54 protein-coding genes, 1 tRNA gene and 1 pseudogene (2 of these 56 cut by a window edge) are annotated in these 55,410 nt (G+C 67.5%); 34 read left to right on the plus strand and 22 right to left on the minus strand.

All coding sequences use genetic code 11. The annotated features are described in order from the left end of the window. Positions 1-34 carry the final stretch of an endonuclease/exonuclease/phosphatase family protein gene (locus tag DU478_RS10260; RefSeq protein ID WP_114510869.1) on the plus strand. It extends 713 nt beyond the left edge of the window, so 34 of the gene's 747 nt are visible here — the last part of the coding sequence; the start codon falls outside the window, past its left edge; the stop codon is at positions 32-34. A gap of 18 nt (positions 35-52) precedes the next feature. Here DU478_RS10260 and DU478_RS10265 read toward each other — a convergent pair whose 3' ends face one another. After that, positions 53-601 (minus strand): cytochrome b, encoded by a 549-nt coding sequence (locus tag DU478_RS10265; RefSeq protein WP_114510870.1) that lies wholly within the window; start codon positions 599-601, stop codon positions 53-55. A 212-nt stretch (positions 602-813) separates the two neighbouring features. Between DU478_RS10265 and DU478_RS10270 the strand changes: the two genes are divergently transcribed. The 7 genes from DU478_RS10270 (at position 814) to DU478_RS10300 (ending at position 8,537) form a co-directional block, all read left to right on the plus strand. Further along, a complete protein-coding gene (locus DU478_RS10270; RefSeq protein ID WP_233501189.1) occupies positions 814-1,452 on the plus strand; it encodes a CDP-alcohol phosphatidyltransferase family protein in 639 nt (212 codons plus the stop codon). Then, positions 1,449-3,074 (plus strand): sulfatase-like hydrolase/transferase, encoded by a 1,626-nt coding sequence (locus DU478_RS10275; protein ID WP_233501190.1) that lies wholly within the window; start codon positions 1,449-1,451, stop codon positions 3,072-3,074. Before DU478_RS10270 ends, DU478_RS10275 begins: the two co-directional genes overlap by 4 nt. Continuing rightward, the gene (locus tag DU478_RS10280; protein WP_114510872.1) at positions 3,071-4,039 is read left to right on the plus strand and encodes a lysylphosphatidylglycerol synthase transmembrane domain-containing protein; all 969 of its coding nucleotides are present in this window, start codon (positions 3,071-3,073) and stop codon (positions 4,037-4,039) included. Before DU478_RS10275 ends, DU478_RS10280 begins: the two co-directional genes overlap by 4 nt. 74 nt (positions 4,040-4,113) lie before the next feature. Beyond that, a complete protein-coding gene (locus tag DU478_RS10285) occupies positions 4,114-5,109 on the plus strand; it encodes an ABC transporter substrate-binding protein (RefSeq protein ID WP_233501191.1) in 996 nt (331 codons plus the stop codon). Then, the gene (locus tag DU478_RS10290) at positions 5,099-5,899 is read left to right on the plus strand and encodes an ABC transporter ATP-binding protein (RefSeq protein ID WP_233501192.1); all 801 of its coding nucleotides are present in this window, start codon (positions 5,099-5,101) and stop codon (positions 5,897-5,899) included. The genes DU478_RS10285 and DU478_RS10290 overlap by 11 nt, the downstream gene beginning before the upstream one ends. Next, positions 5,896-7,479: an ABC transporter permease gene (locus DU478_RS10295; RefSeq protein ID WP_114510873.1), complete on the plus strand. Its 1,584-nt coding sequence runs from the start codon at positions 5,896-5,898 to the stop codon at positions 7,477-7,479. The genes DU478_RS10290 and DU478_RS10295 overlap by 4 nt, the downstream gene beginning before the upstream one ends. Then, entirely contained in the window at positions 7,476-8,537 is a 1,062-nt protein-coding gene (locus tag DU478_RS10300; RefSeq protein ID WP_114510874.1) for a glycosyltransferase family 4 protein, read from the plus strand. The genes DU478_RS10295 and DU478_RS10300 overlap by 4 nt, the downstream gene beginning before the upstream one ends. On the opposite strand, the gene DU478_RS10305 is transcribed toward DU478_RS10300, so the two are convergent. Then, complete coding sequence (locus DU478_RS10305) at positions 8,519-9,268, minus strand: FkbM family methyltransferase (RefSeq protein ID WP_114510875.1); 750 nt, start codon at positions 9,266-9,268, stop codon at positions 8,519-8,521. The genes DU478_RS10300 and DU478_RS10305 overlap by 19 nt on opposite strands. Positions 9,269-9,522: 254 nt before the next feature. Here DU478_RS10305 and DU478_RS10310 point away from each other — a divergent pair, with 254 nt between their 5' ends. Then, positions 9,523-13,824, plus strand: coding sequence for a choice-of-anchor I family protein (locus DU478_RS10310; protein WP_114510876.1), 4,302 nt, complete (start codon positions 9,523-9,525; stop codon positions 13,822-13,824). A 169-nt stretch (positions 13,825-13,993) separates the two neighbouring features. Here DU478_RS10310 and DU478_RS10315 read toward each other — a convergent pair whose 3' ends face one another. The 5 genes from DU478_RS10315 to DU478_RS10335 form a co-directional block, all read right to left on the minus strand. Next, the gene (locus tag DU478_RS10315) at positions 13,994-14,836 is read right to left on the minus strand and encodes a BKACE family enzyme (protein WP_114510877.1); all 843 of its coding nucleotides are present in this window, start codon (positions 14,834-14,836) and stop codon (positions 13,994-13,996) included. An 8-nt stretch (positions 14,837-14,844) separates the two neighbouring features. Further along, positions 14,845-15,444, minus strand: a complete 600-nt coding sequence (gene pcaG / locus DU478_RS10320) for a protocatechuate 3,4-dioxygenase subunit alpha (protein ID WP_114510878.1) — start codon at positions 15,442-15,444, stop codon at positions 14,845-14,847. 2 nt (positions 15,445-15,446) lie between these two features. Further along, positions 15,447-16,184: a protocatechuate 3,4-dioxygenase subunit beta gene (gene pcaH, locus DU478_RS10325; RefSeq protein WP_114510879.1), complete on the minus strand. Its 738-nt coding sequence runs from the start codon at positions 16,182-16,184 to the stop codon at positions 15,447-15,449. 117 nt (positions 16,185-16,301) lie between these two features. Continuing rightward, positions 16,302-17,816 carry an alpha/beta hydrolase gene (locus DU478_RS10330; protein WP_233501193.1) on the minus strand — a complete coding sequence of 505 codons (1,515 nt, stop codon included), beginning with the start codon at positions 17,814-17,816 and terminating at the stop codon, positions 16,302-16,304. Next, the gene (locus DU478_RS10335) at positions 17,813-18,733 is read right to left on the minus strand and encodes a LysR family transcriptional regulator (RefSeq protein WP_114510880.1); all 921 of its coding nucleotides are present in this window, start codon (positions 18,731-18,733) and stop codon (positions 17,813-17,815) included. The genes DU478_RS10330 and DU478_RS10335 overlap by 4 nt, the downstream gene beginning before the upstream one ends. A 136-nt stretch (positions 18,734-18,869) precedes the next feature. On the opposite strand from DU478_RS10335, the gene DU478_RS10340 reads away from it, so the two are divergent. The 7 genes from DU478_RS10340 to DU478_RS10370 all read left to right on the plus strand — a co-directional run bounded on the left by DU478_RS10340 (position 18,870) and on the right by DU478_RS10370 (position 26,837). Then, positions 18,870-19,820 carry a Bug family tripartite tricarboxylate transporter substrate binding protein gene (locus tag DU478_RS10340; RefSeq protein ID WP_114510881.1) on the plus strand — a complete coding sequence of 317 codons (951 nt, stop codon included), beginning with the start codon at positions 18,870-18,872 and terminating at the stop codon, positions 19,818-19,820. Continuing rightward, complete coding sequence (locus DU478_RS10345) at positions 19,817-20,326, plus strand: tripartite tricarboxylate transporter TctB family protein (protein ID WP_233501194.1); 510 nt, start codon at positions 19,817-19,819, stop codon at positions 20,324-20,326. The genes DU478_RS10340 and DU478_RS10345 overlap by 4 nt, the downstream gene beginning before the upstream one ends. 4 nt (positions 20,327-20,330) lie before the next feature. After that, positions 20,331-21,842 carry a tripartite tricarboxylate transporter permease gene (locus tag DU478_RS10350; RefSeq protein ID WP_114510882.1) on the plus strand — a complete coding sequence of 504 codons (1,512 nt, stop codon included), beginning with the start codon at positions 20,331-20,333 and terminating at the stop codon, positions 21,840-21,842. Further along, complete coding sequence (locus DU478_RS10355) at positions 21,842-23,437, plus strand: gamma-glutamyltransferase family protein (protein WP_114510883.1); 1,596 nt, start codon at positions 21,842-21,844, stop codon at positions 23,435-23,437. Before DU478_RS10350 ends, DU478_RS10355 begins: the two co-directional genes overlap by 1 nt. 265 nt (positions 23,438-23,702) lie before the next feature. Next, positions 23,703-24,374 carry a response regulator transcription factor gene (locus DU478_RS10360; protein WP_114510884.1) on the plus strand — a complete coding sequence of 224 codons (672 nt, stop codon included), beginning with the start codon at positions 23,703-23,705 and terminating at the stop codon, positions 24,372-24,374. Continuing rightward, positions 24,364-25,755: a sensor histidine kinase gene (locus tag DU478_RS10365; protein ID WP_233501195.1), complete on the plus strand. Its 1,392-nt coding sequence runs from the start codon at positions 24,364-24,366 to the stop codon at positions 25,753-25,755. The genes DU478_RS10360 and DU478_RS10365 overlap by 11 nt, the downstream gene beginning before the upstream one ends. Continuing rightward, positions 25,752-26,837: an ABC transporter substrate-binding protein gene (locus tag DU478_RS10370; RefSeq protein ID WP_114510885.1), complete on the plus strand. Its 1,086-nt coding sequence runs from the start codon at positions 25,752-25,754 to the stop codon at positions 26,835-26,837. Before DU478_RS10365 ends, DU478_RS10370 begins: the two co-directional genes overlap by 4 nt. A 189-nt stretch (positions 26,838-27,026) precedes the next feature. Here DU478_RS10370 and DU478_RS10375 read toward each other — a convergent pair. After that, positions 27,027-27,100: transfer RNA gene (locus DU478_RS10375), tRNA-Cys, on the minus strand. 155 nt (positions 27,101-27,255) lie between these two features. On the opposite strand from DU478_RS10375, the gene DU478_RS10380 reads away from it, so the two are divergent. The 6 genes from DU478_RS10380 to DU478_RS10405 all read left to right on the plus strand — a co-directional run bounded on the left by DU478_RS10380 (position 27,256) and on the right by DU478_RS10405 (position 32,369). Then, positions 27,256-27,621, plus strand: a complete 366-nt coding sequence (locus DU478_RS10380; protein WP_114510886.1) for a DUF883 family protein — start codon at positions 27,256-27,258, stop codon at positions 27,619-27,621. Beyond that, positions 27,622-27,984, plus strand: coding sequence for a phage holin family protein (locus tag DU478_RS10385; protein ID WP_114510887.1), 363 nt, complete (start codon positions 27,622-27,624; stop codon positions 27,982-27,984). It abuts the gene before it with no gap. Positions 27,985-28,056: 72 nt separating this feature from the next. Further along, a complete protein-coding gene (locus DU478_RS10390; RefSeq protein WP_233501196.1) occupies positions 28,057-29,097 on the plus strand; it encodes an AI-2E family transporter in 1,041 nt (346 codons plus the stop codon). A gap of 124 nt (positions 29,098-29,221) precedes the next feature. Next, positions 29,222-29,875 (plus strand): protein-L-isoaspartate O-methyltransferase family protein, encoded by a 654-nt coding sequence (locus DU478_RS10395; RefSeq protein WP_114510888.1) that lies wholly within the window; start codon positions 29,222-29,224, stop codon positions 29,873-29,875. 39 nt (positions 29,876-29,914) lie between these two features. Then, complete coding sequence (locus tag DU478_RS10400) at positions 29,915-31,321, plus strand: TolC family outer membrane protein (protein ID WP_114510889.1); 1,407 nt, start codon at positions 29,915-29,917, stop codon at positions 31,319-31,321. Positions 31,322-31,391: 70 nt separating this feature from the next. Further along, positions 31,392-32,369: a hypothetical protein gene (locus DU478_RS10405; protein WP_114510890.1), complete on the plus strand. Its 978-nt coding sequence runs from the start codon at positions 31,392-31,394 to the stop codon at positions 32,367-32,369. 105 nt (positions 32,370-32,474) lie between these two features. Here the strand turns inward: DU478_RS10405 and DU478_RS10410 are convergent, their stop codons facing one another. After that, complete coding sequence (locus tag DU478_RS10410) at positions 32,475-32,795, minus strand: DUF6280 family protein (RefSeq protein WP_114510891.1); 321 nt, start codon at positions 32,793-32,795, stop codon at positions 32,475-32,477. A 217-nt stretch (positions 32,796-33,012) separates the two neighbouring features. Between DU478_RS10410 and efp the strand changes: the two genes are divergently transcribed. Next, a complete protein-coding gene (gene efp / locus DU478_RS10415; RefSeq protein ID WP_114510892.1) occupies positions 33,013-33,576 on the plus strand; it encodes an elongation factor P in 564 nt (187 codons plus the stop codon). A gap of 42 nt (positions 33,577-33,618) precedes the next feature. On the opposite strand, the gene DU478_RS10420 is transcribed toward efp, so the two are convergent. Continuing rightward, positions 33,619-34,398, minus strand: coding sequence for a fructosamine kinase family protein (locus tag DU478_RS10420; RefSeq protein ID WP_114510893.1), 780 nt, complete (start codon positions 34,396-34,398; stop codon positions 33,619-33,621). Next, complete coding sequence (gene ygfZ, locus DU478_RS10425; RefSeq protein WP_114510894.1) at positions 34,395-35,132, minus strand: CAF17-like 4Fe-4S cluster assembly/insertion protein YgfZ; 738 nt, start codon at positions 35,130-35,132, stop codon at positions 34,395-34,397. The genes DU478_RS10420 and ygfZ overlap by 4 nt, the downstream gene beginning before the upstream one ends. A gap of 90 nt (positions 35,133-35,222) precedes the next feature. Between ygfZ and DU478_RS10430 the strand changes: the two genes are divergently transcribed. Further along, entirely contained in the window at positions 35,223-35,900 is a 678-nt protein-coding gene (locus DU478_RS10430) for a TIGR04283 family arsenosugar biosynthesis glycosyltransferase (protein WP_114510895.1), read from the plus strand. 44 nt (positions 35,901-35,944) lie between these two features. On the opposite strand, the gene DU478_RS10435 is transcribed toward DU478_RS10430, so the two are convergent. Next, the gene (locus DU478_RS10435) at positions 35,945-37,705 is read right to left on the minus strand and encodes an ABC transporter ATP-binding protein (RefSeq protein ID WP_114510896.1); all 1,761 of its coding nucleotides are present in this window, start codon (positions 37,703-37,705) and stop codon (positions 35,945-35,947) included. Continuing rightward, positions 37,702-38,406 (minus strand): tyrosine-protein phosphatase, encoded by a 705-nt coding sequence (locus DU478_RS10440; RefSeq protein ID WP_114510897.1) that lies wholly within the window; start codon positions 38,404-38,406, stop codon positions 37,702-37,704. The genes DU478_RS10435 and DU478_RS10440 overlap by 4 nt, the downstream gene beginning before the upstream one ends. Positions 38,407-38,575: 169 nt before the next feature. On the opposite strand from DU478_RS10440, the gene DU478_RS10445 reads away from it, so the two are divergent. Beyond that, the gene (locus DU478_RS10445) at positions 38,576-39,781 is read left to right on the plus strand and encodes a pyridoxal-phosphate-dependent aminotransferase family protein (protein ID WP_114510898.1); all 1,206 of its coding nucleotides are present in this window, start codon (positions 38,576-38,578) and stop codon (positions 39,779-39,781) included. Positions 39,782-39,888: 107 nt separating this feature from the next. Here DU478_RS10445 and DU478_RS10450 read toward each other — a convergent pair whose 3' ends face one another. Together DU478_RS10450 and DU478_RS10455 are read right to left on the minus strand one after the other, a co-directional pair. Then, complete coding sequence (locus DU478_RS10450; RefSeq protein ID WP_114510899.1) at positions 39,889-40,068, minus strand: hypothetical protein; 180 nt, start codon at positions 40,066-40,068, stop codon at positions 39,889-39,891. Positions 40,069-40,128: 60 nt separating this feature from the next. Beyond that, positions 40,129-41,238, minus strand: coding sequence for a pyridoxal phosphate-dependent aminotransferase (locus DU478_RS10455; RefSeq protein ID WP_114510900.1), 1,110 nt, complete (start codon positions 41,236-41,238; stop codon positions 40,129-40,131). Positions 41,239-41,445: 207 nt separating this feature from the next. On the opposite strand from DU478_RS10455, the gene DU478_RS10460 reads away from it, so the two are divergent. Genes DU478_RS10460 through DU478_RS10485 form a run of 6 tightly spaced genes read left to right on the plus strand, consistent with a single transcriptional unit; the run spans position 41,446 to position 47,601 of the window. After that, the gene (locus tag DU478_RS10460; protein ID WP_114510901.1) at positions 41,446-44,331 is read left to right on the plus strand and encodes a monovalent cation/H+ antiporter subunit A; all 2,886 of its coding nucleotides are present in this window, start codon (positions 41,446-41,448) and stop codon (positions 44,329-44,331) included. Positions 44,332-44,333: 2 nt separating this feature from the next. Then, positions 44,334-44,675, plus strand: a complete 342-nt coding sequence (locus DU478_RS10465; RefSeq protein WP_114510902.1) for a Na+/H+ antiporter subunit C — start codon at positions 44,334-44,336, stop codon at positions 44,673-44,675. Beyond that, on the plus strand, positions 44,672-46,420 hold the full coding sequence (locus DU478_RS10470) for a monovalent cation/H+ antiporter subunit D (RefSeq protein WP_114510903.1): 1,749 nt from the start codon (positions 44,672-44,674) through the stop codon (positions 46,418-46,420). Before DU478_RS10465 ends, DU478_RS10470 begins: the two co-directional genes overlap by 4 nt. Before the next feature lies 1 nt (position 46,421). After that, positions 46,422-46,922, plus strand: coding sequence for a Na+/H+ antiporter subunit E (locus DU478_RS10475; protein WP_114510904.1), 501 nt, complete (start codon positions 46,422-46,424; stop codon positions 46,920-46,922). Next, positions 46,919-47,206 (plus strand): K+/H+ antiporter subunit F, encoded by a 288-nt coding sequence (locus DU478_RS10480; RefSeq protein ID WP_114510905.1) that lies wholly within the window; start codon positions 46,919-46,921, stop codon positions 47,204-47,206. The genes DU478_RS10475 and DU478_RS10480 overlap by 4 nt, the downstream gene beginning before the upstream one ends. Continuing rightward, positions 47,203-47,601 carry a Na+/H+ antiporter subunit G gene (locus DU478_RS10485; RefSeq protein ID WP_114510906.1) on the plus strand — a complete coding sequence of 133 codons (399 nt, stop codon included), beginning with the start codon at positions 47,203-47,205 and terminating at the stop codon, positions 47,599-47,601. Before DU478_RS10480 ends, DU478_RS10485 begins: the two co-directional genes overlap by 4 nt. Positions 47,602-47,610: 9 nt before the next feature. On the opposite strand, the gene DU478_RS10490 is transcribed toward DU478_RS10485, so the two are convergent. Next, entirely contained in the window at positions 47,611-48,000 is a 390-nt protein-coding gene (locus tag DU478_RS10490) for a nuclear transport factor 2 family protein (RefSeq protein ID WP_114510907.1), read from the minus strand. A gap of 123 nt (positions 48,001-48,123) precedes the next feature. On the opposite strand from DU478_RS10490, the gene DU478_RS10495 reads away from it, so the two are divergent. Then, positions 48,124-48,558 carry a universal stress protein gene (locus DU478_RS10495; RefSeq protein ID WP_114510908.1) on the plus strand — a complete coding sequence of 145 codons (435 nt, stop codon included), beginning with the start codon at positions 48,124-48,126 and terminating at the stop codon, positions 48,556-48,558. A 4-nt stretch (positions 48,559-48,562) separates the two neighbouring features. On the opposite strand, the gene DU478_RS10500 is transcribed toward DU478_RS10495, so the two are convergent. The 4 genes from DU478_RS10500 to DU478_RS10515 all read right to left on the minus strand — a co-directional run bounded on the left by DU478_RS10500 (position 48,563) and on the right by DU478_RS10515 (position 52,444). Then, positions 48,563-49,024 carry a GNAT family N-acetyltransferase gene (locus DU478_RS10500; protein ID WP_114510909.1) on the minus strand — a complete coding sequence of 154 codons (462 nt, stop codon included), beginning with the start codon at positions 49,022-49,024 and terminating at the stop codon, positions 48,563-48,565. A 277-nt stretch (positions 49,025-49,301) separates the two neighbouring features. After that, a complete protein-coding gene (tcuB, locus tag DU478_RS10505; RefSeq protein ID WP_114510910.1) occupies positions 49,302-50,384 on the minus strand; it encodes a tricarballylate utilization 4Fe-4S protein TcuB in 1,083 nt (360 codons plus the stop codon). After that, positions 50,374-51,771 (minus strand): FAD-dependent tricarballylate dehydrogenase TcuA, encoded by a 1,398-nt coding sequence (tcuA, locus tag DU478_RS10510; protein WP_114510911.1) that lies wholly within the window; start codon positions 51,769-51,771, stop codon positions 50,374-50,376. The genes tcuB and tcuA overlap by 11 nt, the downstream gene beginning before the upstream one ends. Next, positions 51,761-52,444, minus strand: coding sequence for a GntR family transcriptional regulator (locus DU478_RS10515; RefSeq protein ID WP_114510912.1), 684 nt, complete (start codon positions 52,442-52,444; stop codon positions 51,761-51,763). Before DU478_RS10515 ends, tcuA begins: the two co-directional genes overlap by 11 nt. A 70-nt stretch (positions 52,445-52,514) precedes the next feature. Here DU478_RS10515 and DU478_RS10520 point away from each other — a divergent pair, with 70 nt between their 5' ends. Next, positions 52,515-53,576: an AbrB family transcriptional regulator gene (locus DU478_RS10520; RefSeq protein ID WP_114510913.1), complete on the plus strand. Its 1,062-nt coding sequence runs from the start codon at positions 52,515-52,517 to the stop codon at positions 53,574-53,576. A 63-nt stretch (positions 53,577-53,639) separates the two neighbouring features. On the opposite strand, the gene DU478_RS10525 is transcribed toward DU478_RS10520, so the two are convergent. Further along, positions 53,640-54,956, minus strand: coding sequence for a sensor histidine kinase (locus DU478_RS10525; protein WP_407703156.1), 1,317 nt, complete (start codon positions 54,954-54,956; stop codon positions 53,640-53,642). Between DU478_RS10525 and DU478_RS23700 the strand changes: the two are divergent. Beyond that, a pseudogene (locus tag DU478_RS23700) lies at positions 54,885-55,034 on the plus strand (hypothetical protein); the annotation flags it as partial. The gene DU478_RS10525 and the pseudogene DU478_RS23700 sit on opposite strands and share 72 nt — an antisense overlap. Here DU478_RS23700 and DU478_RS10530 read toward each other — a convergent pair. After that, positions 55,004-55,410 carry the 3' portion of a response regulator transcription factor gene (locus DU478_RS10530; protein ID WP_114510915.1) on the minus strand. It continues 268 nt past the right edge of the window, so the window shows 407 of its 675 coding nt (coding positions 269-675); its start codon lies off the right edge, out of view; it ends in the stop codon at positions 55,004-55,006. The pseudogene DU478_RS23700 and the gene DU478_RS10530 sit on opposite strands and share 31 nt — an antisense overlap.

Below are 55,410 nucleotides of genomic sequence, written 5' to 3' on the forward strand. Positions count from 1 at the left end.
CGCGGCCCGGATTTCGCTGGCCTGTCCGGACTGACCCCGAAACTGCTACGGATCAGCCGCCGAAGGGCGGCCAAATCCGCGAGAACACCCCATCCTTGCGGATGACCGCATGGTGCAGCGCCGCGCCGATGTGCAGCGCCACCAGCGCCATGAGGGCCAGACCGCCGAAGTAGTGGATCGTCTGCGCCGTCTCGGCCAGCGCATCGGAGCGCGGCACGAAGCCTGGCACCCCCATGGCGTCCAGCGCCTCGATCGGGAAGCCGCCCGCGCGGACACGGATGTAGCCCGCGACAGGCATGATCACCAGGAGCGCGTAGAGCGCGAGATGCGACAGCCCTGCGATCCGGTGCTGCCAGTCGGGCACCGAGGCGGGCAGCGGCGGCGGTTGCCGGCGCGCACGGTAGACGAGGCGCAGCAGCACCAGGATCAGCAGCAGCACGCCCACGTTCTTGTGAAAGATGTAAAGGCTGTTCTGCAGTGTTCGGGCGAGGCCCTCCTGAGTCATCAGCAGGCCCACCGGGATCGTGGCGAGAATCAGCACCGCCATGCTCCAGTGCAACAGGCGCGCGGGCGGGCGATAGGTGGAACGGGTGTCGGGCATGGCGTCCTCTCGCATGAATCGCGCCCGACCGCCCGGCAGATGCCCGGTGCCGGGCCGCAGTCCCTTGACAGTGACCGCGTTAAGCCGATCTTTCAACAATGGCGTCAACTTATCCGGATACTGCCCCCCCGAAACGGCGATGGGTCCTGCGGGTCGCACACCCCGGACCGATCGGTGCGTTCCTGCGCGGAGCGCTTTCCGGGGCGGTGGGTGTGCTGGCGCTTGCGCTGGTCCTGCCGGGGGGCGGGCCGGCCGGTGCCGCTCTGGCCGTGTCGGTGTTCCTGGCGGGAAGCGGGATCGCGCTCCGCGCGCTGAAGCGCGGTTTTCCGCATCCGGAACTCGGTCTGTGCAACCTCCTGACGCTGGCCCGCCTCGGGCTCGCCTGCACCCTGCTGGCGCCGCTACTGGCCGGGGCAGTGCCCTCCTGGCCGGTGTTTGCGCTCGCGGCGCTCGCCCTGTCGCTCGACGGGTTCGACGGCTGGCTTGCCCGGCGGCAGCAGCGCGCCTCCGACTTCGGCGCGCGCTTCGACGTGGAGGTCGATTCGCTGCTGGCGCTGGTGCTGGCCGTCTGCGCCGCGATGGGCACCGGCATCGGCGTCTGGGCCGTGTTCCTGGGCCTGCCGCGCTATGCCTTCCTTGCCGCCGGGGCGGTCCTGCCCTGGATGCGCAGGCCGTTGCCCGAGCGGTTCAGCCGCAAAGCCGTCTGCGTGATCCAGATCGGGGTGCTGATCGCGCTGCAGGCGCCGGTCCTGCCGCCGATCGCGGCGATCCTGTCGGGTGTTGCCGCTCTGCTGGCTCTGGCCTGGTCCTTCGCTGTCGACATCAACTGGCTTTGGGCGCGGCGCGGGTGAGAGGCACCGTTGTCCGCCTTGGCCTGGCGACGCTGGTGCTGCACCTCGTCCTGATCCAGCCCAATCACCCGGCGGCGATGGCCTGGGATGCGCTGCTGCTGTTTCCGCTGGAGCTTCCGGTGATCCTCTGCGCGCTGATCGCCGTCGGCCCGGGCCGCGTGTCGGTGTGGCTGCGCGCGGCGCTGGTGGCGGTCCTGATGCTGGTCGCCCTGCTCAAGGCCGCCGACTACGCCATGTTCACCGCGTTCGGGCGCGGTTTCAACCCGGTGGCCGACCTGCCGCTGATCGAGGCCGGGATGCGCCTTGCCATCGGTGCGGCGGGTCTCGGTCTGGCCGTGCTCGGCGCGGTGAGCGCCGTGATGGCCGCGGTGGCGGTCGCCGCCGCGCTCTGGTGGGCGACGGGCGTCTGGGCGCGGGTCGGGCGCAGCCGCGGGCAGGCCGGGGTCGCGGGCGCGGCGGCGGTGCTGCTGGCGGGGGTCGCCGTGGCGGATGTCGGCCAGAACATGGGCCGCTTCGACCTGCCCGCCAAGGTGCCGGGCGCGGCCTTTACCGCCCGCGTCGGTGTCGAGCGGGTGGAAAAGACACGCGCCACGCTGGCCGACCTGCGTGCCTTTGCCACTGCCGCGGCGGAGGATCCCTTTGCCGACCGGGCCGGACTGCTGAACCTGATCGACCGCGACGTGATCGTCGTCTTCGTCGAAAGCTACGGGCGCACCAGCCTCGACACGCCGCTTTATGCCGAAACCCACCGCCCGACGCTCGCCCGCGCCGAGGCGCGGCTGGACGAATTGGGCCTCGCGATGCGATCCGGGCTGCTGCAGGCGCCGACGCGGGGCGGGCAAAGCTGGCTGAGCCATGCGACCTTTGCCAACGGGCTCTGGATCGACAACCAGACCAGCTATGGCGCGGCGCTGGCCAGCGGGCGGATGACACTCTTCCATCTGGCGCGCGCGGCCGGGTTCCACACTGCCGCGGTCATGCCGCAGATCACGCTCGACTGGCCGGAATCCTCGGTCATGGGCTTCGACACGATCCTCGCCGCTGCCGACCTGGGCTATCGCGGGCAACCCTTCAACTGGGTGACCATGCCCGACCAGTTCACCTTCGCGGCGATGGACAGGCTGATCTTCGGCGCCGCATCCGACGGGCCGCGCTTCGTGCAGATGGCGCTGGGGACGTCGCATGCGCCCTGGGTTCCGGTGCCCGAGCTGGTGGACTGGGAATCCATCGGCGACGGCACGATCTTCGATCCGATGGCCGCGGCGGGCGATCCGCCGGCGGAGGTCTGGCGCGACCCCGACCGGGTCCGCGCGCAATACCGCAAAGCCATCGACTATGCGCTGAGCGTCGTCTTCGACTATGCCGCGCGCCGTGCCGCGGACCCGCCGCTGATGATCGTCCTGGGCGACCACCAGGCCGCCGAGTTCGTGGCGCAGGACAGCCGGCCCGATGTGCCGATCCACGTCATCGGCCCAGAGGCGCTGGTGCGCCGGGTCGCCGATCTGGGCTGGAGCCCGGGCCTGCTGCCCGAACCGGATGTCACGCCGATCCGGATGGACCGTATGCGCGATCTGATCCTCGAGACCTTCTCCGGCCAGGCGGACGGGGAGGGCGGGTCATGATCCGGCGCATCCCGGGATGGGTCTGGCGCGCCTTGCAACTGGCGATGGCGCTGGGGCTGCTGGCCCTGCTCTGGCAGGCGGCGGACGGGCCGGATGCGGCGCGGCGGCTGGCCAATGCCGATTGGGGGCCGTTGCTGCTGGCGCTGCTGGCCCTGACGATGCAGACGGTGCTGTCGGCGGTGCGCTGGCAGGTGACGGCGCGGCAGCTAGGCATCTTTTTCGGCGCCGGCCACGCGGTGCGGGAATATTACCTCGCGCAGGTGGTGAACCAGTCGCTGCCCGGAGGCATGATCGGCGATGCGGGCCGGGCCTACCGTGCCCGCGCGCAGGCCGGTCTGATGGCTTCTGGCCAGTCCGTGGTGATCGAGCGGCTGGCGGGCCAGGTGGTCATGTTCGCGGCCCTGGCGGTCGGATTCTTCGCCACCTTTGCCGCGCCCGGCGGGCTGGACTGGCCGCGCGCCCTGGCGATTCCCGTGGCGGCGGCGCTGGCCGCGGGCTGCGCCCTGCCGGCGGTGCTCTGGGCCGCGACGCGGCTGCGCGGCGTATTGGGCAAGGCCGCCGCACGGCTCTGGCGGCTGCTGGACCGGACCATGCTGGACAAGCGGATCCTGCCCTACCAGGTGGCGCTGGGGATCGGCACGACGCTGTGCAACCTCGCGGCCTTTGCCTTTTGCGCGCGCGCGGTCGGGATCGACCTGTCGGTGGGGGCGGTGATGGCGCTGGTGCCGCTGATCCTCTTTACCATGCTGATCCCGATCTCGGTCTCGGGCTGGGGGCTGCGGGAAGGCGCCGCAGCGGCCCTGCTGCCGCTGGCGGGCGCCTCGGCCAGCAGCGGGCTGGCGGCCAGTGTCGCCTTTGGCCTGACCTTCATCGTCGCGGTGCTGCCCGGGGTGATCTTCCTGCGCATCGACCCCAAACGCAGGGACCGGGCGCGCCGCGACAGGCCGCCGCGCAAGGCCGACTAGACACGCGATGCCGGCGGGCCCTTGTTCGGACCCGACGGGCAGCTAGCATTATGGAAACCAGAAAGGATGCCCGCATGCAGAAGACGATGAACAGACGCGCCCTGATCGGCGGCGGCGCCGCGGCGGCCGGAACCCTTGCCCTCGGCCTCGCGCCCCGGCGGCTTTTCGCGCAGACGCCGGTGACGTTGCAGCTTTCGTGGCTGCATTCGGCGCAATTCGCCGGCAGCTACATCGCGCAGGACCGCGGCTGGTGGATCGAAGAGGGGCTCGAGGTGGCGCTGTCGCAGGGCGGCCCCAACGCGCCGGTGGAACCGCCGGTGGTCTCGGGCACGGCGCTGGTCGGTATCTCGGCGGCGGATTACACCGCCGCCGCGGTGGAGGAAGGCGCGCCGTTCAAGATCCTCGGCGTCGCGATGCAGAAGAACCCCTTCGTGATCGCGTCGCTGCCCGACAACCCGGTCAATGAACCCACGGATCTGGTGGGCAAGCGGATCGGCATGGCGCTGGCCAACACGCCGGTGCTGCAGGCGCTCTGCGCGCTCAACGACGTCGACATCGACGGGATCGAGATCGTGCCGACGCAATATTCGGCGCAGCCGCTGATCGCGGGCGAGGTAGACTGCCTGCTCTGCTGGGAAACCGACCTGCCCGTCGCCATGGCCATGCAGGGGATCGACAGTGTCACGATGCTGATGGCGGATTTCGGCTACGCGGTGCATTCGCAGACCTACATCGCCACCGAGGACAGCCTCGCCAACCGCCGTGCCGACCTTGTGGCGCTGATGCGCGGAGAGGTGCGCGGCTGGGACGCCTACCGCGAAGACACCGATGCGGCGGCGGAACTGACGCTGCAAATGTATCCCGATGCAGGTCTCGACCTCGAGACTCAGAAGTTGCAGGCCGCACGACAGGTGCCGCTGATGTTCTCGGAACTGACCGACGCCAACGGCTTCGGCTGGTGGACCGAAGAGACCGTCGCCGCCAATATCGAAACGCTGGGCCTGCTGGGGCGGGACGTCACCCCGGACCTTTGGGATCGGTCGATCCTGGAAGAGGTTCATGGCACCTGATCCGGCCATGCCCGCGCAGATCGTCTGCACCGGCCTCGGCAAGACCTTCGGCGGCGGCACCGAAGCGGTGCAGGCATTGGACCTGACCCTCGCCGCGGGTCAGACAACGGCGCTGGTCGGTCCGTCGGGCTGCGGGAAATCGACGCTGCTGCGGATGATCGCCGGGCTGGAAGAGCCGAGCTTTGGCACCGTCACCATCGGCGGCGCGCCGCCGTCCGAGACGCTGAGGCACGCGGGTCTGTCGGTCGCCTTCCAGGACCCGTCGCTGCTGCCCTGGCGCAGCGTGCGCGGGAACATCGAACTGGCGCTGCGTCTTGCCCGCCGCCCGGTCGATGTCGCCGCCGTGGAGGCGCTGATCGCTCTGGTGGGACTCGACGGGTTCGGCGACACCAAGCCGGCGGAACTGTCCGGCGGCATGCGGCAACGGGCGGCCATCGCCCGCGCGCTTGCCACGAAACCCGGCCTGCTGCTGCTGGACGAGCCGTTCGGGGCGGTCGATGAACTGACCCGGCAGCAGCTGGCGCAGGATCTGCCGCGGATCTGGGAGGCGCAGCGGACCACGACGGTGCTTGTCACCCATTCGGTGAGCGAGGCGGTGCTGCTGTCGGATCGGGTCATCGTCCTGTCGCCGCGCCCGGCGCAGATCGTCGCCGATATCGACATTCCCCTGCCGCGTCCGCGCAGCCCCGACATGGTGCGCAGCGACGCAGGAGCCGGCCACATCGACGCGGTCTTTGCCGCCCTGTCCGAAAGCCGGGCCGGGTCGCCGCCGCCGATGGCCGCGCAATGACCGTCACGACCGCGCCCGCGCGCCCGGCCATCCTGCAAAAACCTGTTTCGTTCGCCCCGTGGATCAGCACCGCGATCCTTCTGGCGCTGTGGGAACTCGCCGGCCGGCAGCTTTCGGGCACCTTCGTCCTGGCCAGCCCGAGCGAGGTGCTGCGCTACCTGGCTGAAGAGTGGCGCATGATGGCCCGCGCATTGGCTGTGACGCTGGGAAACGCGGCGCTGGGCTTTGTCTTCGGCAACCTCGCGGCCATCGCCCTTGCGACACTCGCGTCGGTCTGGCCCCGGACCGAACGCGTGGTCGCGGGGCTGGCGCTCCTGGTCTTCTGCCTGCCGCTGGTGGCGACCGGGCCGATCCTGCGGGTGCTCTTCGGTCCCGGCGACGGCCCGCAGATCGTCCTGGCGGCGCTGGCGGTATACTACACGACGCTGATTCCCCTGCTGGTCGGATTGCGCGCCGCGCCCGCGACCTGGTTCGACCTCGTGCGCAGCTACGGGCGGGGGCGCGTGTCGGCGCTGGTGCATGTGCGTGCCATGGCGGCATTGCCGTATCTCTTCACCGGCCTTCAGATCGCCGCGCCCGCCGCCTTCCTCGGGGCCATGGTGGGCGAATTCACCGGGGCGGAGCGCGGCATGGGCGTGCTGACCGTTCGTGCCATCCGGGCGCTGGACGTGGAGATGACCTGGGCGCTTGCCACCGTCGCGACCGGTGTCGCGATCCTGGCCTATGCCGTCATCGGCGCGCTGGCGCGGCGGGTTCTGAAGGCGCCGCCGCCGGTGATCCTGGCCGCCCCGGCCCCGGCGGGCGCGCGCAGCAGCGCGCTACAGACCGGCGCAATCGTGACCGTGCTGGCCCTACTGGCATGGTGGGGCGCGATCCGGGTCTTCGATCTCAACCCTTTCTTCGCAAAGGGGCCGGGGGATGTCTTCGCGGCGCTGATCCTTGCGGATGATGCCGCCGAAACCAGGGCCACGCTGGCCGGCGCCTTGGGCGAAACGCTGGTGTTTCTGCTGCCCGGCTACATCGCGGGCCTTCTGGCCGGGGCGGGGCTGGCGATGCTGCTGGTCCTCATGCCGATCCTGGCGGGCACGGCGATGCCGCTGGCCATCGCGCTGCGGTCGGTGCCCATCGTCACCACCGCGCCGCTGGTGGTGCTGCTCTTGGGCCGGGGCGCCACGGGCACCATCGTGCTGGTCGCGGTCATGGTGTTCTTCCCGACCTTTGTCGCCTGCCTGCACGGGCTGCGGCAGGCGCCGGGGCAGATCATGGACGTACTGGACAGCTATGCCGCCGGGCCCGTGACCCGCCTGATCCGCGTGCGTATTCCGGCGATGCTGCCCGCCTTCTTCGCCGCCGCGCGCATGGCAGTACCGGCCTCGGTGCTGGCGGTCACGGTGGTCGAATGGCTGGCCACCGGCGCGGGTGTTGGCAGCCTCATGGCGCTTTCGGCGTCGCTGTCGGACTACGATATGCTCTGGAGCGCGGTTGTCCTCGTCTCGGCGCTGTCCGCTCTGGGCTATGCGGCCGTCGGCGCCGTCGAGCGGCGGATCCTGACGCTATACGCGCCGGAGCAGGTGGCATGACCCTGCGCCCCGCCGCCTTTGCCATCCCCGGCGACATCGACACTGTCACCGGCGGCTACATCTACGAAAGACGGCTGCTGGAATCGCTGCGCGCGCAGGGGCGCGAGGTGGCGCATCTGCGGATCGGCGCGTCCTTTCCCGACCCGACGCCCGGGGATATGGCCGACCTCATTGCGCAACTGGACGGACTGGACCCGGGCACGCCGGTGATCCTCGACGGCTTCCTGTCGGCCACCATCGACACGGCGGCCCTGTCGCGGCTGAAGGTGCCGACCGTCGCCATGGTGCATCATCCGCTGGCGCTTGAAAGCGGTCTGGCCCCGGCGCGGCGGGATTTTCTGTACCGCACAGAACGGAACAACCTTGCGCTGGTGTCGCATGTGCTGGTGCCCAGCCCGCACACGGCCCGCATTCTGCGCGACGACTACGGTGTCGCTGCCGCGCGCATTACCGTGGCCCGGCCCGGCACCGACCGGTATCCGCTCACCCGCGCGCCAATTGATCCGCCGCTGATCCTGTCGGTCGGCCTGCTGCATCCGCGCAAGGGGCACGACACGCTTCTGGAGGCGCTGTCGCAGATAAAGGCGCTGGACTGGCGGGCGGTGATCGTCGGGGGGGCGCACGATCCCGACCATGCCGCGCTGCTGGACCGGCGCGTCGCCGAGCTGGGCCTTGGCGCGCGTGTCAGGATCGCGGGGCGCGTGGCCGCCGAAGAGTTGTCGGCGGTTTACGGGCAAGCCACGATCTTTGCGCTCGCCACGCGCTACGAAGGCTATGGTCTCGTGTTTGACGAGGCGCTGCTGGCCGGGCTTCCCATCGTCAGCTGCGCGACGGGGGCGGTGCCGGAGACCGTTCCGCCCGCGGCCGGTCTGCTGGTGTTGCCCGACGATCCCGACGGCTTTGCCGAGGCGCTGGCGGAGGTGCTGACAGATGCGTCGCGCCGCGCCGGGATGGCCGATGCGGCGGCAGCGGCCGGGCGCGCGCTCCCGACATGGGCGGACACGGCAAAGGTCGCGGGGCGGGTCCTTGACCGTCTGTCTCAGGCCAGCTGCGCATAGACATCGCCGGAATTGGCGCTTTGCGGCAGCGCATCGAGCCGGCGGTGCATCCCGTCGGCATCGGTCCAGTCCTCGTCCGAAAGCGCATGGCTTTCCCCGAGGCTCAGGTTGAACCGGTACGGGGCGAGCGCGCGCAGCCGGTCGATGCAGTCATGCGCGACGCCGCGCTGGATCGTGGTGACCTCGAAGGACAGGGCCGCCACGGGTCGGCCCAGTCCCGCCAGCACCGCCGCCTCGTGGCCTTCGACGTCGATCTTGACGAAATCCGGCAGGCCGTGGCGGGCGATCAGCGCGTCGAGCGTGGTGACCGGAACCGCAACCTGCGCGTCCCACCGTTCGCCCCGCCAGCCCTCCGCATCCGAGGCCGCCGCGATAAAGGCAGGAGCGACGGTGGCGACGGTAGGATTGCGCGTGTTGAGATGCAGGGTGATCTCGCCCTCGGCGGCGCCTGCGGCCCAGGGCAGCAGCACGGCCTCGCGGGCGCGTCCGTGCAGCAGGCGCAGGGCGCGGAAGACGCGCGGCTGCGGTTCCAGCGCCACGACCGACGCGCCGAGTCGCAGGCAACTCGCGGTGCGGTCGCCCAGATGCGCGCCGATGTCGAAGACCAGCCCGCCGCGCGGCACGACCTGCGCCAGCAGCGCATCCATCCGCCGGGTCCGGTCGGCGTCGCGGTAGTAGATGTCGAGGGATCGGCCAAGCGGCGTGGCCGGGCGACGGCGGGAGTTGCGCATGCCCGCTACGTGCCAGAGACGCGCCGCCTGCGCAATTCCGGATCGGTCGCGCCCATGGCACTCCCCGGGTTGCGCGATGCGTCCGAGTCAGGAGCCGCAGCGCGGGCCGTTACAAAAGCTTCATGAGTTCGTGCAGGTTCCGTTACGAAATCGCCTGACAAGCTGCGCCAGAGACATCCTTGCGGCCGCCTGCGGCCACCCGGTGCCCGCCCCGTGCCCGCAAGGCCGAACCCATTGCAAAAAGAGAGCGCGTCATGGCCAATTTCACCCTGGAACTTCTGCACGTCACCGACCAAGAGGCTTCGTCGCCCGCGGTCTTCGACGCCCCGAACCTGTCGGCGGTCCTGAACGCGCTGCGGGCCCAGGACATCGGTGCAGACGGCCTGCCGGACAACACTTTGACCCTGTCCTCGGGCGACGCCTTCATTCCCGGCCTCTTCTACGACGCCGCCGCGGCGGTCTACGGCTCTGCCGGGATTGCGGACATCCAGATCCAGAACGAGCTTGGCTTCCAGGCCATCGCTCTCGGCAACCACGAATTCGACTTCGGCACCGGCGTGCTCGCGGGGCTGATCGACGGATCGGCCGAAGGCAGCATCCTCGGCATGGATTTCGGCGGCACCGACTTTCCCTACCTGTCGGCCAACCTCGACTTCAGCCTCGACGCCAACCTCGCGCCGCTCGAGATCGAAGGCGGGCAGGCGCCGCAGGGCGGGTCCGTGACCTCCTCCACGGTGATTACGGTGGGCGACGAGACGATCGCAGTGATCGGCGCCACCACCCCGACGCTGGACCGAATCTCGAGCGCCGGCGACCTGGGCATCCTGCCGGGGCAATTCGACGACACGCCGACGCCCGCGCAGCTTGACGCGCTGGCCGCCGTGATCCAGGCCGAGGTGGATGCCGTGCTCGCCGCCGATCCGACGATCAACAAGGTGATCCTGTCCTCGCACATGCAGCGCATCGCCATCGAGCAGGAGCTGGCCACCCGCCTGACCGACATCGACATCATCATCGCCGGCGGCTCCAACACCCGGCTCTTCGACGAAAACGACCGCGCCCGCGACGGCGACAGCACCCAGGGCACCTATCCGATCTTCGCCACCGACGCGAACGGCGACACCACCGCCATCGTCAACACCGACGGCAGCTACAAATACGTGGGCCGTCTCGTCATCGACTTCGACGAAGAGGGCAAGATCGTCGCCGACAGCTACGATGCCACCGTTTCCGGCGCCTATGCCACCGACGCGCAGGGCGTCGCCGACCTGAACGCGGCGGGCCTGGTCGATCCCGAGGTGCAGCAGATCGCCGACGAGATCGGCGCGCGGATCATCGAGACCGAATCCAACGTCTTCGGCATCTCCGACGTGTTCCTGAACGGCAACCGCTCGGGCACTTTCGCGCCGGACGATCCCGACGGCGTGCGGACCCAGGAAACCAACCTCGGCAACCTGACCGCCGATGCCAACCTGGCCGCGGCGAAGGCGGTGGACGACACCGTGGTGGTGTCGATCAAGAACGGCGGCGGCATCCGCGCCAGCATCGGCCAGACCATCGTGCCCCCGGGCGAGACCGAAGCGGAGCGTACGCCGACCGCCGAAGTGCGCGACGGCGTGGTAGTGAAGCCCGCGGGAGGCATCAGCCAGACCGACATCCAGAAGACACTTGCGTTCAACAACGGCCTGTCGCTGATCACCGTGACCCGCGCCGAGATGGTCGCGGTGCTCGAGCACGCGATTTCCGGTGTCGAGAACGCGGCGGGCAGCTTCCCGCAGATCTCGGGGCTGCAATTCTCCTTCGATGCCGATCTGCCTGCGGGAGAGCGCGTTCTGAACGCCGCCATCGTCGATGACAGCGGCGCGGTCGTGGCAGAGCTGGTCCGCGACGGCGTCCTGGTGGGCGATGCCGACCAGCCGTTCCGCATCGTGACGCTGAACTTCCTTGCCGGGGGCGGCGACGGCTATCCCTTCCCGCAGGGCGCCGAGGCCAACCGCGTCGACCTTTACGACCTGGATGGCGACGGCAGCGATGACGAGGCCACCACCGGCGCGGCCTCCTTTGCCTTCGACGGCACAGAGCAGGACGCCCTCGCGGAATATCTCGATGCGAATTTCAATGACGGCACCGCTTTCACCGCCGCCGACGAAGGACCCGAGGCCGACCTGCGCATCCAGAATATCGGCTTCCGGCCCGACACGGTGCTGATCGACAGCATCGCGGACATCAGCCGCGGCGACCTCACCATCACCGAGGCGCAGGTCTATGACAGCGGTGTCGGCGAGGCCGGGTCCGAGGTCGTCGCCTTTGAGAACGGCGTGGTCTATACCACCAACGGCGAAGAGGGTCGCATCGACGCCTTCAACGCCGACACCGGCGTGCTCCTTGGCTCCATCGACCTGACCGGGATTGCCGGGTTCGATGGTGTACAGTCGGTGGCGGTCAAGAACGGCATCGTCGCCGCCGCCATCGCCGGAGAGGATGCCGCGAACGGCTTCGTCGCCTTCTTCAGCCCCACCGGCCAATTCCTGGGCCGGGTCGAGGTCGGCAACCTGCCTGACAACGTGTCCTTCACCCCGGACGGCAGCCGTGTTCTGGTCGCCAACGAGGGCGAGCCCATCGACGCCGACACCGATCCCGCCGGGTCCGTGTCGATCATCGACCTGTCGAACGGCGTGCTCAACGCTACCGTAAACACGCTGGACTTTGCCGATGTCGACCTCTCGGCGGCGCGCATCGTCGGCGACCGCGGCGCGGCGCTTGATGTAGAGCCGGAGTATATCGCCACCAACGCCGCAGGCACCCGCGCCTACGTCAGCCTGCAAGAGGCCAACGCCTATGCCACGGTGGACCTGACCACCAACACAATCCTCGACGTCAAGAGCTTCGGCACCGTCGATCACAGCCTGCCGGGCAACGGCATCGACAGTTCCGACCGCGACGGGACGATCAACATCACCGCCCGTCCGGTGCAGGGGCTGCGCATGCCCGATGCCATCGCCACCTTCGCGGTCGGCGGCACCACCTACCTTGTCACCGCCAACGAAGGCGACGCCCGCGACCTCGACGGCGACGAGACGCGCCTGTCGGACGCCGCAGAGGACGGCCTGCTCGATCCGGCGCTGCTGGCCGCGCTTCAGGCGGACGGTCTGCTGGCGGATGAAGAGATGGGACGGCTCAACATCTCGGCTATCGACGGCGACACCGACGGGGACGGCGATATCGACGAACTCTACTCCTACGGCTCGCGCGGCTTCACGATCTTCGACGCCGACACCGGCGCCGTGGTCTTCGACAGCGGCGACGATTTCGCGCAGATCATCGCCAACGTGAACCCGCTGGGGTTCAACGACGAGGAGGGCACCACCGACGAAAACCGGTCGGACAACAAGGGGGTGGAGCCCGAGGCCGTCACCATCGGCACGCTGAACGGCACCACCTACGCCTTCATCGGTCTGGAGCGTGACGGCGGCATCATGGTCTATGACGTCACCGACCCGGCGAATTCGGAATTCGTGACCTATTTCAACGGCCGCGACAACGGCGACGTCAGCCCCGAGACCCTGACCTTCGTGGCGCCCGCCGACAGCCCCACCGGCTTTGCCCAGCTGATCGCGGCTTACGAGGTGTCCGGGACCACCGTGGCCTATGACCTGACCACCGTGCCCGACAGCTCGAGCCCGGCCAATCCGACGCCGACCCTTCCGGCGGTGGCCTTCTCCGAGGCGACCTTCCCCGGCACGGTGACGGTCGACGATGGCCCCGTGACCGGCCGGCTCGAAGAATTCAATGGCGCCACCTTCGACGGTGTGGACGATGGCGACACCTTCGTCTTCACCAACGCGCCGCTTTTCGGAGATGCGCAGATCGTCGAGAACGCAACCGCCGGCACGGTCAGCTTCAACGGGGCCGTGACCGGTGTCGATGCCAACCTGACCGCAGGCAGCTTCCTCTCTGTCGCGACTGGCGCCAGCGAGGTCACCGCGCGTTTCCTCGACACCCTGTTGGGCGATGGCGAAGACCTGCGCGAAGGCCAGAGCGTCGATCCGGCGCAGGTGGACGGCATCGGCTTCGATGCCTACCTCACCGGCGACGGCAGCCGCGACTACGTGGTCACCGCGGGCGCCTCGACCTCGGCCTTCGCCAATACGCTGGGCGCCTACGAGATCGACGCCAGCGGCGCGATCTCGAACGTGCGGATCCTCTTCGAGAACAGCAAGACGGCGGCGGGCACCAGCGTCGAGATCGACGACGTGGCCGCGGGCAGCCAGCTGCAGTTCTTCCTGATCCAGAACGGCGCCGACCTTGCGGCGGAACTCAGCGACACGCTGGTTTTCGACACCTCGGGCGCGCGGCCGATGCTGATGGACGATGGCGCGGGGGTCGATGCGGAGATCTTCCACTCCGCCTCGACGGGCTTCAATAGTGACGGGGTCGAGCACTTCCTGTCGGGCGCCACCGCCGAAGCGGACGCGCTGCGCATCGGGATCGAAGACCTCGTGGGCGGCGGCGATCGCGATTACCAGGACATGGTGTTCACCGTCGATATCGCCTGATCGACGCCCAAACGCGAAACGGCCCGGGATGTCCCGGGCCGTTTTCGTTCGCAGGTCCAAGGGCGCGCAGTCGAAGGGATGGGCGTCCTGCACCGCAGGTTTCGACTTCACGCCTCGCGCCGCCGGGATCGCCAAGCGCCGCGTCCCCTCCGAACCCGAGGCGCGCGGATCAGGCGGCGGTCGCCACCTGCCGAAGCCCGAGGATATCGCGCGCCTGTTGCCAGGTCGCGACGGGCCGTTCGTATTTATCGCAAAGCTCCACCGCGCGCCGGACCAGCGCGGCATTCGACGGCGCCAGCGTGTCGCGGTCCAGGCGCACGTTGTCCTCCATCCCGGTGCGCGTATGCCCGCCCTTGGAGATCGACCATTCGTTCAGCGTCAGCTGCGCCGCGCCGATGCCGGCGGCGCACCATTGCGCGTCGGGGGCAAGCCGCTTCAGGGTCTCGATGTAGAAATCGAAGATCGGCTCGTCCGCGGGCATGGCGTTCTTCACGCCCATCACGAACTGCACGTAAAGCGGCCCCCTGAGCCGCCCGTCCGCGGCCATCCGCGTCGCCTGCACGATGTGGCTCAGGTCGAAGGCTTCGATCTCGGGTTTCACCCCGTGTTCGATCATCTCGGACGCCAGCCAGTCCACGAGGTCGGGGCTGTTCTCGTAGACCCGCGTCGGGAAATTGTTCGACCCCACGGACAGCGATGCCATGTCCGGCGAAAGCGGCAGCATGCCGCCGCGTTCCCTGCCGCTGCCCGACCGCCCGCCGGTCGACAACTGAACGATCATGCCGGGGCAATGCGTCTCGATGCCCTCTTTCAACCGCGCGAAACGCTCGGGGTCCGAGGTCGGCTTTCCGGCGTCGTCGCGCACGTGGCAATGGGCGATGCTGGCGCCCGCTTCGAAAGCCTCGTGCGTGCTCTCGATCTGTTCGGCCACGGTGATCGGCACCGCTGGGTTGTTGTCTTTCGTGGGCAGGGAGCCGGTGATCGCGACGCAGATGATGCAAGGGTTGGTCATGGTGGGCCTCAAATGTCGAAGAATACGGTCTCGTCATCGCCCTGCAGGCGGATGTCGAAGTGGTAGGTGCCGCCCTCGGCGCGGGCGATGAGCGTTTCGCGGCGGTGCGCCTGTTCGACCATGCCCAGCACCGGGTCGGCGGCGTTGGCCTCTGCCTCGTCGCCGAAATACATCCGGGTGTTGAGCCCGACGTTGATGCCGCGCGCCACCAGCCAGAGGCTGAGATGCGGCGCCATGCGGCGTCCGTCCCGGCCCGTGACGGCGCCGGGCTTCACCGTGTCGAAGCGGAACACGCCGGTGTCGAAATCCGGGATCACGCGGCCCCAGCCGCGAAAGCCCTCCTCGACCTCTCCGGCGCCGGGGTAGTGGCCTGCGGCATTGGCCTGCCAGACCTCGATCAGCACGTCCTTGACCGGCGCCCCGGTGCCGTCGAAGACGCTGCCGGTGACGGTGATCCGGTTGCCCTGCGCATTGGGGCCGATGATGTCGTGACCCAGTTCGGCATGGTAGATGTCGAACCCCGCCGCCCCCGGAGCCAGACCGATGTGCACGTAGGGACCCGCGGTCTGCGAAGCGGATTCCTTGAGATAGTGCAGCGGCTGGACCATGGTCAGTTCCCCTCGGGCCGGTTTTCGAAGTAGGTCGAGCGGTGCCCGCGCAGCACGATGTCGAACTTGTAGGCGATGCTGTCGAGCGGCACGCTGGCATTGAGGTCGAGCGCGGCAACAAGCATGTCGATGGCGCGCTGGTCGGGAATGGTCCTGACGATGGGGCATTTCGCGATCAGCGGATCGCCCTCGAAATACATCTGCGTGATCAGCCGCTGCGCGAAGGCGGTACCGAAGACCGAAAAGTGGATATGCGCCGGACGCCAGTTGTTGACCCAGTTGCGCCATGGATAGGCACCGGGCTTCACGGTGCGAAAGGCATAGCGCCCCTCGGCGTCGGTCAGCGTCCGGCCGCAGCCGCCGAAATTCGGGTCGATGGGGGCCAGGTAACTGTCCTTTCTGTGCCTGTAGCGTCCGCCGGCATTGGCCTGCCAGATCTCGACCAGCGTATGCGGCACCGGCCGGGCGTTTTCATCGAGCACACGGCCATGCACGATGATGCGCTCGCCGATGGGGTCGCCGGTCGAGGCGTAGTTGCGGAGCAGATCGCTGTCGACCGGGTCGATATCGCCATGGCCGAAGGTCGGGCCGGTCAGCTCGCTGGCTGTGTTTCCCAGCGACAGGAGCGCCAGTTTCGGCGACCGCGCGACGCTGGTCTTGTAATCAGGCGCATAGGCCGGCGGGTGCCATTCGCGGTCGCGCTGGATAAGGTCACGCCCGAAAAGGTCGTTCTGAGTCATGCCGGATCTGCCTCCCTGTCCGAACCGGTCCGCCGCGAAAGCGCGCTGCTTGCACATCGCCAAAGACAGCTATCACGCGGCCGACCGATTTCGAAGGGCCTATCGGCGCCGGTGCGGCTACCCCTGGAACAGCGGAAAACTGACACCCAGCGCCCAGGCCAGTACCAGGCCCGTGGCCAGTCCGGATGCCAACGGTCCGGCGCGCCGCGCGGCGTCGCGGCCCATGGTGCCGAACACCAGGTAGAACAGGATCATCACCGGCGCGATCAGGATCAGGAAGAAAAGCCCCTCGAAATCGAGCGCTACGGCGATGCCAAGCGACAGCAGGAAGGCCGCACGTGTCACCGCCCGCCCGAGGATGGTCTGACCAAAGGTCAGGGTGGCGTCGGCGATCATGTAGGGCATGGCGCCGATCATCATCGCGCAGATGATCCAGGCGCGCTCCGCCGTCGGCCAGAAATTCGCGGCGTAGCGGTCCAGTGCCATGCCGAAGATCGCGCAGGCCCCCAGCAGCAGGGCGACGGCGGGCCAGTTGAGCGGACCTGCGGGCACCCGCCAGTACCGCAGCATGGCAAGCTGCAAGGCGCCGTAGATCAGCATGTGCAGCGCGAGGTAATCCGCCACGAGAACCGGCAGCGTCCTGATGTCTAGAGTCACGGCGATTAGCGGTGCCAGCAGCAGGGGCAGCGCCAGTATCAATGCCGTCCGGCCCCGCGTCAGCGATTGGGCCAGGCCGGCGCGCTGCGGCAGCAGCCGGCTGACGGGCCGGAAGATCAGCACGATCCCGGCCATCAGTCCCAGAATGGCCCAGCCGGTCGGCAGGATGGTGACATTTGAGTCGCGTCCATAGGCGCGATCCAGCCAGGCCACGGCTTCGCCCCGGCCCGCGCGGCTATGCAGAACCGACACGTGCTCGGCGTAGGGGGCCACCACCGACCGCCGCGACACGCCGCCGGACTCGACCGTGTTGCCGTGACCGGCGTCCGGGTCGACCATCCGAACGGCCTCGAGCGCGAAGTCGAGCAGCCGTGGCTCCCAGGAACCGGTCACCAGCAGCAGATCGTCGGGGGCGGCGGGGCCGACCGCGTTCGAGAATGCCGAGATCAGGACCAGCGGACCGATGTCGTCGCGCTCCGCCGCCACGCGCACGAGGATATCAGTCGCCATGGAATGTCCGACCAGCGCCACCGGTCCTGCGCCGTTCGACACGTCATCGACGACCTGCCCGGTCTGCTGCACGAGGAGCCGAGTCGTCCCCTCGATCGCAGAGACGTCGCCGGACATCGGCACGGGATGGCGGCCGTGCCCCTCGAAGTCGAAGGCAAAAACCCGGTAGCCCGCACGCGCCAGCGGCAGCGCATAGCCCTGCATCATCTGTTGCGAACCCGCGAACCCGTGTGCCACGACAACCAAAGGCCCGTCGGCATCCGGTTTCGCGTATGCGACGACCGGAGTTTGCCCGACCTCGAACCGGCTGATGGTGACACCGAAACGCGCCGTCTCGAGCACGGCAAGCGAAAGCAGTATCAGGACAGTGGCAAGGATCAGCCGAACCGACAGGCCGCCCGGCCGCGTGCGACGGGACGAATCGCCGTCCTGCAGCGCGGTCTTCCTGCCGCCGGCCCGGCTCAAGGCGCGTGCTCGGCGCCCAGAACCGGCATCGGCTCCGCCGCCACTCCGTGGGCCCGCGCCATGGCTGAAAAGGCATCGCGCAATTGCGCCAGAACCTCCGACCGCGACGATACCTGTCTTTGCACAAGCCCCAAGCGCCGGCTGACCGCGCCGTCGCAGAACGCACGTTGGTGCACGCTGTCCGGCTGGATGTGCAGCAGCGCGATGCGGGGCACGATGGCCACGCCCAACCCGGCTTGGACCATGCCGACCACCGCGGGCATGGTGTTGGCGACGACGATGTCCTTGGGTACCACGGATAACCCCGAAAGCTCGGTTTCGATCTGCCGGGCCAGCGGCACATCGGTGAGATACCGGATGAAGGGCAGGTCCTTCAACAGCGAGGTGTCGCTGCGAAAGGCCTGGTCGGGCGGTGCCGCGATGACTAGCGGTTCCTGCAGGACCGGGCTCCAGGTCAGGCTCGAAGGCACACCCACGTGCTCCGCCACAAGCGCGGCGTCGAGGTGACCTGCAGCGACATCCGCCATCAGCGACTCCGACATTCCGACCGTCAGCTGAAAGGTGAGATCGCCGTAAAGGCCGCGCATCCGGGCGAAGGCATCGGGCACAAGACGCATGGAAACTGTGCGGATCGCCCCGAATTTGAGCAGTCCCGCCGTGCGCCCGCCGGCAATCGCAAGTTTCGCCTCGGTCATGGTCTGCACGACGGTGCGCGCCGCACGGACCAGCTCCTCGCCCTTCGCGGTCAGCCGCCGCGGGCGGGTCCTGCGGTCGAAAAGGCTGGCCCCGAATTCGCCCTCAAGCGATTGAATTTGCTGTCCGATTGCCGATGGTGTGAGGTTCATGCGCGATGCCGCACCGGCAAAGCTGCCGGTGTCCGCCACGGCGATGAGAGTCTGAAGCTGACGCAGGTCCATGCGTTTTAGTAAAGCTGTGCTTCACAAAAAGCCAAAGAGAAATCATTTTCTGAAGGGCGTGCCGAAGTATAGTCTGCGCAGTAATCCGTACGCACGGCGTGCGGTGCTGCTCTTTTCACCACTCAGGAGACCCAAGATGACCGTTTTCACACGTGCCTTCGCAGGTGTCGGCCTTGCCATCGCAAGCTTCACGAGCCCCGCAATCGCCCAGGACTATCCCGCCAAGCCGGTCGAATTCATCGTGCCCTGGTCGCCGGGCGGCGGCAGCGACACGCTGATGCGGATTGTGGCCAACAACGTGTCGCCCTTTCTCGGGGCAGAGATGCCGGTGATAAACATGCCCGGCGTCGGTGGCACCGTCGGCCTGACCGAAGCCTCGCGCCGCGCCGCCGACGGCTACACCATCAGCCAGGTGCACGAAGGCCTTCTGGCCGCCACCGCGACCGGGCTCACCGAACTGGCCTGGGACGATTTCGATCCCATCGCGCTGATGACCGCGTCGCCGCAGTACCTCGTCGCTGGATCGGGACAGCCCTTCGACACGATGGAGGGCCTTGTGGAATATGCGCAGGAGAATCCGGGTGACCTGACCATCGGCGTGACCCTTGGCGGCGTGCCGCACCTGCACGCGGCGATGATCGCCGAAGCCTTTGACATCGAATGGCGTTATGTCGGTTACGAGGGCACGGGCGAGCGCATCCGCGCGCTGGTCGGCGGCAACCTCGACCTTGCCATCGGCGACATCGCCTCGTCGCTGCAATTCGCCGAGAACGGCGATCTGAACTTCCTCGCCACCGGCGCGACGGAACGCATGCCGCAGACCCCGGACGTGCCGACTTTCATGGAACTTGGCACTGATCTGGACCTGTCGATCACCCGTGGCATCGTCATGCCGAAAGGCGCCCCGGAAGAGGCGCAGGCGACAATGGAAACGGCACTGATGGAGCTTTCGGAAGACGAAGCCTTCATCGAGCAGATCAACAATGCCGGTGCCGAAGTCGCCTTCCGCGGCCGCGACGCCTACAGCGAATACCTGTCGAACCTCGCGGCCACCGTGGACCGCCTTGCCGAGGTCATCGCGCCTTGAGCCAGATCGACGACTTCAAGCCGTCGCAGGAGTCGGGCGAGATTGCCCGACTCCTTTCCTACGTCGCGCTGCTCGCGGCCTCGGTGGGTCTTTTTATCGAGGCCACCACCATCCCGACCTCTCGCTTCGAGGCGCTGGGGGCGGGCGCCTTTCCGATGCTGGTCCATGCCTGCCTGATCCTGCTGCTGGTCACGGCCATCATCGGATCGCTGCGCAAGCTGCCCGCCGCCGCCTACGGTCGGTTCGGCGCCGAGGCGATGGGCTGGCTGAAGGCACGGCGGCTGGTGCTCTTCCTCTTTCTCTGCCTTGCGGTCTTTGTCGCGGGCATTCCGGTGATCGGCTATCCGGTCGCGGCCTTCCTGTTCCTGATCGTACTGCAGGTGACGTATGCACCCAAGACGCGCGTCACGATAGGGATTGCCGTTTTGCTCGCGCTGATCTTCTCCTTCGGCCTGAACTGGCTTTTTGCCGAGGTCTTCAACGTTTTCCTGCCACGGGGGCTCTGAGGTCATGGACGCCTTCATGCTGGGCGCCGCGCAGGTGCTGTCCTTTACCACGCTCATAATGATGTTCTTCGGCGCTATCGCCGGAATCATCGCCGCCGCGATCCCGGGATTCACGGTGACAATGGCCATCGTGCTGACCCTGCCGCTCACTTTTTCCATGGACCCGCTGCAAGGCATCTCGGTGATGCTGTCGGTCTACGTCGGAGGATACACCGGCGGGCTGATTTCGGCGGCGTTGCTGGGCATCCCCGGCACGCCGTCCTCGGTCGCCACAACCTTCGACGCCTTCCCCATGGCCCGGAACGGAGAACCCGGCCGGGCGCTGTCGCTGGGCGTCTGGGCATCGTTCTTCGGCACGCTCATCTCGACCGCGGTGCTGATCGTGGCGGCGCCGCCACTGGCGACCTTCGCGGTACGGCTGGGGCCGTGGGAATATTTCTCCCTGATCGTCTTCGCCTTGACCATCGTGGCAAGCCTCGTCGGAGACTCGCTGCAACGGGGCCTGATCGCCGCGCTGATCGGCCTCGCCATCGCCACCATCGGCACCGATCCGATGATGGGCCGCCCGCGCTTTGACATGGGGCTGGAGCTGCTGGCCGCCGGCCTGCCGTTCCTCGTCGTGCTGATCGGCATCTTCGCCATCTCGCAGCTGGCCTCCGAAGTCGAGGATGCCCGCGCGATCAAGACCGGCGAAAAGCTGGTTTCGGGCACCATCGAGTTCAAGACCTGGGCGGTCATGCGCGAGGTGCTGATGCGCCCGGTGAACCTGATTCGATCCTCGCTGATCGGGGTCGGCATCGGCGCCCTGCCCGGCGCCGGGGGGTCGATCGCGAATCTCGTGGCTTACGATCAGGCCAAACGGTCCTCTAAGGATCCCGACAGTTTCGGCACCGGCACGGCAGACGGCGTCGTCGCCTCCGAGGCCGGCAACTCCGCCACCGCGGGCGGCGGGCTGATCCCGCTCATTTCGCTCGGCATTCCCGGCTCGGCGGTGGATGCGATCCTGATGGCGTCGCTGATGGTGCACGGCATTTCCGTCGGTCCGCGGCTGATCATGGACAATGCCGACCTGGTCTACGGCATGTTCCTCGCCATGGCGGTGTCCAGCCTGATGATGCTGGTGATCTGCGTGCTGTCGATGCGCCTGTTCCTGCGCGTGGCCGAAGTGCCGAAGTGGGTCGTGGTGCCGGTGGTCATGGTCTGCTGCGTCGTGGGATCCTTCGCGCTCAACAATCGGGTCACCGATCTCTACCTGCTCGCAGCGGTGGGCCTGCTGGGCTACGGGCTCAAGGCGCTGGACTACCCGCTGGCACCGCTGGTGCTGGGCGTGATCCTCGGCCCCATCGCCGAGACCAACCTGCGCCGTGCGCTGATGACCGAAAACGACTGGAGCCTCTTCGTCACGCGGCCCGTAAGCCTGATCTTCCTGATCGCGGCGGTGGCGTCGGTGGCCTGGGCAGTGCGCGGCATCCTCAGGCGCCGCAAGCAAAGAAAACTACAGAAGGACACGGCTTGATGACGTTTCGTCACGATCCACTCTACGCCTCGCGGCGGTCGCCCGTTCTGGCCGACAACCTCGTTTCCACCTCGCATCCGCTCGCGGCCCAGGCCGGTCTGTCGATGCTGGCCAAGGGCGGCAATGCCGTCGATGCGGCCATCGCGACCGCGGCGACGCTGACGGTCGTGGAACCGACGGGCAACGGCCTGGGGTCCGACGCCTTCTGCATCCTGTGGGACGGGAAAGAGCTTCATGGTCTGAACTCGTCCGGCGCGGCCCCGGCCGGCTGGACGCCGGAGCGCTTCGCGGGCCACGACTCGATCCCCTTCCGCGGCTGGGAAAGCGTCACCGTGCCGGGTGCCGTCGCTGCCTGGGCCGAGCTGAACGCCAAATTCGGTACACTGGACCTGCCCACGGTGCTGGCGCCGGCCATCGGCTATGCCGAGAACGGCTTTAGCGTGTCGCCGGTGATCGGTGCGCTTTGGGCCAAAGGAGCCGAAGCGCTCTCGGGCCAGCCCGGCTTTGCCGCCAACTTCATGCCCGGCGGGCGGGCGCCGAAGGCCGGAGAACGGTACCGCAATCCCGATCATGCGCGCAGCCTGCAGATGATCGCCGAGACGAAGGGAAAGGCCTTCTACGAAGGTCCGCTGGCCGAGAAGATCGCGGCCTTTGCCCGCGAACACGGCGCGGCCCTGTCCGAGGCCGATCTCGCCGCGCACGCGCCGGACTGGTGCGGCACGATCTCGACCGCCTTCGACGACACCGAGTTGCACGAGATACCGCCAAACGGGCAGGGCATCGCGGCGCTGATGGCCCTTGGCATGCTGGCCCAGACCGGCGTGCGCGATCTCGATCCCGACGACCCGGTCGCCCTGCACCTGCAGATCGAGGCGATCAAGCTGGCCTTCGCGGACATGTACGCCTACGTCGCCGACGGGCGCTTCATGGCAGATGTCACCGCGGCGGACCTGATCGACACAGGCTACCTGGCCGAGCGCGCGAAACTGATCAGCACCGACAGCGCCGGCGCCTACGGGGCCGGCGCGCCGAAGAACGGCGGCACGGTCTACCTGACCACGGCGGATGCATCGGGCATGATGGTGTCCTTCATCCAGTCGAACTACGCCGGTTTCGGTTCGGGTGTGGTGGTGCCGGACACCGGGATCAGCCTGCAGAACCGCGGTGCAGGTTTCTCGCTGAAGCCCGGCCACCCCAACCAGGTCGGACCCGGCAAGCGTCCGTTCCACACGATCATCCCCGGCTTCCTGATGCAGAACGGCGCGCCTAAGATGAGTTTCGGTGTCATGGGCGGACCGATGCAGGCGCAGGGCCACGTGCAGATGACCTTGCGCACGCAGCTTTGGGGGCAAGACGTGCAGACCGCCGTGGACGCGCCGCGCTGGCGATTCGTCGTGGGCACCGAGGTCGCCTGCGAATCGGCCATGCCGGAGGCGACGCGCGACCGGCTGACGGCCCTGGGCCACACCATCACCGTGGAGCCGCCGGACAGCGCCTTCGGCTTCGGTGGCGCACAGCTGATCGAACGTCTGGACGCGGGCGGCTATGCGGCGGGTTCCGACCCGAGAAAGGACGGCGCGGCGCAGGGCTTCTAGGGTCGGATCGCATCGGCTCGGCTGCACGACACAGTTGCGCGTCCGGAGGCGGTGCGCGTGGCCGCCGAGGTCGCGCCGCTGCGTTCGCTGCGCGCGAGGTCGTCCGCCGTGACGGCGGGGTCCGGTCCAGTCGGTGCCGCGTGCCGACCCGCCCCCGCCGCCCGTCGGGAAACGTCCCGGCGCGGGCCCAACGCCTTCGGCATCACGGCGACTGGCATTCCCGTCAGAATTGGCGGATGCTGGCACGGGGAGGACCGCGCGGGACATGCGTCTGCTTCTGGTCGAAGATACCGCCGATGTCGCGGATGCCATTGTCGCAAGCTTCGGGCATCGCGGCGATGCGGTGGATCACGTGAATTCGGTCGATACGGCCGCAAGCGCACTCGCCGTGCAGGATTACGACGTGATCATCCTCGACATCGGCCTGCCCGACGGGCTGGGCACCGACATCCTGTCCAGCCTGCGCGATCGCGGCAAGCCGACCCCGGTCCTGATGCTGACCGCGCGGTCGGACATCGAGGACCGCGTCGCGGCGCTCGACAAGGGGGCGGACGACTACCTGGTCAAGCCGTTCGATCTGCGCGAACTGCACGCCCGCGTCCGGGCGATGCTGCGCCGGCAGGACACGGACCGGTCGGGGATCGTCGAGTTCGGGGACATCAGGTTCGATCCGGCCGGGCAGACGGTCGAAGTCAAGGGCCGCCCGCTGTCGCTGGCCCGGCGCGAGCTCAGCCTTCTGGAGATCCTGCTGGCCAACCGCGAACGCGTTGTGCCGAAGGACAGGCTGCTGGAAGGCATGTATTCTTTCAAGGACGAAGAGGTGGGCCCGAACGCCGTCGAACTCTATGTCGGCCGGCTGCGCAAAAAGCTTTGCGACAGCCGGATCACGATCAAGACGTTGCGCGGGCTTGGCTACCAGATGGTCGATGGCGGCTGAGGCGCGGCGCGGCATGCGGCTGACCGGGTCGCTGAGTTTCCGGCTCGGCGTGGCGCTGGCACTGGTGCTTGCGATCGGCGGCGTGGCGGTGTCGCTGGCGGCCTATGCCTATGGCCGCAGCGCAGCGCAGCAATCCTACGACAGGCTTCTGGTCGGCGCGGCCAGCCAGATCGCCGGATCGCTGAGGTTGCGGGACGGCGAGGTGATCGTCGACATCCCGATCTCGGCCTTCGAACTGCTGTCGCTGGCCCCGCGGGATCGCGTGGTCTATGCGGTCTTCGACAACCAGGGGCGGCGCGTCACCGGCTATGATACCGTGGCGTTGCCCGAGGGCGATGGCGGGTTCTTCACCGACAGTTTCGCCGGTGAACCGGCCCGCTACGTCCATGTCAGGCGCCAGATCGCGGAGCGGTCCTTCCTCGGCGCGGTGGATGTCGTCGTCGGCCAGACCACCGAAGCGCGACAGGAACTGGCGCAGCAGATCACCCGCAACGCGCTGCTGGCGCTGGCTCTGGTGGGGCTGGTGATTTCCGGGCTCGCGGTGCTGGCGGTGAGGTCCGCCTTGCGCCCCCTGCGGCGGCTCGAGCGCGATTTTGCCGCGCGCTCCGTACGCGACCTGACGCCGGTCGATGTGGAGGTGCCTCAGGAAATCGCCAGCCTGGTGGCGGCGCTGAACCGCTTTATCGGTCGGATCGACCGGCAGGTGCGGGTCATGCGCACGCTGATCGCCGATGCCTCGCACCAGCTGCGCACGCCGATAGCCGCGCTCCGGGCGCAGGCCGAACTTGCGCGGGAGGCGACCGATGCGGAAGAGCAGCTGCGGCTTGTCACAAAGATCCACGACCGGTCCCGCAACCTCAGCCGGCTGACCGACCAGCTGCTGAACCACGCGATGATCATTCACCGCGCCGACAGCGTCGAGCTGGCTCCGGTGGACCTGCGGGCCGTGGCCAGCGATGCGGTTTCCCAGTTCGACCAGACCCTGTCCGGTGCCGAACAGGTGGTGCGGATCGACCTGCCCGAAGCGCCGATGCGCTGCGACGGCGACGCGCTGTCGCTGGTCGAGGCCTGCAAGAATCTGATTACCAATGCCGTCTCCTACGGCAAACCGCCGATCACCGTCTTCGTGCGCGACGATGGCCCGGCGCTTGGCCTTGGCGTGCGTGACCGGGGGGACGGCATGGCGGAAGAGATGTGGGCAGATGCGGGCTCGCGCTTTGCGAAACGCTCCGGCGTGTCCTCGACCAGTGCGGGGCTGGGGCTGTCCATCGTCAGTGCGGTGGCCCAGGCCCACGGCGGCCGGCTGACGCTCCGCCGGCCCGACTCCGGCGGTTTCGAGGTCTTCGTCGCGCTGCCGAAACTTCGGGAGGCAGAGGCATGAAGGTCATCGGCCTGGTCTGTGCGGTCCTGCTGGCCGGTGCGGCGGCCGCCCAGCCGGCACCCGAAGCGGTGACATCCTATGGCCCCGACGACGCCGCGCGGCGTCTGCTGGTGCGCGGAACCACCGACATCGCCCGCTTCGAAAACGTGCTGCGGCTCTTCACATCCCGCCCGGACAGCCCGCGGATCGACTACGAGCAATGGGGCTCGAACGACCTCTTCGATGTGACCCTGGCGGAGTGCCGGAGCGGGGATCGCGCCGCCGACATGGTGGTCAGCTCGGCCGTCGACCTTCAGATCAAGCTGGCCAACGATGGCTGCGCCCGGGCGCACCGGTCGACCGCGACCGCCGGCCTTCCGCAGGTCGCCAACTGGCGCGACGAGGTCTTCGGCATCACCCGGGAGCTTGCGGTCATCGTCTACAACAGGCGGCTGATCGCCGCCGCCGAGGTGCCGCGGTCGCGGTTCGACCTGATCGACCTCCTGCGCCCCGAAGACAGCCGGTTTCGCGGGCGCATCGCCACCTATGACATCGAGGCCTCGGGGCTGGGCTATCTCTTTGCCTTTGCCGATGCGCAGCAGGCCACGACCTTCGGCAGCCTGATCGAAGCCTTCGGACGCAGCGGTGTGGTCGCCACCTGCTGCTCGGCCGAGATCATCGACGGCGTGGCCGACGGCACGTATCTCATCGCCTACAACGTGCTGGCGTCCTACGCGCTGGCCCGGGCCGAGGAAAATCCCGACATCGTCGCCGTGGCACCCGACGATTACACGCTGGTCCTGTCGCGCGCCGCGCTGATCCCGCGCCACGCGGCAGAGCCGAACCTGGCGGGCGCGTTTCTGGACTACATGCTGTCTCAGGCCGGTCGGGCGGCCCTGAGATCGGCGCATCTGATCGTCACGACCGAAGACGCGGCCATGGACTCCCTGAGCCTGCCGGAGACACCGGAGACCAGCTTTCGGCCCATCGCCCTCACGCCGTCGCTGCTGGTGGGACTGGATCAGCACAAGCGGCGGGAATTCATCGCGCTCTGGCGCTCGACCTTCCCGCGTCAAGGCGATGGCGAGGCACCGCCGGAGTGAGTTCGGGTTCTGTCCTGCGAAAAGGTTAGTGCAGCCGAGTCCCGGTTGGAGAGCAAGAGTCCGCGTTTCGCGGTTGTGTCTGTTGTCGGGTTTGCAAAAGCTCGCACGTCGACGGAAACGCGAAGCGGCTTTGCGCAAGAAAACGCGACAAACGCAGTATCCAGCAGACAACAAATCCTTGAAAAAGCTTGGAGGCGGGTACCGGAATCGAACCGGTCTACACGGATTTGCAATCCGCTGCGTAACCTCTCCGCCAACCCGCCGGAGCTTCCCGTGTCTTTAGACCTCCAGCGGGCGGGCTTCAAGAGGGTTCCTGACCGCCCGGGGGTCGCTCCGACGCGCCTGGCCGAATTTCGGCCGCCTTTGCGCGCTGCATGGAACCTTCGCGGCGGCGCGGCGTTAAAGAAGCAAGACATCCATGGAGGATTTTATCATGGCGAACACGACAACAACCGCGAAGACACCCAGCAACGGGACCGTTACCGGATCGTCGGATTACGATGCCCTGAATGATCAGGTGAAGACTCTGAAGAGTGATCTGGCCTCGCTGACGGAAATGCTCACCGACATCGGGGTTCGCCGCAAGGACGAAACTGTCGAAGCGGCACGGGCGCGGGCCAAGCGTATGCGGGCCGAGGCGTCGGATCGTTACGATGATGCGGTCGATTACGCCAACGATGCAAGAGATCAGGCGTTCGATGCGGTGCGCCGTCAGCCCGGTACCGCTATGGCCATCGCTGTCGGTGTCGGGTTCCTCGCAGGCGTGCTCTCGGGCCGCCGCTGAATGATGATTCTCTACACTCTGGGCGACGCGGTCAGACGCAAGGCGCGCGCAACTGTGTGGTCCATCATTGCCGGGATCTTCCTTCTGGTGGGTCTCGGCTTTCTCACGTCCGCTTTCTGGATGGTCCTGTCCGAGTTGCGCGATCCGCTCTTCGCGGCGCAGGTTCTCGGCGGTGGATTTTTTGGCATTGGTTTGATTTTTCTCGGTATTTCCTGGCTCGTCGGCCGTCGCCTGTATCGGCTTCCGCCGACCCCCGCGGCGAAAACCGGGACAGAGCCGATCGTTCAGATGATCGAAGGGTTTCTGCTTGGGCTCAACGCCGGGCGCAGCACGCGCGGAACGCGTCGCTCCGACCGTCACTGACAGCTTGCCGCGCGCGCCGGGTCCAGCAGCCTGCCGATCCGGCGGATTACTCCAGACACAGAAGGTACGTCCGTGAAAACCGACTCTCGCGCTGTGCGCACATCCATCATCGGGTTGGGCGTATTCGCGGCGCTCTCCATGCTCTACGTGGCGCAGGATATCGCCGCACCGGTCACGCTTGGCATCGTGACCGGTATCATCGTGTCGCCGATCATGGACTTGGTGCGCCGCATCGGGATCCCGGCCGGCTTTGGCGCGATGATCATTCTGATCGTGACCATTGCGGTGCTGAGCGCTCTGGCATTCGTGGTCGAACCGCTGATCTGGCGCGTGACCGAGGAAATTCCGCGCATCCGCTACGAGTTGCGGACGCTTCTGGCCGAGTTCCAGGGATTGATCCAGGGCATCGACGCCGCCAATGAAGAGATGAAACAGGCGCTGGGCGGCGATGGCGATGTCGACGCGGAGAAGGAATCGCCGCTGCCGTCCGTGTCCGACGCGCTGTTTCTCGCGCCGGTGATCCTGGCCCAGATGCTGATTTTCGCCGGGACCTTCTACTTTTTTCTGGTGACCCGACTCGACGTCTTTTCCGAGCTCGCCCGCCGCATCGGCGGCAACCACGACGCGGCGCGCATTCAGCAGCGGTTTCGCACTGCCGAGTACCTCGTGTCGCGATACTTTGCGGCAATTTCGGTGGTGAATGCGGGTCTGGGCCTCGCCCTTGCCGGGTATCTCAGCATTATCGGCCTGCCGCTTCCCCTGGTCTGGGGCGCGGCGGCGTTTCTTCTGAATTACGTGCTCTACGTAGGGCCTGCGGTGGTGGCGTTCAGCCTTCTGCTGAGCGGGTTGATCAACTTCAGCGGTGTCTCGGTTCTTGGGCCGATGATCGGGTTCATGGTGCTGAACATGATCGAGGCGCAGTTCGTCACGCCGGCCATGGTCGGGCGGCATGTGTCGCTGAACCCGTTGCTGGTTTTCCTCGCGCTGGTCTTCGGCATCTGGTTCTGGGGGCCGATCGGCGGGATCGTGGCGATCCCGGTGGTGGTCATCGTGGTGGCGCTGCTGGACGACGTTGCCACGCACCGCCGCCGCGAGCAGGCCAGCGAGACCTGACAGGCCCTTAATACGGGCGTGGCAGATAGAGCCCGGCCCCTCGATTTCTGACCCTTGGACATTGCCGCCCAAGGGCAACTGTGGCATTACGGTTGCATCGCTTCTGAACGAAAGAGTTTAGCAGATGTCCGATTATGCCAAACGCCGCCGGATGATGGTCGACACGCAGGTCCGCCCTGCCGATGTCACCAAGTTCCCGATCATCGACGCGATGCTGACGGTCCCGCGCGAAGCCTTCGTTCCGCGCGACCGCATGGAAGCGGCTTACATGAGCGAAAACATCGCCATCGGCGGCAACCGCGTGATCCTGGAGCCGCGGACTTTTGCAAAGATGCTGGATGCGCTGGCGCTCGGCAACGACGACCTGGTGCTCGATCTGGGCGCCGGGCTGGGGTATTCCTCGGCGGTCATCGCGCATATCGCGGAAGCGGTGGTCGCGGTCGAGGATGACGAGGCGCGCCTGTCCGAGGCGGAAAGCCTGCTGGCCGAACACCATGCCGACAACGTGATCCTGCACGGCGGCGCCCTGTCCGAAGGCGCGCCCGAACATGGACCCTATGACGCGATCCTCATCGAGGGTGCCGTGGAAGAGGTGCCGGAGGCGATCATCGGCCAGTTGAAAGAGGGCGGGCGCATGGCCTGCCTGTTCATGGAAGGCACACTTGGCGTGGTTCGTATCGGCTACAAGCTTGACGGCGGCATGTCCTGGCGGTTTTCCTTCAATGCGAGCGCACCGGTCATTCCGGGGTTTGAAAAGGCACGGGCCTTCGCACTTTAGGGCGGGGGCCGTCAGAAGCACAGGCAGGGGACAGGCGGCATGACGATCCGACCGATCAGACGAACACTTGCCGCGGTCGCCGCGGTGCTGGCTTTGACACCGGCGGCGCAGGCGGACACTCTGGCCGATGCGCTGGTGGGGGCCTACAACACGAGCGGCCTGCTGGAGCAGAACCGCGCCGTGCTGCGCGCCGCCGACGAGGATGTGGCGCAGGCGGTCTCCGCGCTGCGGCCGGTGCTGAGCTGGTCGGCCGACATCACCCGCGACTTCGGCACCTCCCGCGGGTCGAATTCGCTGGGCGCCGTGGCGCGCAGCGCCTCCAACACCGCCAGCGTCGGGCTGGTGGCCGAACTGACGCTGTACGATTTCGGGCAGAACCGCCTGGCCATCGACGGTGCGAAGGTAGCGGTGCTGGCGACGCGGCAGGGACTTGTCTCTATCGAGCAGCAGATCCTGCTGCGTGCCGTGACGGCCTTCTTCGAGGTGCGTCGCGCCACCGAAACCGTCGCCCTGCGCCAGAACAACCTGCGCCTGATCACCCAGGAACTGCGCGCCGCGCAGGACCGGTTCGAGGTCGGCGAGGTGACCCGCACTGACGTTTCGCTGGCCGAGGCACGGCTTGCCCAGGCACGGGCCAACCTTGCCGCCGCGCAGGGTGAGCTGCGGGCCGCGCAGGAGGAATACCGCGTCGCCACCGGCCGGACGCCGGGTCCGCTGTCGCAGCCCAGCCGGGTCCCCGATCTGCCGCCGGATCGCAATTCTGCCGTCGCCATCGCGCTGCGCGGACACCCCGACCTTTTGCAGGCGCAGCACCTCGTGCGGGTCGCGGAACTCAGCATCGCCCGCGCCGAGGCGGCGATGAAGCCGACCATTAGCCTGACCGGGCGGCTGGGCGTGACCGAAGATTTCGACAACGATTCCTTTTCCCATGGCGGCTCCATCGGGATCGAGTCGACCGGCCCGATCTACCAGGGCGGGCGGCTGTCGTCGCTGGTCCGACAGGCCATGGCCAACCGCGACGAACAGCGCGGCAACCTGCATGTGGTGCGGCTGACGATCGAACAGAACGTCACGAATGCGCTGATCCAGCTCAATGTCGCGCGGGCCAGCGAAGACGCCAATGCCGACCAGGTCCGCGCGGCCGACGTGGCCTTCCGCGGCATCCGCGAAGAGGCGACACTGGGCGCACGGACCACGCTGGACGTGCTGAACGCCGAACAGGAACTGCTGGATGCGCGGGCGGCGCTGATTTCGGCCAATGTGGACGAATTCATCGCCGCCTACCGGGTGCTGGCGACGATGGGACGTCTGACCGCGCGGGATCTTGGCCTCAACGTGCAGCGCTACGATCCGGCGGCCTATTACAACCTCGTCAAGGACGCACCGGCGGTGTCGCAGCAGGGCCAGCAACTCAACCGTGTCCTGCGCGCCTTGGGAAAAGAATAGAATTATTTCCATCTGTTGTGAGGAATCGTCCCGCGCGCTATCCTGCGCGTGAGGCGACAGTGGAACAACAATGACAGATCCCGTGAAGAACGTGGAAATCGAGGATGTCTTGTCCTCAATTCGCAGGCTCGTGTCCGAAGACGTGCGCCCGAAATCCAGCCCGCCGTCGGCGGCGCCGGACCGGTTGGTGCTGACCCCGGCGCAACGCGTGGCCGAGGAACCAGGGTACCGCGCGGAAGAAGACGATGTTGAACGGAACGACACGACCGGAACGGCGCCGGTCCTGCTGACCGACCGACTGGACACGGAATCCGCCACCGACCGTCAGGAACCGCGCCGCGACGCGGCCAACGCGCCCGACGCGGCGCAGGGCGACACCGACGACGACACCGTCGATGCCCTGTCGCTTTTGGTGGGGCAGGAAGTCGAACAGGCCCTCCGCGCCTTCAAGGCGGCGGAAGCCCGGGACGCCGACGCGGCACAGGATGCCGTCGAAGAGCTCGAGTCCGAAGCCGCGGCAGAGGACACGGACGTCGCCGCCGATGACCTGTCCGGGGCGGAGGACAGCCCGACCGATCCCGCGCCCGAAGCGAGGGTCGAAGACCAGCGCAAGGCGTCCACGCTCGAGCAGAAAGTGGCCGAGCTCGAGGCGCTGATTTCCGGTTCTGACGAAGACTGGGAGCCGGAACCGGAGCCGCATCAGGATGGCGCGTCGCATTTCCTCGGCGACCGAGCAGAAGCTTTGGCCTGGCAGGACTACGATGGCGACACCGAAGAGGTCGAGGCCGCGCCCGATCTCACCTTCTTCCAGTCGCACCGCAACCGGCCGCGGGACGAACAGACCACCCATGACGCGGCGACCGAGGCGGAGACCGAACCGTCGGACGGCGGCACGGCGGTGATCGACGAAGACATGTTGCGCGACATGGTGGCAGAGATCGTGCGCCAGGAGCTTCAGGGCGCCCTGGGCGAACGGATCACGCGCAATGTGCGCAAGCTGGTCCGCCGCGAGATTCACCGCGCCCTGATCAGCCAGAACCTGGAGTAAACCGGCGCCGTTGCGGCGTCGCTACGCTCCAAAGCTTTCCGCACGCGGGAGACAAAAAAGCGCGCCCCGTAGGGCGCGCCAAATTGCGATCTGCGATCTGTGTGATCAGGCGGCTTCGGCCTGCAATGCGGCGTTGCGGCGCTCGCTTTCCTCGCGCGACAAGGCAACGGACGTGCGGACACCCTTGGAGACGAACTCCATCAGGCCCGAGACCACACGTTCGTTCGGGTCGATCCCGGCGCAGGATAGCACTTCACGACCGTCGCGAGACCGCGCCCAGCGGGCGATCTGTTCCGGGCCGTTGCCGTACTTCTTGTCGTCGGCGATCGCGTCGTCCAGGGCAGCCAGTACCACCGCGGCAAACAGCTTGCGAGCACGGTTGCCCTGCTCGCTGTTGTAGGCTGTTCCATCAACGAAATCTCTCATGTTTCGTCCTTTGATTATTGCTCTTGTGTTTTCAGGCGTGAAGGCGGTTATGGCCTATTACACCCGATTCGAATACCCCATTAACGCATAGCTTGGTTGCGGCACACGCATGGCTCGCTGCACCTGCAGCACGATATCTGGTTGTCTTGCAGCGGGTCTGCACTCCAGATATAGGTTCGGGCAAGCTTACAACAACCCTTTGTCATGGTTTCAACACATGCCCAAGATCAACGGTAACGAGATACGCCCCGGCAACGTTCTGGAGCACAACGGCGGCCTTTGGGCCGCGGTCAAGGTCGATCACGTAAAGCCCGGAAAAGGCGGTGCTTTCGCGCAGGTCGAAATGAAGAACCTGCGGAACGGGTCGAAACTGAACGAACGCTTCCGGTCCGCCGACAAGGTCGAGCGTGTGCGACTCGAACAGAAGGACATGCAGTTTCTCTTCGAAAGCGACGGCATGCTCAGCTTCATGGACACCGAAACCTACGATCAGGTCGAGCTTCCGGCGGATATCCTCGGCGAACGCCGCCCGTTCCTGCAGGACGGCATGACCATCGTGGTCGAATTCCACGACGCCGAAGCGCTGAACGCGACCCTGCCGCAGAAGGTGACCTGCAAGGTCGTCGAGACCGAGCCGGTGGTCAAAGGCCAGACCGCCGCCAACAGCTTCAAGCCTGCGGTGCTGGACAACGGCGTCAAGGTCATGGTGCCGCCCTTTGTGGGCCAGGACGAGGACATCATCGTCAACACCGAGACGATGGAATATTCCGAACGCGCCTGAGGCCGCGACACGTGTAGGGTGGGTTTGCAACCCACCGTCGCGTCAGGCGCCGATCGCGCCCAGACACCTCTCCACCATGCCGCGATAACCTTGCCCGAAGAGCCGCAGGTGCACCAGCGCCGGCCAGAGCTGGTAGATCGGGCGGCGGTCCTGCCAGCCCGGCCGCAGCGCGCCGTAGCCCTCGTCGAACCCCGGGCCGGGCCGTCCGAAAAGGTGCAGCATAGCGAGGTCGACCTCGGCATCGCCATGGTAGCAGGCCGGGTCGATCAGCCAGCCACGCTCAGCTGTGAACAGCAGGTTCCCCGCCCAGAGATCGCCGTGCAGCAGCGCCGCCGGGGGCGTCTTCGGCAGCAGGCCGGGCAGACGCGCGGCGAGCCGCTCCAGCCGCCCGGCAAGATCCTGGGGCACGTCCGCGATCCCGGACAACAGCCGCCGTTCGGCCCAGAAGCCTGGCCAGTCGCCGTTGGGCGTGTTGTCGATCCTCACGGCACCGAACGCATGGTCCTCATCCCAGCCATACCGGCCGCCGACCGTCCCGTGCATTCGCGCAAGATCGGCGCCCAGCCGCCGCCAGGTGTCCGTCGCGGGCGTCGTCTCCGGCAGGTAGGACAGGACCAGCACATCGTCGCCGACCTCAAGCACCTCGGGCACGGGTGCTCCTGCGCGGGCCATGGCGCGCAGCATCCGCGCTTCGGTCGCCACGTCGCGCCCGCGTTTCACCACCACCTGACGGTCGGGCAGGGTGATCAGCCGCACTTCGGACAGGTCGCCGCCGTGCAGGGGGCGGCTGTCCAGCACTTCCAGTCCGAGAATGCGGGTCATCCCTGCCGGATCACCCGCGCCTCTCCGGCGCGCATTTCGCCCTGGGCGCGGTCGAACCGGAGGTAGGCGAGCCCCGCGCCGCCCGCCTGCGTGTGCAGCGTGCCCGCGGGCTTGTCCCCGGCGGTGATCTCGGTGCCCGGCGGCGCGGCGCCCTCGACGGCGACGACGGCCAGCCCCTTGCGCAGCTCGGTCTTGTGCTTCATCCGCGCGGTCACTTCCTGCCCGACGTAGCAGCCCTTGCGGAAATCCAAGCCCGACAGCCGTTCGAAGCCCATCTCGAGGATGAAACTGTCCGGCGTCAACTCGGCGCCCGCCAGCGGCACGCCCGCCGCCACGCGCTGCGCGTCCCAGTCGACCTCTTCGCTGGCTTGGCCCGTGTAGCCGCGCCAGCCCATGCGCGGGTCGCGCGGGTCGGCTAGCGCGCCCTCGGGCGCCGGGCCGATGCCGCGGGCGACCGCGATATCAGTGCGCTCGATCGTCACCTTGGAGCGCAGCTTGTAGAGGCTCAATGCTTTCATCAGGTCATCGGCCTGAAACGCCGCCACATCCAGCAGCACCTCGTCGCCGTCCGCGACAAGGAAGAAATCCGCGCGGTACTTGCCTTGCGGCGTCAGCATCGCCGCATAGACGACCCCGTCGCGCAGGCGGTCAAGGTCGTTGGTCACCAACCCTTGCAAGAAATGCACCGCGTCCGGACCGGCGATCCGCAACACGCTTCTTTCGGTTTCCGACATTTTCTGTTCCCCTTCTGCCTTGCCCTGACATATAGGAAGCCCGCCGATCCACAACAGGGGCGGCCCCAGGAGACGAGGACCAGACCGCACATGCGCGCGCCGATTTCCGTTATCATTCCGACGCTTGACGCCGAAGCGGCACTGCCGGCCTGCCTGGCGGCGCTGATCGAAGGCGTGGTGGCCGGGCTGGTGCGCGAGGTGATCGTGACCGACGGTGGATCGACCGACGGCACGTTCCGGGTGGCCGAGGAAACCGGGGCCGTCTGGGTCGCGGGTCCGGCGTCACGCGGCGGACAGCTGCGGCGCGGCGTGGCGGCGGCGCAGGGCGACTGGCTGCTGGTGCTGCATGCCGACACCGTGCTGTCGCCGGGCTGGAGCGCGGATGCCGCCCGCGCCATGGAACGCCCCGGCGCCTATCATTTCCGCCTCGCGTTTCGTGCGCAGGGGCTGATGCCCCGGCTGGTGGCGGGCTGGGCGAACCTGCGCTCCGCCGTCTTCGGTCTGCCTTACGGCGACCAGGGCCTGCTGATCGACCGCGACAGGCTGGTGGCAGCGGGCGGGTTCGCCGACATTCCGCTGATGGAGGACGTGGCCCTGATCCGCGCGCTTCCGGCGCGACCCAAGCGTCTGGAGTGCACGGCGCTGACCTCCGCGGCACGCTACGAGCGCGCGGGCTGGCTGCGCCGCGGGGGGCGTAACCTGCTGACGCTGCTGCGCTATTACATGGGGGCCGATCCCGAGACGCTGGCGCGCGCCTACAGGCGCTGAGGGCAGGTGGGTTGCAAACCCACCCTACAGGCGCGTGTTGCGCCTCAGTCCTCGGAAAACTGCAGCCGGTGCAGGTCGGCATAGACGCCGCCGCGGGCCAGGAGTTCGTCATGGGTGCCTTCGTCGACGACGCGGCCATTGTCCATGACAACGATCTTGTGCGCCCGCCGCACCGTCGCCAGCCGGTGCGCGATGACAAGGGTCGTGCGCCCTTCGGACAGGGTATCGAGCGCCGACTGAACCACCGCCTCGGACTGCGCGTCGAGCGCACTCGTGGCCTCGTCCAGCAGCAGCACCGGTGTGTCGCGCAGGATGGCGCGGGCGATGGCCACGCGCTGGCGCTGACCGCCCGACAGGTTCGACCCGCGCGGGCCGACCGGGCTTTTCAGGCCCTCGGGCAGGCGCGGCAGGAAGTCGCTCACATGCGCGGCATCGAGCGCCGCCTGCATCCGCTCGGGATCGACGTCGGTCTGCCCCAGCAGGATGTTTTCCTCGAGCGTCTCGTCGAACAGCAGCGACTCCTGCGAGACCACGGAGAACAGCCCGCGCAGGTCGGCCAGCGTCATCTCGGCCACGCCGGTGCCGTCCAGCGTGACCCGGCCCGATTGCACGTCCACCAGCCGCGTCAGCACGTTGAACACGGTCGACTTGCCCGCGCCCGAGGCGCCGACGAGCGCCGTGGTCTGCCCGGCCTCGGCGACAAAGCTCGCGCCGCGCAGTACCGGCGTGTCGCCGTAGTCCAGGCGGACGTCCTCCAGCGCGATCCGCGGCACGCCGGCCGGTGCGGGCTTGGGATCGGCGGGATCGACCAGCTCGGGCGTGATGTCGAGCAGTTCCTTGATCCGCTCGATGCTGGCCGCCGCCACCTGCCAGACACCGCTGAAGGCGCCTAGCCGCCGCAGCGGCTCGAACGCAAGGCCCAGGGCGGTGAAGAACGCCATGGTGTCGCCCACGGTCTTTTCGCCCGAGATGATCTCGGACCCGCCGTAGATCAGCACGACCACGAACCCGACCCCCGACATCAGGTCGATGAGCCCGGGGATCGCCGCCTGGCCGAAGGCCGAGCGCAGGTCGATCCGGTTGCGGTCGCGGGTCATGGTCCGGTAACGCTTGTACTGGTAGCGTTCCAGCTGGTTGAGCTTCACCGGCACGATACCGTGGAACACCTCGTTGAGCCGGGTCGACAGGCCCGCGGAAATATCGCGCGAGATCCGCGCGTTGCCGCGGACAAATCGCTGCAGGATCATCGCCGGCGCCACCAGCAGCGGCACGCCGACCAGCGCCGCGGCGGTCCAGCGCCAGTCGACGCTGATCGCCACGCCGAACAGGGTGAAAAGCGCCACCACGTCGCGCCCGGCGCCGGTGATCAGCGTCTGCCAGACCTTGTTGACCGCGCCGACGTCGCCCTCGATCCGCTGCATCAGGTGACCCGGCGCGTGGACCTGGTGGAAACTGCCGTCGAGCCGCATGAGATGCGCCAGAAGGTCCTGCCGGATGTCCTGCGTCGTCAGCTGCGACACCCGCGTCAGCAGCACCTTCTGCGTCACGCTTGCCACCGCGCGGAAGGCGAAGATACCAAAGATCGCCCCCGCCACCCAGACCAGCGCCCCGGCATTGCCGCCGACCAGGACCTGGTCGAACATCGGCTTCATCATGTAGCTGAGCATGCCGAACATCGACCCTTCGATGGCCATGAAGACCATCGCCAGCAGCAACAGCCCGGTGCGCTTGCGCAGGTAGTTGCGCCAGAGCCAGCCCAAGAGGCCGCGCGGATCGGGAATGCTGTCGCGCGATGCGATGCTCATGCCGGAAACACCACCTTGTCGGGCGGGGTCCGGGCCTCGAAGGCCGCCTGCACGGTGCCGCCCTCGTACTCTGAGCGGATCCACTCCTCGAACCCGATGGGATCGCGGGCATTTCGCGCGGCATAGACATCAAGGATGTAGCCCTGCACCCCGGTCGCGGTGAAATTCAAGTGGATGTACTTGAGCCCCAGCTGCTTCCTGGCGACTGCGACCGGCTGGTTCTCGAAGATCAGCAGGTACATGGCCGACACGAACCCGGCCCGGTCGGCGCCGGATTTGCAGTGGAACATCATCGGCCGCTCGGCGGCGCGCAACGCGTCGATCACGCCGACGATCCGCTTGCGCGGCGCGGCGGTGCGGGCCCAGAGCTTGGCGTCGATCAGGGTGAGCCCCAGCGCCTCGGCGCTTTCCTTTTCGAACAGGTAGAAGGAGAACTTGTCCTCGCCGCGCAGGTTGATCACGGTCTTGATGCCCATGGCTGCGTATTTCTCGAACCGGGCATGGGTGGGCTGGTTCGACCGGTAGACGCCCGGCGCGACCTCGAAGAAATTGGTCCAGAACACGCGCAGGAAGGCGTGGTCGAAGACGTGGTAATGCAGCTTGGACCAGAACCGCCCGCCGGGCGTTTCGATGTCCTTGCCGAACGAGCGCCGCACGCGGCGTTCCGCACGGTCGATCTGCCTCCAGAGTGCTTTCAGCATCGCCCCATCCATTCCTCGCGGGGGTTTAGTCGCAAGCCGTCCGGCTGGCAAGCGACGAGGCCGCGACCTGTCCTTCGCCGGAATGGCCTTTCTGCGGATTGACGCCGTCCGCCAAGGGGGTACCGTCCGACGCAATGCCCGGATATCGGGCCGCTATCCGGAGTTTTCAATGTCCCTCGCCAACGGCCGTCCCTATCTTGCCATCCCAGGTCCCTCCGTGATGCCCGACGCGGTGCTGAATGCTATGCACGCAGCGTCGCCGAATATCTATGAAGGCGCGCTGCCCGAGATGGTGGCGGGGCTGATCCCCGATCTGCGCGCCGTGGCCCGGACGAGCGGCGACGTGGCGATCTACATCGCCAACGGTCACGGCGCCTGGGAAGCGGCGCTGGCCAACACCGTCGCCCCGGGCGAAAAGGTGCTGATCCCCGCGACCGGCCGCTTCGGATTCGGCTGGGGCGAGATGGCCGAGGGGCTGGGGATCGAGGTCGAGATGCTGGATTTCGGCCGCCAGACCCCGATCGACCCCGACGCGGTCGCCGCCGCGCTGCGCGCCGATACCGGCCAGAAGATCAAGGCGGTGCTGGCGGTGCATGTCGATACCTCGTCATCGCTGCGCAACGACATCGCGGCGTTGCGGCAGGCGCTGGACGAGGTCGGGCATCCGGCGCTGCTGATGGCCGATTGCATCGCGTCGCTGGTCTGCGACCGGTTCGAGATGGACGCCTGGGGTGCCGATGTCACCCTCACCGGCTCGCAGAAGGGGCTGATGGTGCCGCCGGGTCTGGGCTTCGTCTTCTTCAATGCCCGGGCGGCCGCGCAGCGCGCCGCCATGCCGCGCGTCAGCCGCTACTGGGACTGGGCGCCGCGCGCCGATCCGCAGGCGTTCTACCAGTATTCCTGCGGCACCGCGCCGACTCATCACCTGCTGGGCCTGCGCGCCGCGCTCGATCTGATCCATGCCGAGGGGTTGGAGGCGATCTGGACCCGCCACGCCACGCTCGCCCGCGCCATCTGGGCCGCGGCCGAGGCCTGGGGGACGAGCGGCCCGCTGCGGCTCAACGTCGCCGATCCGGCGCACCGCAGCCACGCGGTCACGGCGCTGCGCCTCGGCGCGCCCTTTGGCGCCAGGCTCCGCGCCTGGACCGAATCGCAGGCGGGCGTGACCCTGGGCATCGGCCTTGGCATGTCCGAACCCGACGATCCCAACGGCACGGGGTTCTTCCGCTTCGGCCACATGGGCCACGTCAACGCGCATATGGTGCTGGGTCTTCTCGGCACGGTCGAGGCGGGTCTGGCGGCGCAGAATATCCCGTTCGGCCCCGGCGCCTTGTCGGCGGCGGCCAAGGTCATCGCCGAGGCCGCTCCGGGCTGATCTTCGTCTTGCGGATAAACCTCCGGAGAGCACGAGAGAGTGTTGGATCTGCGCCAATGCGCAAGCGCAACGGGCGGCGCTTCTTGCATCGCGGGCGATTTCGGGCGTCACCCGCGCCGCGCCGCGATCCGGTCGATCATCCAGTTGAGACCCAGCGCGCAAAGCACCGTTGCCGCGAAGCCGAAGACAGTCCAGATCACCGCGAAGATCCAGAGCAGGTTCACCAGGCCCATGGTCAGGGCGGCTGAGGTGTAGTTCGGGGCGCTGGGGCGGTTGTCTCCGCGCATGGCAAGGCTCCTCGGGCTGTCGCAAGGATATCCCGCCGCAGCCGTCTGCCAAGGCAAATTTCAGCGCTGCGCGGTCTCCAGCGCAACCGGCAGCACCTCGGCCAGCACATCGAGGTCGGCGGGGGTCCCGGCGCTGATGCGGATGCAGCGGTCCTGCGGTGCGACGAAGGGCATGCGCACGAACACGCCCTCGGCGATCAGCGCCTTGAGCACGGCGCGGGCGTAATCGCCGTCGCGGCCCAGATCCACGGCGACGAAATTCGCCGCCGAGGGCAGGGCGGTCACGCCGCTGGCCTTGGCGATGGTGCCGATCCGTTCCTTGGCCGCGCCCACAAGGCCCACGACCTCCTCGATCCAGGTGTCGTCCTGCAGCGCGGCCAGCGCGCCGATCTGCGCGGCACGATTCATGCCGAAATGGTTGCGCACCTTGTCATAGGCCCGGATCAGCGGCTGGGCGCCCACCGCATAACCCACGCGGGCACCGGCAAGGCCGTAACCCTTTGAAAAGGTCCGCATCCGCACGACGCGGGGGTCTTCCGGGTCGATCCGCGGCGCGGTGCCGTCCGGGGCGAATTCGATATAGGCCTCGTCCAGCACCAGAAGCGTGCCGTCGGGGATCCGGTCGAGCGCCTTCTCGATCACCTCACCGCTGTGCCAACTGCCCATCGGGTTGTCGGGGTTGGACAGGTACACGAGCTTCGCCTCGACCTCGCGGGCCTTGTCCAGAAGTGCGTCGATATCCTCGTGATCGTCGCGGAACGGTACCTTGTGCAGAACGCCGCCGTAGCCGTGCACATGGTAGTTGAAGGTCGGGTAGGCCCCGTCCGAGGTCACCACCGCGTCACCGGGTGCGACCAGCAACCGTACCGTGTAGCCGAGGATGCCGTCGATGCCTTCGCCAAGCACCACGTTCTGCGGCGTGACGCCCATGCGCAAAGCCAATTCGGCCTTGAGGTCGTGGTTGGTGGCGTCGGCGTATTTCCAGATTTCCGCCGCCTCGTCCTGCATCGCGGCCACCGCCCAGGGCGACGGGCCGAAGACCGACTCGTTGGCGCCGAGGCGCGCGCGGAAGGGTCGGCCAAGCTCGCGCTCCTGCACTTCGGGGCCGACGAAGGGCACGGAAGAGGGCAGCGACTGGATGAGTTCGGGGTATCTGGGGCCTTGGGTCATGGCGCGCACTATGCCAGCCTCTGCGCCCGTCGCAAGAGGTGCATCGGTCGCAAAAGCAGGGCCAAACCGCCGCACCGCAATTTCCCGAACCGGTTTGCAATCCCAGCAGGGGCCGCTAAACCTATGACATAGCCGCAGCTTCGCCTCCCTGTCCGAGGGGGTCCGCCTTTCGCGCCCGGCACATGCAGACAGAACCCGGAGGTCCCATTGTCGCTCTTCCTCGTTGTTGCCTTGCCGTTTCTGGGTGCGCTTCTGCCGGGTCTGCTGAACGGTGCGGGGCGAAAGGTCTGCGCCGGAACCACCTTCGCCGTCACCCTGACCGCCCTGATCGGCCTGCTCTCGAACCTGCCCGCGCTTTTGAACGGAGAGGTCGTGCAGGCCCGCGTCGACTGGCTGCCGGGGCTGGGGATGAACATGAACCTGATGATGGACGGGCTGGGGGCGTTCTTTGCCTGCCTGATCCTGGGCATCGGCCTGCTGATCATCGCCTATGCGCGCAGCTACCTGTCGCGCAACGACAACATGGGCGAGTTCTTCACCTACCTGCTGCTCTTCCAGGGCGCGATGGTGGGGATCGTCCTGTCGGACAACATCCTGGTTCTGCTGGTGTTCTGGGAGCTGACGTCGCTGTCGTCCTTCCTGCTCATCGGCTACTGGAAACACCTGCCCGAAGGCCGTCAGGGCGCGCGCATGGCGCTCACCGTGACCGGCATGGGCGGGCTCGCGATGATCGGCGGCATGCTGATCCTGGGCAACATCGCCGGGTCCTATGACCTGAGCGTGATCCTGACCCAGCGCGAGGCAATCCAGGCCGATCCGCTTTACGTGCCGGCGCTGGTGCTGATCCTTCTGGGCTGTTTCACCAAGTCGGCGCAGTTCCCGTTCCACTTCTGGCTGCCGCACGCCATGGCCGCGCCGACGCCGGTGTCGGCCTATCTGCATTCGGCGACCATGGTGAAGGCCGGGATTTTCCTCATGGCGCGCATGTGGCCGGTGCTGTCGGGCACGCCTGAATGGTTCTACCTCGTCACCACCGCTGGCCTCGTCACCATGGTGCTGGGCGCGGTGATCGGCCTTTTCAAACATGACCTGAAGGCGCTGCTGGCCTTTTCCACCGTGTCGCACCTGGGTCTCATCACCATGCTGCTGGGCACCGGCACGGCCTTCGGCGCCATGGCGGCGGTGTTCCATATCCTCAACCACGCGACCTTCAAGGCGGCGCTCTTCATGTCCGCCGGGATCATCGACCACGAGGCGCATACCCGCGACATCCGCCGCCTGGGCGGGCTGCGGCACCTGATGCCCGTGACCTTCGTGATCGCCACCATCGCGGCGCTGTCGATGGCGGGCATCCCGTTCTTCAACGGCTTCCTGTCCAAGGAGATGTGGCTCGAGGAAACCACCCACACCTATCTCTTCGGCCCCGAATGGCTGGTCCCGGCGCTGGCGACCTTCGGCGCGGTCTTCTCCGCCGCCTATTCCTTCCGCTACATCGGGCACGTGTTCCTGGGCGAGGAACGCCACGACTATCCCGCCCACCCGCACGATCCGCCCGCAGGCATGTGGCTGCCGCCCGCGTTCCTGACGGTGCTCGTCGTCGTGATCGGCGTGGCGCCCCTCCTGGCGCAACCGGCGGTGAAATTCGTGACCGCCGCCGTTCTTGGCGGCGTCGAGGAGGTGCCGGGCGCCTACTTGGCGATCTGGCACGGCTTCACGCCAGCGCTCTTCATGTCGGTGATCGCGGTGGTGGGCGGCCTTGTCCTGCTGGCGCTCTTCACGCCGCTGCTGAAGCTCTGGGACGCGGCACCCCGGCCAGAGGCCAAGACCATCTTCGAAGCCATTGTCGAAGCCTTCGCGCGGCTGGCGCGCGACACGACGCAGACGCTGCACAACGGCGCCTTCACGCAATATGCGGGCATCCTCGCGCTGACCATCGTCGCGGCGGGCAGCCATGCCTGGCTGACCGGCAGCGATGCCGGACCCGCGCGCGACGCGTCGCCGGTGAACATCATCGCGGCGCTGGGCTGGCTGGCGCTGATCCTTGCCACCGCTTTCCTTGTCATCAAGCACCGCAACCGCCTGCTGGCGCTGATCCTCATGGGCATCGTCGGCACGGTGGTGTCCGTGGGCTTTGCCTTCTTCAGCGCGCCGGACCTCGCCATGACGCAGATCTCGGTCGAGGTGGTGACGATCATCCTGCTGCTCCTGGCTTTGAACTTCCTGCCCGACACGACCCCCAGCGAAAGCAGCCTGGGCAAGAAGCTGCGCGACGGGATCATCGCGCTGGCGGGCGGGGCGGCGACCTTTGTCTTCAGCTATCACCTGCTGCTGCGCGAGGCGGTGACAACGCCGATTTCCGAATACCATCTCGAGAACTCCTACAAGGGCGGCGGCGGCACCAACGTCGTCAACGTGATCCTCGTGGATTTCCGCGGTTTCGACACCTATGGCGAGATCATCGTTCTGGGCATCGCGGCGCTGGTGATCTTTGCCCTGACGGAAACCCTGCTGGGCGGGCCGGTGCGCGCGCGTCTGCTGAACCGCGTGCCGGACAAGCCGCTGGCGGGCGACCGGCATCCGTTGATGATGGTGGTGCTGACGCGGGTGATGATGCCCGTGGTGCTGATGGTCGCGGTCTACATCTTCCTGCGCGGGCACAACGAACCCGGCGGCGGCTTCATCGCGGGCCTCGTCGCCGCCATCGCCGTTGTGATGCAGTACATGGCCAGCGGCTTTGCCTGGGCCACGGAACGCCAGCGCTATCCCTATCACGGGATCATCGGCGCGGGCGTGCTGGTGGCGGGTCTGACCGGCATCGGGGCCTGGTTCACCGGCCACGAGTTCCTGACCTCGTCCTTCGGTTATTTCCGCATCCCGCCGATGGAGGAGTTCGAGCTTGCCAGCGCCGCGGCCTTCGATCTGGGCGTGTTCCTGGCGGTGCTGGGCGCGGTCATGCTGTCGCTGGAGAGCTTTTCGCGGCTCGCCCGTCGCGCGCATGTGGAGGACTCCGAATACGCCATGGACATCGACCCCAGCCGCGAAGATGACGCCGCGGCCACCGCGACCGCACTGAACCCCGGCAAGGAGGGCTGAGCATGGAATTTCTCGTCGCCTCCGCCATCGGGCTATTGACCGCTGCCGGGATCTACCTGGTGCTGCGGCTGCGGACCTTTCCGGTGATCATCGGCACTTCGCTGCTGACCTACGCGGTCAACGTCTTCCTGTTCGCCAGCGGCCGGTTGACCGTCGGCGCTCCGCCGATCCTGCGGGCGGGCGTGGACAGCTATACCGATCCGCTACCGCAGGCGCTGGTGCTGACGGCGATCGTGATCTCCTTCGGCATGACCGCCGTGGTGGTGGTGATCGCGCTCGGCGCCTACCTCGGGAGCGATGACGACCACGTCAACGATGCCCCCGAAGAGGAGGGCACGCCATGACCCACTGGATCGTCGCGCCCGTCGTCCTGCCCGCGATGCTGGCGGCCTTCATCGTGCTGGTGGTGCGGTTCCACATCAACCTTGCGCGGGTCTTTTCGGTCGCGGGCACGCTGGCGCTGCTGGGGATCAGCGCGGGGCTCGCCTGGCAGGTGTCGGACGGCAGCGTCGGGCTCTACCAGCTCGGCGACTGGGCCGCGCCCTTCGGCATCGTGCTGGTCGCCGACCGGCTGTCGACGATGATGATCCTGCTGACCTCGGTGCTGGCGGTGCTGGTGCTGCTTTACGCCATCGGGTCCGGGTGGGACAAACGCGGGCAGCATTTTCACGCGCTCTACCAGTTCCAGCTCATGGGCATCATGGGGGCGTTCCTGACCGGCGACGTCTTCAACCTCTTCGTCTTTTTCGAAGTGCTGCTGATCGCCTCCTACGGGCTGATGATCCACGCCGGCGGCAACGCGCGGCTGCGGGCGGGCACGCAATACGTGCTCTACAACCTGCTGGGCTCGACCCTGTTCCTGTTCGCGCTGGGTGCCATCTATGCCGAGACCGGGACGCTCAACATGGCCGACCTTGCGGTCCGCGTGGCCGAGATCGACCCGGCGAACAGCACCGGCATCCGCGTCGCGGCGGTGCTGCTGCTCATGGTCTTCGCGATCAAGGCGGCTGTGGCGCCGCTGCACTTCTGGCTGCCGTCGAGCTATTCCGAGGCGCCCGCACCCGTCGCCGCACTTTTCGGCATCATGACAAAGGTCGGCGCCTATGCGATCATCCGCATCTACACGATGGTGTTTCCGCCCGAGCTCGAGACCACGGGCGGGCTTTTCGGCACCTGGCTGCTGCCGGTGGCGCTGATCGGCCTGCTGATCGGCATGACCGGCGTGCTGGGGGCAAAGCGGCTGGACCGGCTGGTGGCCTTTTCGGTGATCGGGTCGATGGGCATGTTGATGACGGCGGTGGCGCTCTTTACCCCGGCGGGCATCAGCGCCGCGCTGTACTACGTGATTCATTCGACGCTGGCCACGGCGGCGCTGTTCCTGATCGTCGACCTGGTGCGCAGCGGACGCGGAGAGGCCGGTGTCGGCCTCAGCGCCGCGATGCCCGTGACGGGTGGGGCAGTGATCGCGGCCATGTTCTTTGTCGCGGCCATCGCCATGGCCGGCCTCCCGCCGCTGTCGGGTTTCATCGGCAAGCTGCTGGTGCTGCAGGCCAGCTTCGCATCGCCGCTGGTCTGGTGGGCCTGGGCGGTCATCCTGGGGTCGAGCCTGGTGGCCGTCGTGGGCTTTTCCCGCGCCGGCAGCCTGGTGTTCTGGAAGGCGCACCAGGTCGCGGGCGAGGCCGAGGACGAGACCAGCCCCGAAGACAACCGCGGCGCCCACGAGGCGCACGACCCTGCGCGCCGCATCCCGGTGCTGGAGCTTGCCGCCATCGGCGGGTTGATCGCGCTGCTGGTCGCGCACACTGTGCTGGCCGGACCGGTCATGCGCTACATGGAGACCACGACCGCGCAGCTCTTCGCGCCGCAGCCCTATATCGACACGGTGCTGAACACGCCGGGCAAGGACCTGTCCAACGCCAAGGGCAAGTTCGACGATTACGAAAAGGACGCAGGCTACGGCGAACCCGCTGACGGCGAAGCCGGGGCAGGGTACGGAGACTCCGATGCAGAGGCGGCGGACGCCGGCGCTTCCGATAGGGACACCGGTTCGGCGGACGCCTCCGAACCTGCCGCCGAGGGAGGCAACTGACATGAAACGCGCCGCACGCTCGGTCTTTCCGCATCCCTTTCTCACGGTCCTGCTGATCGTCAGCTGGTGCCTTCTCAACAACAGTTTCACGCTGGGAACCGTCGTCTTCGGCATCATCCTGGGGTTCCTGATCCCGCAGGGCACCGCCGCCTACTGGCCCGGTGCGCCGCGCGGCATCAAGGCGGGCAAGTTCATCTCCTACCTGCTGCTGGTGCTCTGGGACATCCTGGTCGCAAACGTGCAGGTGGCCTGGATCGTCCTGACCCGCAGCAACGCCGGGATGCGCACGCATTGGGTCACGGTCCCGCTGGAGATCCGCACGCCCGAGGCGATCACCATTCTCGCGGGCACCATCACCCTGACCCCGGGCACGGTCACGGCCGACATGTCCGACGAGGGCCATTGCCTGCTGGTCCACGCGCTTGACGCCGCCTCGCCTGAAGAGGTGCGCGACGAGATCAAGAACCGCTACGAACGCCGTCTCAAGGAGATTTTCGAATGATCGCCCCCGACCGGCTTTACGACCTCGCCCTTGTCATCGCCTTCGCCGCCGTTGCGCTGGCGCAGATCCTCGCCATGATCCGCCTGGTCATCGGCCCGACCACGGGCGATCGCATCCTGGCACTCGACACCATGGTGATCGACGCCATCGGGATGATCGTGCTGGTGGGCCTCGCGCAAGGCACGCAGATCTATTTCGAGGCGGCGCTGATCTTTGCCATGCTGGGCTTCGTATCGACCGTGGCCTATGCGCGGTTCATCCTGCGGGGGGACATCATCGAATGACCGGAACTGTGATCCCCGAAATCCTCATCGCCATCTGCCTGCTCATGGGCGCGCTGTTCATGCTGGTGGGGTCCTTCGGCCTGCTCAAGCTCGACAGCCCGATGAAGCGGATGCACGCGCCCACCAAGGCCAGCACGCTGGGCGTCGGCGCACTGCTGTTGGCGTCCATGCTGCACTCCTTTGCCTTCGATGACGGGTCGTTGCACGAAATCCTGATCATGGCCTTCCTGTTCGTGACCGCGCCGATCTCGGCCAATTTCATCGCCAAGGTGGCGATCCACCGGGGCCGCGACATGCCCACGCCCGAGCCGCCGAAGGACCAGACCTGGTCGACGCTCGACGTGCCCGCAGAGACCGGCAGCCCGGACGCGCCCGAGGCGCCGGTCCGGGGGTAGCCGCCGCCGTCAGAAGAGTCCGTTTTCATTGGCCGATGGTCCGCCGATGACTTGCAGCACGTCCCAGTGTTCGACGATCTTGCCCGCGGCGTCGAAGCGGAAGATGTCGATCCCGGCATAATCGTCCGAGCCGGGCCAGACCTGGTGACAATGCAGGACCACGAGGTCGCCTTCGGCCACGCTGCGTTTGAAGGTCACGGACTTGCCGGGATAGTCGCGCGCCATCCGTTCGAAATAGTCGACGAAGGCCTGTTTGCCGTCCGCCACATGCGGGTTGTGCTGGATATAGACATCGCCGGCATAGGTGTCGATCGCGCTCTGCGGATCGCACCAATTGAACATGCGGTCGTAGAAATCCATGGCATCGGCCTTCATCTGTTCGAGCCTTGGGTCGGGCATTGAACGCTCCCTGCTGCGGACTTACGTGAAAAATATGGCTGTTCGGCGCCTCCTTGATTCGGATCAAGGCGCGCCGGGACACAGCCGCTAAAGTACTCCTGAACTGCAGAAGGAGGACAGGACATGTTCAAGACAATTCTGGTCGCCGCCGACGGCTCCGATCATGCGGCAGCCGCGGTGGCCGCGGCGGCGGAAATGGCCGCGCAGTCGGACGCCGATCTGCATCTGATCCATGTGCCCGAGGTGCAGGTCACGGCGATCGCGGTCGGGGCCGCGGCGGTGACCATCCCGGTCAACGAAGAGGAAACACAGGACGCCGCCAAGGAGGTGCTGAGCGCCGCCGAAGCCCAGGCCGGCGCCACGGGCGCGACGGTGGTGTCGAGCGAGATACGCCAGGGCGATCCCGCCGAAGCCATCCTCGCGCGCGCCAGGGAGGTCGGCGCCGACCTGCTGGTCCTGGGGCGCCGCGGCCGTGGCACGCTTAAGGGTCTGCTTCTGGGCAGCGTATCGCAGAAGTTGTCGGCACTGGCGGACAGCGCCGTTCTGACGGTCAAATGACGCCTCAGCGGTCGAGGTCGCGGCGCATCGTGGCGGTGTCGCCGGACCGGCTGAGTTCCTCGTAACCGGCGGAGAAGTAGGCGTTGAGCGCCGGTTCGTTGTCGGTGTCGCATTTCAGCGTGACGGTCAGGGCGCCCAGGTCGCGCGCCGCCTGTTCCACCAGCGCGGTCACCTGTTCGCCGGCACCGCCGCGGGCGCTTTCGTCGAGGAAGACGTAGGTGAGGTGCCGCACCTCGGGCCCGATGCCGATGCGCAGGGCGAAGAAACCGACCTCTTGGCCGGAGCCGTTTAGCAGGTAGAACGAGGCGTCGTCGGGATCGGCGAGCCACTTCTCCTGCCATTCCAGCGGATCGAACGGGTATTTGGCATTGGGATTGACCAGGGCCAGTTCGTCCTCGTCGGTGAGCATCGCGGCCAGGGGCCGAAGATCGAAGGGCGCGTTGGGTCGGGCGGAAAGAGCGGGCATGCGGGTCCTCTCTTCGTGTTGAGCGTGTCGTGTTGAGCGTATCGAAAGGCCGTGAGTGGCACAGGGCGCGCGCCGGTGCAACAGCCGCGGCCTATGTGAGCGAAGGGTTCGAGGGGCCAGCCTCTCGAGCTCCTCGGAGATTTTACCGCGAGTTTTGCAAAGCGAAACTTGCGGGCGGCAAGATGAAGGTGAATTGGGGCGGAACGCGTAGCGCAAGACGCGGGAGCGCTTTCCGTGCTGATGGCACATGCGTTTCATGATGTCCGAAAGCAAAGATTCAGCCGCGTTTGACCTGCGCATCCCGGATCAGCGCGGCCATGCGGTAAAAGCCGTGCGCCATTTTCGAATAGGGCGTGCTGAGAAAGAACGTGAGGACCGCGCCCAGGTGGATCGCCAGCAGCGGCGCCACGAACGTGGTGCCGGTCGCGGCGTAGAGCATCAGGCCGGTGAGGCCGGTCAGCCCCAGCAGCAGGACGAACGCCATCTCCGCCCCCCAGAGCGCCGGTGCGCCGAGCGCCGGGTCGGCCTTGATCTTGAGCCGGACCAGGGCGGCGGTGCCGATGGTCAGCAGGAGGCCACCCGGCACGCCCAGCAGTTTCGGCAGGCTGAAGAGACCGTAGGGAGCGGGCATGTCGAACACGTAGTGCAGCACCGTGCCACTGGCGGTGGAGGCGAAGCAGAGCAGAAACCCCCACATCACGGCCTGGTGGGCGTGGCGGCGGGCGTTGGTGAACCGGTCCTCGTCTTCGAAGTTGCAGCCCTGTCCCTGGCCGCCGGCGAGGTTCCGCATCGTGGCGGCGCTGCGTCCGGCGTCCCTGAGATGGGCAAGGGTGATGCGCTGGCCGCCGACCTCGGTCCAGTAGCGGCGCAGGCCGATGCAGATGGCCACGAGCGGAAGCAGGAAGGCGGGCAGGAAGATCGCTACCATGGTGCCATGCGCCAGAACCGCGTAAAAGCCGTCGCCGCTGGCGGGGGCCAGGGCCGCGGCGGCCCAGAAGAGGGCGGCGATACCGAACACCAGCGCCGTGGCCAGCGCCACGCCGGACCGCTGGAACAGCCGCGCCGGTGCTGCGGGCCAGGCGAAGCGTTCCCAGGTCTCGTGCCGTGCCTCGGCCAGGGCTGCGGGCAGGTTCAGGGCGAATTCATGCGGTTCCGTGTATTGGCAGGCGTAATAGCAGCCGCGGCAGTTGTGGCAGAGGTTGGCCAGCTGCGTGAGGTCGCCCGCGCCGAAAGCGCGTTCCTTGAACATCGCCGGGAAGACCGCGCAATAGCCTTCGCAATAGCGACAGGCGTTGCAGATCTCGACCTGCCGCGCGGCTTCGGCCAGTTTCGGGGTGAGGTCGGTGTCGTCATAGGGCATGGGCTGCGGCCTCCTGTCCCGCGATGCGTCCGAAGACGGTGCCGATGGTCATGCCGAACCCGGCCAGATAGCCCTGGCCCAGGATCGAGCCCGCCATGATCTCTCCGGCAGCCCAGAGGTTGGTGTAGGGCCCGGCGGCCGAGCGCACACGGGCAGTGTCGTCGACCTTGAGCCCGAGATAGGTGAAGGTCACGCCGGGGCGCAGCGCGTAGCCGTAGAAGGGCGGTTCGGTGATCGGGCGGGCCCAGTTGGTCTTGGGCGGGTCCAGCCCGTCGGTGGCCAGGCCGTCGAGTTCGGTCGGATGAAACCGCTGCTCGGGATCGGCGGGGCAGGCGGCGTTGAAGGCGTCGATCGTGTCACGCAGCTGCCGGCCCGGCAGGCCCAGCTGTTGCGCCAGTCCTTCGATCGTGTCGGCCTTGATCGGCGGAAAGACCGAAGGCATGAACAGCTCGAGGGATTTCGAGTCGATGATCGCATAGCCCACCTGGTCGGGCTGCGCCGCGACCAGCCGGCCCCAGATAGCGTATCGCTTGGGCCAGACATCCTCGCCCTCGTCGTAGAACCGCTGTCCGTCCCTGTTCACCACGACGGAGAAGGGCACGCAGTCCAGTCGCGTGACGATGCCGCCGTCGAATTTCGGCGCGCGTCCGTCGATGGCGACGGCGTGGCACTGGGTCGGGTCGCCGACGCTTTCGGCGCCCTGGTCCAGCATGTCGCGCAGCACCACGCCGCGGTTGTAGGGCGTGCCGCGGATGAGGAAATTGCGCGCCGACGGTCCCCAGGCGCGGGCCAGCCAGTCGAGATCGGCCTGGAAGCCGCCCGAGGCGACCACCACCGAGGTACCGTGCAGCGTCGTCGTCTCGCCCCCATGCGCCACATCGACGCCGGTCACGGTGTTGCCGTCGGCATGCAGATGCGTGACCTCGGCGTCGTAGAGCACGGTGACGCCCAGGTCTTCGGCGGTGCGGTAATAGGCGTTGACCAGCGCCTTGCCACCGCCGAGGAAGAACGCGTTGGTGCGGCTGAGCGACAGCGTGCCCGACAGCGACGGCTGAAAGCGGACGCCGTGGGCCTCCATCCACGGCAGGCAGTCTTCGGAACGGCGGATGCAGAGCCGGGCGAGGTGTTCGTCGGTCTTGCCTTTGACGACGCGCATGAGGTCGTCGAAATACTCGTCTTCGCCGTAGCTGTCGGTCAGCACCGACAGCGGGCCGTCGTGCATACAGCGGAAATTGCGGGTGTGGCGCGAATTGCCGCCGCGGTAGGCCCTGGGCGCGCTTTCCAGCAGGATGACGCGGCAGCCGGCCTCGGCGGCTTCGATCGCGGCGCAGAGGGCGGCATTGCCGCCGCCCACGACGATCACGTCGTAGCGGGTGTCAGAGGTCATCGGTGCCGGGCTCCAGTTGGCGGGCGTCGCGGATCTGCCGCAGGCGCGCCGCGTGGGCGTTCTGGATGTGCCGGCGCATGGCCCGTTCGGCCGCGTCCTCGTCGCGGGCGTCGAGGGCGGCCAGCACGTCGCGGTGTTCGGCCAGCGCCGCTTCGGCGCGGTCGGGTTGCTCCATGGTCGACCGGCCGAGGATCAGCAGGGTCTTCTGCACCGCTTCGACCGCGCGAAGCAGGAACCGGTTGCGCGCGGCATCGAGGATGGCGGCGTGAAACTGGCGGTTGAGCCGGTAAAGGTCGTCGCCTGACGGTGCCGCGCTCATGGTTGCGTGGATCTCGGCGATTTCCAAGAGCTCGACCGCAGAGGCGGCGCGGGCGGCAAAGCGGGCCGAGGTGCTTTCGAGCACGGCCCGCATCTCGTAGAGCTCGGAGATCTCCGAATGATCCAGCGTGCGGATCGTGGCGCCCAGCCGCGGCGTATGCACCACCAGGCCGTCCGCCTCGAGCTGGCGGATCGCTTCGCGCACCGGAGTGCGCGAGATGCCGAAGCGCGTGGCCAGGTCGGTTTCGGTCAGGCGGTCGCCGGGCGCCAGCGTGCCGGTGCGGATGTCGCGCACGATCTGGCGGTAGGCATCCTGTCCCGGTGGCAGGTCCAGTTTCGAAGCGGCGTCGTTCATGGCGGTCCTTGCGATTTGCGTGGTGATTGGATACACGTGTATACATATGGATGCAATACTGGAGTTCCGCATGTCCCTACTCGCGCCCGCCACCCCGACGCGCCAGCGCATCCTGACACTTATGCTGGCCGGGCTGGGGACGCTGGTGTTCTGGGCGCTGAACCTGCCGCTGCCGTTTCTCTTCGGGCCGCTGAGCGCCAGCCTGCTGGCGGCGATGCTGGGCGCGCGGCTTCGGGGGTTCGGGCAGATTTCGGTCGGTGCCCGGACCATCCTCGGCGTCGCCGTCGGCGCATCGGTCACGCCGCAACTGCTGGGCACGCTGCCGCAGATGGCGGCCTCTGTCGCGCTGGTCCCGCTCTATATCGCGATCATCGCGGTGATCGGCGTGCCGTTCTTTCACCGCATCTGCGGGTTCGACAAGGCGACTGCCTGGTATGCGGCCATGCCCGGCGGTCTGCAGGACATGGTGATCTTCGGCACCGAGGCGGGCGGCGATCCAAGGGCGCTTTCGCTGATCCACGCGACGCGGGTGCTGATCGTGGTGTCGATCGCGCCGGCGATCCTGACCCTTGGCATGGGCGCGCAGTTGAGCAATCCCATCGGCGCGCCGGCGGCCGAACTGGCGCTGTCGGAAATGGCGCTGATGGTGGCGGCGGCGCTGATCGGCTGGAAGGGCGGGGAGCGGATCGGCCTGTTTGGTGCGTCGATCCTCGGGCCGATGATCGTCACCGCGGCGCTGTCGCTGGCGGGCTTCATCCATGTCCGGCCCCCGGCGGAAAGCATTCTCTTCGCGCAGTTCATGATCGGCATCGGGATCGGCGTGGGATACGTCGGGATCACGATGGCGGAGTTTCGCAAGGACGTGCTGTCGGGCGTCGCTTTCGTGCTGGTGCTGGCGGCGCTGGCGGCGGCGTTCACCGAGATCGTCGTGCTGCTGGAGCTTTCGGCCCCGCGCGAGGCGTTCCTGGCCTTCGCGCCCGGCGGCCAGGCGGAAATGACGGTTCTGGCCATCGTCGCCGGGGCCGACCTTGGCTTCGTCATCGTGCATCACCTGGTGCGGATTTTCCTCGTGATCACCTGCGCGCCGCTGGCAGCACGGCTGATGCTGGGACGGTTCGAACGCGAGCCCTGAGGCGCGACGTCGTTTTTCTCGAGAAAAACGGACCGGAAATCTCGAGAATTCCGGGGCCCGGTGTCAGCCGTGCGGGCGCAACGGCAGCAGCAGCGCCACGGCAAAGCCCCGCTCCACCGGCAGAATCTCCAGCCGTCCCTTGTGAGACTGGGCGACGGCCTCGGCGATGGTCAGGCCCAGACCGCTGCCGTTGCCGGCATCCGCCTGGCCGAAGCGGGCGCGGATCTTGGCGAAATCCTCGAGGGCGACGCCGCGTCCGTCGTCGGCGACGGTGATGAGAACCTGTGTGTCGGTGACCTCGAGCGTCAGCACGATCTCGGACAGCGACGGGCCGCCATGGACAAGCGCATTGTGCACGAGGTTGCGAACCGCCTCGCGGAGCATCGTCTCGTCCGCCATCATCGTCACCGGACCGGGCGCGATGCTTGCGGTCATCCGAATGCCGCGCGTCTGCTCTGCGGCCATCTGGTCGAACAGCCTTTGGGTCAGCGTCGCCACATCCACTTGCGACGCCAGCGCGAGGTCAGAGGCGGCGCGGGCGCGTTCCAGGGTCATCAGGCTCTCGGCAAGCACGCCCGCGCCGCGGGCCGCTTCGACCAGGTCGGCGGCGCGTTCCTGCGCCGATTCGAGGCTGCGGGCCGAGCGGATCGAATCCCCCAGCGCCCGAAGCCCGGCGATGGGATTGCGCAGCTGGTGCGCGGCGTCGGAAATGAACGCCGATTGCGCCTCCATCGACGCCGAGACCTGGCCGAAGAGCCGGTTGATCCGGGTCACCAGCCCCTGCACCTCGTCGGGCACCCTGCGGCGGATCGGGCTGAGGTCGGCGGGGCTGCGCCGGGAAATCGCGTCTTCGAGGTCCAGCAGCGGTTTCAGACCCAGGCGGACGCCGAACCAGACCACAACGGCCGTGGCCCCCAGCAGCGCGGCCATGACCCCCAGCGCGCGCAGTACCTGGGCCTGCACGAAGGCCTGACGCTGGGCATTGTCCTGCCAGACGGTGACGACGAAAGGGCCGGAAAAGCCGGCGATCTGGGTCACGTATTGCAGCCGCAGCACCCGCACGTCGCGCCCGCGCGATACCGCGTCGAAATAGGCGAAGGTCTGGCTGCGGTCCCATTCGAAATCGATCGGAACCGGCGGCGAGGCGAAGCCGGTCACGAAGACCCCGTCGGGGGCGTAGACGTGATAGCGCACCGGTTCCCCGGCCGAGCGCGACAAGAGCTGCGCGGTCTCGACCGAAATCGCGTCGCCGTCGCGGCTGGCCACGTCGCGCGAGACCGCCAGCGCCGTGACCAGCAGGTTGCGGTCGAACACCTCCTGCGCGGTCTGCTGCGCGCTGGCGAGACGCCAGATGCCGATGCCCAGGGCGATCAGAAGCAGCGGGCCGAGGATGATCGCGAACAGCCGGAAACGCAGCGAGTTGAGCATCAGTCCGCGTCGCTTCGCACCAGCCGGTAGCCCAGCCCGCGCTGGGCGCGGATGTCGATGCCGTAGGGCTTGATGCGCTTGCGCAAGCGCGAGACATGCGCCTCGATGGCGCTGTCGTCATGGTCGGCGCCGGTGCCGTAGACATGCGCGAAAAGCTCGGATTTCGGCACCGTCCGGTCGGCGGCGGCGATCAGCACTTCGATCACGGCCAGTTCCCGGCGCGGCAGGTCGAGCACCGCGCCCTCGGCCGACAACTGCCGCGCCTGGGTGTCGAAGGACAGCGGGCCCAAGGTGAGCGCGGTGCGCAGGCTCTGGACGGGACGGCGCAGCAGGGCGCGAATGCGCGCCTCGAGTTCGTCCATGTCAAAAGGTTTCGACAGGTAGTCGTCGGCGCCCGCGTCCAGCC

The sequence above is a fragment of the Thalassococcus profundi genome (assembly GCF_003344785.1).
In the GTDB taxonomy this organism is placed as follows: Bacteria; Pseudomonadota; Alphaproteobacteria; order Rhodobacterales; family Rhodobacteraceae; genus Puniceibacterium; species Puniceibacterium profundi.

Excerpts from the sequence above, each read along its gene's own strand:
- DU478_RS10365 (WP_233501195.1), top strand. The coding sequence starts at position 24,364 with ATGGCGGCTGAGGCGCGGCGCGGCATGCGGCTGACCGGGTCGCTGAGT.
- DU478_RS10485 (WP_114510906.1), top strand. The coding sequence starts at position 47,203 with ATGACCGGAACTGTGATCCCCGAAATCCTCATCGCCATCTGCCTGCTC.
- DU478_RS10465 (WP_114510902.1), top strand. The coding sequence starts at position 44,334 with ATGGAATTTCTCGTCGCCTCCGCCATCGGGCTATTGACCGCTGCCGGG.
- DU478_RS10430 (WP_114510895.1), top strand. The coding sequence starts at position 35,223 with ATGCGCGCGCCGATTTCCGTTATCATTCCGACGCTTGACGCCGAAGCG.
- DU478_RS10335 (WP_114510880.1), bottom strand. The coding sequence starts at position 18,733 with ATGGACCTGCGTCAGCTTCAGACTCTCATCGCCGTGGCGGACACCGGC.
- DU478_RS10300 (WP_114510874.1), top strand. The coding sequence starts at position 7,476 with ATGACCCTGCGCCCCGCCGCCTTTGCCATCCCCGGCGACATCGACACT.
- DU478_RS10305 (WP_114510875.1), bottom strand. The coding sequence starts at position 9,268 with ATGCGCAACTCCCGCCGTCGCCCGGCCACGCCGCTTGGCCGATCCCTC.
- DU478_RS10475 (WP_114510904.1), top strand. The coding sequence starts at position 46,422 with ATGAAACGCGCCGCACGCTCGGTCTTTCCGCATCCCTTTCTCACGGTC.
- pcaH (WP_114510879.1), bottom strand. The coding sequence starts at position 16,184 with ATGACTCAGAACGACCTTTTCGGGCGTGACCTTATCCAGCGCGACCGC.
- DU478_RS10290 (WP_233501192.1), top strand. The coding sequence starts at position 5,099 with ATGGCACCTGATCCGGCCATGCCCGCGCAGATCGTCTGCACCGGCCTC.
- DU478_RS10360 (WP_114510884.1), top strand. The coding sequence starts at position 23,703 with ATGCGTCTGCTTCTGGTCGAAGATACCGCCGATGTCGCGGATGCCATT.
- DU478_RS10450 (WP_114510899.1), bottom strand. The coding sequence starts at position 40,068 with ATGCGCGGAGACAACCGCCCCAGCGCCCCGAACTACACCTCAGCCGCC.
- DU478_RS10440 (WP_114510897.1), bottom strand. The coding sequence starts at position 38,406 with ATGCTGAAAGCACTCTGGAGGCAGATCGACCGTGCGGAACGCCGCGTG.
- DU478_RS10520 (WP_114510913.1), top strand. The coding sequence starts at position 52,515 with ATGTCCCTACTCGCGCCCGCCACCCCGACGCGCCAGCGCATCCTGACA.
- DU478_RS10280 (WP_114510872.1), top strand. The coding sequence starts at position 3,071 with ATGATCCGGCGCATCCCGGGATGGGTCTGGCGCGCCTTGCAACTGGCG.
- DU478_RS10285 (WP_233501191.1), top strand. The coding sequence starts at position 4,114 with ATGCAGAAGACGATGAACAGACGCGCCCTGATCGGCGGCGGCGCCGCG.
- DU478_RS10370 (WP_114510885.1), top strand. The coding sequence starts at position 25,752 with ATGAAGGTCATCGGCCTGGTCTGTGCGGTCCTGCTGGCCGGTGCGGCG.
- DU478_RS10405 (WP_114510890.1), top strand. The coding sequence starts at position 31,392 with ATGACAGATCCCGTGAAGAACGTGGAAATCGAGGATGTCTTGTCCTCA.
- DU478_RS10495 (WP_114510908.1), top strand. The coding sequence starts at position 48,124 with ATGTTCAAGACAATTCTGGTCGCCGCCGACGGCTCCGATCATGCGGCA.
- DU478_RS10445 (WP_114510898.1), top strand. The coding sequence starts at position 38,576 with ATGTCCCTCGCCAACGGCCGTCCCTATCTTGCCATCCCAGGTCCCTCC.
- DU478_RS10455 (WP_114510900.1), bottom strand. The coding sequence starts at position 41,238 with ATGACCCAAGGCCCCAGATACCCCGAACTCATCCAGTCGCTGCCCTCT.
- DU478_RS10295 (WP_114510873.1), top strand. The coding sequence starts at position 5,896 with ATGACCGTCACGACCGCGCCCGCGCGCCCGGCCATCCTGCAAAAACCT.
- DU478_RS10265 (WP_114510870.1), bottom strand. The coding sequence starts at position 601 with ATGCCCGACACCCGTTCCACCTATCGCCCGCCCGCGCGCCTGTTGCAC.
- DU478_RS10490 (WP_114510907.1), bottom strand. The coding sequence starts at position 48,000 with ATGCCCGACCCAAGGCTCGAACAGATGAAGGCCGATGCCATGGATTTC.
- ygfZ (WP_114510894.1), bottom strand. The coding sequence starts at position 35,132 with ATGTCGGAAACCGAAAGAAGCGTGTTGCGGATCGCCGGTCCGGACGCG.
- tcuA (WP_114510911.1), bottom strand. The coding sequence starts at position 51,771 with ATGACCTCTGACACCCGCTACGACGTGATCGTCGTGGGCGGCGGCAAT.
- DU478_RS10310 (WP_114510876.1), top strand. The coding sequence starts at position 9,523 with ATGGCCAATTTCACCCTGGAACTTCTGCACGTCACCGACCAAGAGGCT.
- DU478_RS10420 (WP_114510893.1), bottom strand. The coding sequence starts at position 34,398 with ATGACCCGCATTCTCGGACTGGAAGTGCTGGACAGCCGCCCCCTGCAC.
- DU478_RS10350 (WP_114510882.1), top strand. The coding sequence starts at position 20,331 with ATGGACGCCTTCATGCTGGGCGCCGCGCAGGTGCTGTCCTTTACCACG.
- DU478_RS10315 (WP_114510877.1), bottom strand. The coding sequence starts at position 14,836 with ATGACCAACCCTTGCATCATCTGCGTCGCGATCACCGGCTCCCTGCCC.
- DU478_RS10480 (WP_114510905.1), top strand. The coding sequence starts at position 46,919 with ATGATCGCCCCCGACCGGCTTTACGACCTCGCCCTTGTCATCGCCTTC.
- efp (WP_114510892.1), top strand. The coding sequence starts at position 33,013 with ATGCCCAAGATCAACGGTAACGAGATACGCCCCGGCAACGTTCTGGAG.
- pcaG (WP_114510878.1), bottom strand. The coding sequence starts at position 15,444 with ATGGTCCAGCCGCTGCACTATCTCAAGGAATCCGCTTCGCAGACCGCG.
- DU478_RS10470 (WP_114510903.1), top strand. The coding sequence starts at position 44,672 with ATGACCCACTGGATCGTCGCGCCCGTCGTCCTGCCCGCGATGCTGGCG.
- DU478_RS10340 (WP_114510881.1), top strand. The coding sequence starts at position 18,870 with ATGACCGTTTTCACACGTGCCTTCGCAGGTGTCGGCCTTGCCATCGCA.
- DU478_RS10410 (WP_114510891.1), bottom strand. The coding sequence starts at position 32,795 with ATGAGAGATTTCGTTGATGGAACAGCCTACAACAGCGAGCAGGGCAAC.
- DU478_RS10500 (WP_114510909.1), bottom strand. The coding sequence starts at position 49,024 with ATGCCCGCTCTTTCCGCCCGACCCAACGCGCCCTTCGATCTTCGGCCC.
- tcuB (WP_114510910.1), bottom strand. The coding sequence starts at position 50,384 with ATGCCCTATGACGACACCGACCTCACCCCGAAACTGGCCGAAGCCGCG.
- DU478_RS10400 (WP_114510889.1), top strand. The coding sequence starts at position 29,915 with ATGACGATCCGACCGATCAGACGAACACTTGCCGCGGTCGCCGCGGTG.
- DU478_RS10515 (WP_114510912.1), bottom strand. The coding sequence starts at position 52,444 with ATGAACGACGCCGCTTCGAAACTGGACCTGCCACCGGGACAGGATGCC.
- DU478_RS10435 (WP_114510896.1), bottom strand. The coding sequence starts at position 37,705 with ATGAGCATCGCATCGCGCGACAGCATTCCCGATCCGCGCGGCCTCTTG.
- DU478_RS10395 (WP_114510888.1), top strand. The coding sequence starts at position 29,222 with ATGTCCGATTATGCCAAACGCCGCCGGATGATGGTCGACACGCAGGTC.
- DU478_RS10380 (WP_114510886.1), top strand. The coding sequence starts at position 27,256 with ATGGAGGATTTTATCATGGCGAACACGACAACAACCGCGAAGACACCC.
- DU478_RS10355 (WP_114510883.1), top strand. The coding sequence starts at position 21,842 with ATGACGTTTCGTCACGATCCACTCTACGCCTCGCGGCGGTCGCCCGTT.
- DU478_RS10385 (WP_114510887.1), top strand. The coding sequence starts at position 27,622 with ATGATGATTCTCTACACTCTGGGCGACGCGGTCAGACGCAAGGCGCGC.